General features: G+C 34.7%; 52 protein-coding genes (2 of these 52 cut by a window edge). 31 read left to right on the forward strand and 21 right to left on the reverse strand.

Annotation, left to right across the window (positions count from 1 at the left end; translation table 11 throughout):
• From OLM57_RS07505 to OLM57_RS07560, 12 genes are all read left to right on the forward strand, one after another.
• Window positions 1–646, forward strand: the 3' portion of a protein-coding gene (locus OLM57_RS07505) for an acyl-CoA dehydrogenase family protein (protein ID WP_264566604.1). It extends 494 nt beyond the left edge of the window; only the last 646 of its 1,140 coding nucleotides appear in the window; its start codon lies off the left edge, out of view; the stop codon is at window positions 644–646.
• A 134-nt stretch (window positions 647–780) separates the two neighbouring features.
• Window positions 781–1,458 (forward strand): Crp/Fnr family transcriptional regulator, encoded by a 678-nt coding sequence (locus tag OLM57_RS07510; protein ID WP_264566605.1) that lies wholly within the window; start codon window positions 781–783, stop codon window positions 1,456–1,458.
• Between the two features lie 154 nt (window positions 1,459–1,612).
• Window positions 1,613–2,149, forward strand: a complete 537-nt coding sequence (locus OLM57_RS07515) for a carboxymuconolactone decarboxylase family protein (protein ID WP_264566606.1) — start codon at window positions 1,613–1,615, stop codon at window positions 2,147–2,149.
• A gap of 78 nt (window positions 2,150–2,227) precedes the next feature.
• Complete coding sequence (locus OLM57_RS07520; protein WP_264566607.1) at window positions 2,228–2,641, forward strand: nuclear transport factor 2 family protein; 414 nt, start codon at window positions 2,228–2,230, stop codon at window positions 2,639–2,641.
• 6 nt (window positions 2,642–2,647) lie between these two features.
• On the forward strand, window positions 2,648–3,277 hold the full coding sequence (locus OLM57_RS07525; RefSeq protein ID WP_264566608.1) for a pyridoxamine 5'-phosphate oxidase family protein: 630 nt from the start codon (window positions 2,648–2,650) through the stop codon (window positions 3,275–3,277).
• 24 nt (window positions 3,278–3,301) lie between these two features.
• The gene (locus OLM57_RS07530; RefSeq protein WP_264566609.1) at window positions 3,302–4,183 is read left to right on the forward strand and encodes a helix-turn-helix domain-containing protein; all 882 of its coding nucleotides are present in this window, start codon (window positions 3,302–3,304) and stop codon (window positions 4,181–4,183) included.
• 102 nt (window positions 4,184–4,285) lie between these two features.
• Window positions 4,286–4,747, forward strand: a complete 462-nt coding sequence (locus tag OLM57_RS07535; RefSeq protein WP_264566610.1) for a YHS domain-containing (seleno)protein — start codon at window positions 4,286–4,288, stop codon at window positions 4,745–4,747.
• A 6-nt stretch (window positions 4,748–4,753) separates the two neighbouring features.
• A complete protein-coding gene (locus OLM57_RS07540; RefSeq protein WP_264566611.1) occupies window positions 4,754–5,143 on the forward strand; it encodes a DoxX family protein in 390 nt (129 codons plus the stop codon).
• Window position 5,144: 1 nt separating this feature from the next.
• Window positions 5,145–5,633: a DinB family protein gene (locus tag OLM57_RS07545; protein ID WP_264566612.1), complete on the forward strand. Its 489-nt coding sequence runs from the start codon at window positions 5,145–5,147 to the stop codon at window positions 5,631–5,633.
• Window positions 5,621–6,331 carry an NRDE family protein gene (locus OLM57_RS07550; RefSeq protein ID WP_264566613.1) on the forward strand — a complete coding sequence of 237 codons (711 nt, stop codon included), beginning with the start codon at window positions 5,621–5,623 and terminating at the stop codon, window positions 6,329–6,331. Before OLM57_RS07545 ends, OLM57_RS07550 begins: the two co-directional genes overlap by 13 nt.
• Window positions 6,332–6,346: 15 nt before the next feature.
• On the forward strand, window positions 6,347–7,384 hold the full coding sequence (locus OLM57_RS07555) for a D-alanine--D-alanine ligase (protein WP_264566614.1): 1,038 nt from the start codon (window positions 6,347–6,349) through the stop codon (window positions 7,382–7,384).
• Window positions 7,385–8,035 carry a hypothetical protein gene (locus OLM57_RS07560; RefSeq protein WP_264566615.1) on the forward strand — a complete coding sequence of 217 codons (651 nt, stop codon included), beginning with the start codon at window positions 7,385–7,387 and terminating at the stop codon, window positions 8,033–8,035.
• Here OLM57_RS07560 and OLM57_RS07565 read toward each other — a convergent pair.
• Complete coding sequence (locus tag OLM57_RS07565; protein ID WP_264566616.1) at window positions 8,025–8,597, reverse strand: GNAT family acetyltransferase; 573 nt, start codon at window positions 8,595–8,597, stop codon at window positions 8,025–8,027. The genes OLM57_RS07560 and OLM57_RS07565 overlap by 11 nt on opposite strands.
• Before the next feature lie 64 nt (window positions 8,598–8,661).
• The gene (locus OLM57_RS07570; protein WP_264566617.1) at window positions 8,662–9,048 is read right to left on the reverse strand and encodes a DUF2809 domain-containing protein; all 387 of its coding nucleotides are present in this window, start codon (window positions 9,046–9,048) and stop codon (window positions 8,662–8,664) included.
• Between the two features lie 223 nt (window positions 9,049–9,271).
• Here OLM57_RS07570 and OLM57_RS07575 point away from each other — a divergent pair, with 223 nt between their 5' ends.
• From OLM57_RS07575 to OLM57_RS07590, 4 genes are all read left to right on the forward strand, one after another.
• The gene (locus OLM57_RS07575) at window positions 9,272–9,949 is read left to right on the forward strand and encodes an SDR family NAD(P)-dependent oxidoreductase (RefSeq protein ID WP_264566618.1); all 678 of its coding nucleotides are present in this window, start codon (window positions 9,272–9,274) and stop codon (window positions 9,947–9,949) included.
• A 6-nt stretch (window positions 9,950–9,955) separates the two neighbouring features.
• Complete coding sequence (locus OLM57_RS07580) at window positions 9,956–10,555, forward strand: SprT-like domain-containing protein (RefSeq protein WP_264566619.1); 600 nt, start codon at window positions 9,956–9,958, stop codon at window positions 10,553–10,555.
• Between the two features lie 49 nt (window positions 10,556–10,604).
• Window positions 10,605–11,663: a mannose-1-phosphate guanylyltransferase gene (locus tag OLM57_RS07585; RefSeq protein WP_264566620.1), complete on the forward strand. Its 1,059-nt coding sequence runs from the start codon at window positions 10,605–10,607 to the stop codon at window positions 11,661–11,663.
• Between the two features lie 111 nt (window positions 11,664–11,774).
• Window positions 11,775–12,698, forward strand: coding sequence for an EamA family transporter (locus tag OLM57_RS07590; RefSeq protein ID WP_264566621.1), 924 nt, complete (start codon window positions 11,775–11,777; stop codon window positions 12,696–12,698).
• A 1-nt stretch (window position 12,699) separates the two neighbouring features.
• On the opposite strand, the gene OLM57_RS07595 is transcribed toward OLM57_RS07590, so the two are convergent.
• From OLM57_RS07595 to gcvP, 7 genes are all read right to left on the reverse strand, one after another.
• Window positions 12,700–13,461, reverse strand: a complete 762-nt coding sequence (locus tag OLM57_RS07595) for an ABC transporter ATP-binding protein (protein WP_264566622.1) — start codon at window positions 13,459–13,461, stop codon at window positions 12,700–12,702.
• Window positions 13,458–14,207 carry an MlaE family ABC transporter permease gene (locus OLM57_RS07600; RefSeq protein WP_264566623.1) on the reverse strand — a complete coding sequence of 250 codons (750 nt, stop codon included), beginning with the start codon at window positions 14,205–14,207 and terminating at the stop codon, window positions 13,458–13,460. The genes OLM57_RS07595 and OLM57_RS07600 overlap by 4 nt, the downstream gene beginning before the upstream one ends.
• A gap of 113 nt (window positions 14,208–14,320) precedes the next feature.
• Complete coding sequence (locus OLM57_RS07605) at window positions 14,321–15,169, reverse strand: glycosyltransferase family 2 protein (protein ID WP_264566624.1); 849 nt, start codon at window positions 15,167–15,169, stop codon at window positions 14,321–14,323.
• Window positions 15,169–15,693 (reverse strand): class I SAM-dependent methyltransferase, encoded by a 525-nt coding sequence (locus OLM57_RS07610; RefSeq protein ID WP_264566625.1) that lies wholly within the window; start codon window positions 15,691–15,693, stop codon window positions 15,169–15,171. The genes OLM57_RS07605 and OLM57_RS07610 overlap by 1 nt, the downstream gene beginning before the upstream one ends.
• Before the next feature lie 150 nt (window positions 15,694–15,843).
• Window positions 15,844–16,902, reverse strand: coding sequence for a 3-oxoacyl-ACP synthase III family protein (locus OLM57_RS07615; protein WP_264566626.1), 1,059 nt, complete (start codon window positions 16,900–16,902; stop codon window positions 15,844–15,846).
• A 535-nt stretch (window positions 16,903–17,437) separates the two neighbouring features.
• Window positions 17,438–18,100, reverse strand: a complete 663-nt coding sequence (locus OLM57_RS07620) for a TonB-dependent receptor plug domain-containing protein (RefSeq protein WP_264566627.1) — start codon at window positions 18,098–18,100, stop codon at window positions 17,438–17,440.
• A 308-nt stretch (window positions 18,101–18,408) separates the two neighbouring features.
• Window positions 18,409–21,258, reverse strand: a complete 2,850-nt coding sequence (gcvP, locus tag OLM57_RS07625; protein WP_264566628.1) for an aminomethyl-transferring glycine dehydrogenase — start codon at window positions 21,256–21,258, stop codon at window positions 18,409–18,411.
• A gap of 232 nt (window positions 21,259–21,490) precedes the next feature.
• Here gcvP and OLM57_RS07630 point away from each other — a divergent pair, with 232 nt between their 5' ends.
• On the forward strand, window positions 21,491–22,336 hold the full coding sequence (locus OLM57_RS07630) for a hypothetical protein (RefSeq protein WP_264566629.1): 846 nt from the start codon (window positions 21,491–21,493) through the stop codon (window positions 22,334–22,336).
• 90 nt (window positions 22,337–22,426) lie between these two features.
• Here the strand turns inward: OLM57_RS07630 and OLM57_RS07635 are convergent, their stop codons facing one another.
• The 4 genes from OLM57_RS07635 to OLM57_RS07650 form a co-directional block, all read right to left on the reverse strand.
• Window positions 22,427–24,454, reverse strand: a complete 2,028-nt coding sequence (locus OLM57_RS07635; protein ID WP_264566630.1) for a M3 family metallopeptidase — start codon at window positions 24,452–24,454, stop codon at window positions 22,427–22,429.
• 285 nt (window positions 24,455–24,739) lie between these two features.
• Window positions 24,740–25,225 (reverse strand): 5-(carboxyamino)imidazole ribonucleotide mutase, encoded by a 486-nt coding sequence (purE, locus tag OLM57_RS07640; RefSeq protein ID WP_264566892.1) that lies wholly within the window; start codon window positions 25,223–25,225, stop codon window positions 24,740–24,742.
• An 80-nt stretch (window positions 25,226–25,305) separates the two neighbouring features.
• Window positions 25,306–26,481 carry a 5-(carboxyamino)imidazole ribonucleotide synthase gene (locus tag OLM57_RS07645; protein ID WP_264566631.1) on the reverse strand — a complete coding sequence of 392 codons (1,176 nt, stop codon included), beginning with the start codon at window positions 26,479–26,481 and terminating at the stop codon, window positions 25,306–25,308.
• Window positions 26,482–26,562: 81 nt separating this feature from the next.
• Window positions 26,563–27,111 (reverse strand): hypothetical protein, encoded by a 549-nt coding sequence (locus tag OLM57_RS07650; RefSeq protein WP_264566632.1) that lies wholly within the window; start codon window positions 27,109–27,111, stop codon window positions 26,563–26,565.
• 88 nt (window positions 27,112–27,199) lie between these two features.
• On the opposite strand from OLM57_RS07650, the gene hpt reads away from it, so the two are divergent.
• The 5 genes from hpt to OLM57_RS07675 all read left to right on the forward strand — a co-directional run bounded on the left by hpt (window position 27,200) and on the right by OLM57_RS07675 (window position 33,227).
• A complete protein-coding gene (gene hpt / locus OLM57_RS07655; RefSeq protein ID WP_264566633.1) occupies window positions 27,200–27,730 on the forward strand; it encodes a hypoxanthine phosphoribosyltransferase in 531 nt (176 codons plus the stop codon).
• Window positions 27,731–27,761: 31 nt separating this feature from the next.
• Window positions 27,762–28,334 carry an adenylate kinase gene (locus tag OLM57_RS07660; protein WP_264566634.1) on the forward strand — a complete coding sequence of 191 codons (573 nt, stop codon included), beginning with the start codon at window positions 27,762–27,764 and terminating at the stop codon, window positions 28,332–28,334.
• Window positions 28,335–28,592: 258 nt separating this feature from the next.
• Entirely contained in the window at window positions 28,593–29,816 is a 1,224-nt protein-coding gene (locus OLM57_RS07665) for a hemolysin family protein (RefSeq protein ID WP_264566635.1), read from the forward strand.
• Between the two features lie 88 nt (window positions 29,817–29,904).
• Window positions 29,905–30,906, forward strand: a complete 1,002-nt coding sequence (obgE, locus tag OLM57_RS07670; protein ID WP_264566636.1) for a GTPase ObgE — start codon at window positions 29,905–29,907, stop codon at window positions 30,904–30,906.
• A gap of 176 nt (window positions 30,907–31,082) precedes the next feature.
• A complete protein-coding gene (locus OLM57_RS07675) occupies window positions 31,083–33,227 on the forward strand; it encodes a S46 family peptidase (protein WP_264566637.1) in 2,145 nt (714 codons plus the stop codon).
• Window positions 33,228–33,289: 62 nt separating this feature from the next.
• Here OLM57_RS07675 and OLM57_RS07680 read toward each other — a convergent pair whose 3' ends face one another.
• The 3 genes from OLM57_RS07680 to OLM57_RS07690 all read right to left on the reverse strand — a co-directional run bounded on the left by OLM57_RS07680 (window position 33,290) and on the right by OLM57_RS07690 (window position 41,811).
• Complete coding sequence (locus OLM57_RS07680) at window positions 33,290–34,279, reverse strand: glycosyltransferase family protein (RefSeq protein WP_264566638.1); 990 nt, start codon at window positions 34,277–34,279, stop codon at window positions 33,290–33,292.
• Between the two features lie 17 nt (window positions 34,280–34,296).
• On the reverse strand, window positions 34,297–35,112 hold the full coding sequence (locus tag OLM57_RS07685; RefSeq protein WP_264566639.1) for a UDP-2,3-diacylglucosamine diphosphatase: 816 nt from the start codon (window positions 35,110–35,112) through the stop codon (window positions 34,297–34,299).
• Window positions 35,113–35,244: 132 nt separating this feature from the next.
• Complete coding sequence (locus OLM57_RS07690) at window positions 35,245–41,811, reverse strand: carboxypeptidase-like regulatory domain-containing protein (RefSeq protein WP_264566640.1); 6,567 nt, start codon at window positions 41,809–41,811, stop codon at window positions 35,245–35,247.
• A 102-nt stretch (window positions 41,812–41,913) separates the two neighbouring features.
• Here OLM57_RS07690 and OLM57_RS07695 point away from each other — a divergent pair, with 102 nt between their 5' ends.
• The 5 genes from OLM57_RS07695 to OLM57_RS07715 are packed head-to-tail and all read left to right on the forward strand — an operon-like array spanning window position 41,914 to window position 46,242.
• Window positions 41,914–42,609 carry a tetratricopeptide repeat protein gene (locus OLM57_RS07695; RefSeq protein ID WP_264566641.1) on the forward strand — a complete coding sequence of 232 codons (696 nt, stop codon included), beginning with the start codon at window positions 41,914–41,916 and terminating at the stop codon, window positions 42,607–42,609.
• Window positions 42,610–42,656: 47 nt separating this feature from the next.
• Window positions 42,657–44,012, forward strand: a complete 1,356-nt coding sequence (locus OLM57_RS07700) for a UDP-N-acetylmuramate--L-alanine ligase (protein WP_264566642.1) — start codon at window positions 42,657–42,659, stop codon at window positions 44,010–44,012.
• A 49-nt stretch (window positions 44,013–44,061) separates the two neighbouring features.
• Window positions 44,062–44,784 carry a RadC family protein gene (gene radC / locus OLM57_RS07705; protein WP_264566643.1) on the forward strand — a complete coding sequence of 241 codons (723 nt, stop codon included), beginning with the start codon at window positions 44,062–44,064 and terminating at the stop codon, window positions 44,782–44,784.
• A 9-nt stretch (window positions 44,785–44,793) separates the two neighbouring features.
• Window positions 44,794–45,480: a YjjG family noncanonical pyrimidine nucleotidase gene (locus tag OLM57_RS07710; protein WP_264566644.1), complete on the forward strand. Its 687-nt coding sequence runs from the start codon at window positions 44,794–44,796 to the stop codon at window positions 45,478–45,480.
• 3 nt (window positions 45,481–45,483) lie between these two features.
• On the forward strand, window positions 45,484–46,242 hold the full coding sequence (locus OLM57_RS07715; RefSeq protein WP_264566645.1) for a hypothetical protein: 759 nt from the start codon (window positions 45,484–45,486) through the stop codon (window positions 46,240–46,242).
• 47 nt (window positions 46,243–46,289) lie between these two features.
• Here OLM57_RS07715 and OLM57_RS07720 read toward each other — a convergent pair whose 3' ends face one another.
• The gene (locus OLM57_RS07720; RefSeq protein WP_264566646.1) at window positions 46,290–47,567 is read right to left on the reverse strand and encodes a replication-associated recombination protein A; all 1,278 of its coding nucleotides are present in this window, start codon (window positions 47,565–47,567) and stop codon (window positions 46,290–46,292) included.
• A 270-nt stretch (window positions 47,568–47,837) separates the two neighbouring features.
• On the opposite strand from OLM57_RS07720, the gene OLM57_RS07725 reads away from it, so the two are divergent.
• Entirely contained in the window at window positions 47,838–48,644 is an 807-nt protein-coding gene (locus OLM57_RS07725) for a rhomboid family intramembrane serine protease (RefSeq protein ID WP_264566647.1), read from the forward strand.
• Window positions 48,645–48,746: 102 nt separating this feature from the next.
• On the opposite strand, the gene rlmB is transcribed toward OLM57_RS07725, so the two are convergent.
• The 4 genes from rlmB to OLM57_RS07745 all read right to left on the reverse strand — a co-directional run bounded on the left by rlmB (window position 48,747) and on the right by OLM57_RS07745 (window position 56,149).
• A complete protein-coding gene (gene rlmB, locus OLM57_RS07730) occupies window positions 48,747–49,481 on the reverse strand; it encodes a 23S rRNA (guanosine(2251)-2'-O)-methyltransferase RlmB (RefSeq protein WP_264566648.1) in 735 nt (244 codons plus the stop codon).
• Window positions 49,482–49,565: 84 nt separating this feature from the next.
• Entirely contained in the window at window positions 49,566–51,170 is a 1,605-nt protein-coding gene (locus OLM57_RS07735) for a SusD/RagB family nutrient-binding outer membrane lipoprotein (RefSeq protein WP_264566649.1), read from the reverse strand.
• 17 nt (window positions 51,171–51,187) lie between these two features.
• On the reverse strand, window positions 51,188–54,358 hold the full coding sequence (locus OLM57_RS07740) for a SusC/RagA family TonB-linked outer membrane protein (RefSeq protein ID WP_264566650.1): 3,171 nt from the start codon (window positions 54,356–54,358) through the stop codon (window positions 51,188–51,190).
• 84 nt (window positions 54,359–54,442) lie between these two features.
• On the reverse strand, window positions 54,443–56,149 hold the full coding sequence (locus OLM57_RS07745; RefSeq protein ID WP_264566651.1) for a BamA/TamA family outer membrane protein: 1,707 nt from the start codon (window positions 56,147–56,149) through the stop codon (window positions 54,443–54,445).
• Window positions 56,150–56,417: 268 nt separating this feature from the next.
• Between OLM57_RS07745 and rpsL the strand changes: the two genes are divergently transcribed.
• From rpsL to fusA, 3 genes are all read left to right on the forward strand, one after another.
• Entirely contained in the window at window positions 56,418–56,801 is a 384-nt protein-coding gene (gene rpsL / locus OLM57_RS07750) for a 30S ribosomal protein S12 (protein WP_007136570.1), read from the forward strand.
• A 73-nt stretch (window positions 56,802–56,874) separates the two neighbouring features.
• Complete coding sequence (rpsG, locus tag OLM57_RS07755; protein ID WP_143391055.1) at window positions 56,875–57,351, forward strand: 30S ribosomal protein S7; 477 nt, start codon at window positions 56,875–56,877, stop codon at window positions 57,349–57,351.
• A gap of 10 nt (window positions 57,352–57,361) precedes the next feature.
• On the forward strand, window positions 57,362–57,671 hold the start of the coding sequence (gene fusA / locus OLM57_RS07760; protein ID WP_264566652.1) for an elongation factor G. The gene runs 1,847 nt beyond the window's last position; the window shows 310 of its 2,157 coding nt (coding positions 1–310); it begins with the start codon at window positions 57,362–57,364; its stop codon lies off the right edge, out of view.

Here is a 57,671-nt window from a genome sequence, read left to right on the forward strand (position 1 = left end):
ATATATAGTAATTGCCCAAACGGATGTTGAAAAAGGGCATAAAGGAATCAATGCCTTTATTGTTGAAAAAGGCTGGGCTGGTTTTGATATTGGACCAAAAGAAAAGAAAATGGGTATTCGTGGTTCAGACACACATTCTTTATTGTTTAATGATGTGAAAGTGCCTAAGGAGAATAGAATTGGAGCTGATGGTTTTGGTTTCAATTTTGCAATGTCAGTTTTAAACGGTGGACGTATCGGTATTGCTTCACAAGCTTTGGGAATTGCAACTGGTGCTTATGAATTGGCTTTGAAATATTCGCAAGAGCGTAAAGCTTTTGGAAAAGAAATTTTCAAACATCAAGCAATTGCTTTCAAATTGGCTGATATGGCTACACAAATTTCGGCCGCCAAATTGTTGTGTTTTAATGCGGCGTATCAAAAAGATCAAGGAATGGATATTTCTCAATCGGGAGCAATGGCCAAATTGTTTGCTTCTCAAACTGCAATGGATACTACCATTGAAGCAGTACAAATTCACGGTGGAAACGGTTATGTAGCAGAGTATCATGTCGAGCGTATGATGCGTGATGCCAAAATCACCCAAATTTATGAAGGAACTTCCGAGATTCAACGTATTGTAATTTCAAGAACTTTAATTGCATAATTGATTTTCGATATATCGATATATAAATCCAAACTTGAATTTTCGAGTTTGGATTTTTTTATTTGAGGGAACCGTTTTTTTGAACAGGACTTTGTTTATTTTTACATCAATTGGCAACACAATTATAAATGGTTATGTACGACGAATTAAAATATTGGTACCTTCGAGATCACAAATTATTTTGGACATTGAGTATGTCACAAATTAAACAGTTGTGTATTATTACGGGTTTTAAAAAAGCAAAAAAAGGAGACGTGATTTATTTTTCTTCTTCAGATGTGCCAAGGGTTTTTCTTCTTAAAAAAGGGAGCATCAAAATTGTTGCTGTCGATGATGACGGCAACGAAACCATCAAAGATATTATTCAAAAAGGCGATTTGTTTGGTGAATTGACTTTGGAAAATGATGTAAATTCCAATGAATATGCCAAAGCATTGACCGATGAAATTATTATTTGTAGTTTTCTGCTATCTGATTTTGAAAACTTATTGCTTCAAAATCCTAGTTTGGCGTTGTCTTATACCAAGTTTGTAGGATTGAAAATGAAACGCATCAAAAACAATTATGCGAATTTAATTTCGAAGGATGCCAAAACTAGATTGTATCAATTTTTAAAAGATTGGGCCGAAAGAGAGGGCAAACGAACAGATAATAGAGTTGTTCTTGAAAATTATCTCACCCAGAATGATATGGCTCAAGTGATTTGCACTTCCAGACAAACAGCCACTCAATTGCTAAATGAAATGGAGACTAATGGCTTGTTGTATTACAATCGTAAAGAAATTATCATTGAAGATATTACTAAATTGTAGTTATACAACTTTTTCTTTTGTTGTTTAGTAGTGGGTTTATTTTTAGTAAAGGAAAATTATCCATCACCTTGCGTTTATTATCCATTTTATACCTTTTAAAGCTGTCGCATCTTTGTAATGTCAATAAAGACAAGCAATTTTAAAGAAAAATAAAATGACAACTACAACATTTTCAGTTCCAACAAGATCAGAAGTTTCAGAAAACAACCAAGTAATTTTTGATAATTTACAAAAAGCATTAGGATTTGTTCCAAATTTATATGCTACGATTGCCTATTCAAAAAATGGATTGGAAAAATATTTAGCTTATCAAAATGCAAAAACTTCTTTATCCAATAAAGAAAAAGAAGCGGTAAATTTAATCGTAAGTCAAGTTAACAACTGTACGTATTGCCAAAGTGCCCATACGGTTATTGGAAAAATGAATGGTTTTACAGATGTGCAATTGTTGGACATTAGAAGAGGAAAAGCTACGGATGCCAAATTGAATGCACTGGTTCAGCTTGCTGCCGAAATTACACAGACCAGAGGAAACGCTAATTCTGATTTAGTTGACGCTTTTTTTGCTCAAGGTTATACTAATGAGAATTTAGTAGATTTGATACTTCAAGTGAGTGATAAAACAGCAATGAACTATTTGCACAATTTAACTCAAGTGCCAGTTGATTTTCCTTTGGCACCAGCTTTATAATTTATTTTTAAAATTCAAAAAGTGCAAACTAATTCAATTGGAGTTAGTTTGCATTCTATTTAAACAAAATCATTTATTATGGAAAAAAGACATCCACTTCCGCCTTTTAATATGGAAACTGCTTTACAAAAAGTGCAACTAGCCGAAGATGCTTGGAACAGCAAAGATCCAGAACGCATTGCTTTGGCCTACACCATTGACACCGAATGGCGCAACAGAACCGATTTTATCAATGGTCGTGAAGCAGTTAAAGAATTTCTGAAAGGAAAATGGGAAAAAGAACTCGAATACAAACTCAAAAAAGAGTTATGGGGTTTTCGCGAAAATCGAATGGCCGTTCGTTTTGAATATGAATATCGAAATGCAGCGGGACAATGGTTTCGTGCCTACGGGAACGAAAATTGGGAGTTTGATGAAAATGGTTTGATGCGTAAGCGTTTTGCCAGTATTAATGATTTGCCAATAGACGAAAAAGACAGAAAATTTAAATAATTTCTTATGGCTAAAAATTTTGCAGAAATAGCCTTTTCGGATGCTGTCAAAGCGCTACAAGAAAAACATGGTAGTCGAAAAGGGTATGAACGAATGGAAAAATTCAATTTCATTGATGGTTTGTCCAAAAATGAAATGGATTTTATAGCCAATCGGGATAGTTTTTATTTGGCATCCATTGGTGAAAAAGACTTTCCTTACATCCAGCATCGAGGCGGACCCAAAGGTTTTGTGAAAGTCTTAGATAAAAAAACAATTGGTTTTATCGATTTTTCTGGAAACAAACAATACATATCGGTCGGGAATTTTGCGACCAACAATAATGTGGCATTAATTATGATGGATTATACTGTAAGGGCCAGGTTGAAAATTTTTGCCAAAGCCGAAATTATTGAACTGAAAGATAATCCGGAGTTATTGACCAAACTCGATTTAGAAGATTATCAGTTTCGTCCAGAGCGAATGATGCTTTTTCATATTGAAGCTTTTGACTGGAATTGTCCTCAGCACATCACACAACGTTTTACTGTGGAAGAAATACAAATAGCTTTTGAACCACAGCTTCAGTACATTTCAAAGTTAGAAAAAGAAATAGAAAATCTTAAAAACAGACTAAAAGAATCTGGTTTAAACTAAATTTGTTTATAAAAATAGCATAGTATGATAGATCAATCCACGTTTACTTTAGTTAATCCACAAAACGGAAATTTGGCTTTCAAACTTTTTTCTTTTGAAAGCATTTCTTGTTTTGATCACATTCAACGATTGAATTACTATTCCCTAATTTGGATTCAAAAAGGAAAAGGCAAAGTAAAAGTAGATTTTTCTGAATATTATTTTTCAGAAAATCAATTACTGGCTTTTGCACCCTATCAGCCTTTTATGTTATCATCTGATGGCGCTATAGAAGGGAAAGTAATTCATTTTCATCCCGACTTTTTTTGTATTATGAAACATCATGATGAAGTAGCTTGTAATGGAGTTTTGTTCAATAATATTTATGAACCACCATATGTAATAATTGATGAAGGGGCTAGAGCTACATTCAATATGGTTTTGGAACAAATAAAGATTGAAATGCAAAATCCTGCGTTAGCACAGTATGAATTATTAATATCCTATTTGAAAATCTTTCTCATTACAGCTTCTCGATTAAAAAAAGAACAGCAACCAAAAGAGTTTGTTTCAATAGAAGAAAATACAGCGCCATTTATTCTTCAAAACTTAAAAAACTTCATTGAACAAAATTTCAAAATCAAACATTCTGCCAGTGATTATGCCGATTTGCTGAATATTTCTCCAAAAGCTTTAGCCAAAATCACCAAAAATCACTTCAATAAAACGTTAACCAATTTAATTGCAGAACGCATTATTATCGAAGCCAAAAGGGAATTGTACTTAACGAATAAACCAGTCAAAGAAATTGCCTATGAGCTAGGGTATGACGATGAGCATTATTTTAGTCGTTTCTTTAAAATTAATGCCGAAGTTTCTCCTCAGATGTATCGTGATACCGTTGGTTTTGCCAAGGCAGTCAATTGATTTAGAGAAATTTTGCCTCCAATGTAAACTACCCGACATTTTACCTTTTTTTACTGCTTTACATTTGTAATATCAAAATAGATAAACAAAAAAATGGTTATTATGAAAAGAGGAATAGTACTGCTGTTGATTTTCGTTGCATCTTCGACATCCTTTGCACAAAGTGCGAGCAAAAAATTATCCGAATATAATTTGGAAAAAAAAGTTGCCATTCAAGGTTACGATCCCGTGTCTTATTTTAAACAAAATAAAGTTGTAAAAGGCAAAAAAGAAATTTCGGTTGCTTATGATGGAGTGATATATCAATTTTCGTCAGCCTCAAATAAAGAAATTTTCTCCAAAAGCCCAGCTTCTTTCGAGCCACAATATGGAGGTTGGTGTGCTTTTGCTATGGGAAGTTCTGGCGAGAAAGTCGAAATCAATCCTGAAACTTTTAAAATTATTGATGGAAAATTGTATTTGTTTTATAATGCGTATTTCAACAATACCTTAAAAAGTTGGAATAAAGACGAAGCCAATTTGAAGGCAAAAGCTGACGCCAATTGGAAGAAATTTATAAAATAAGAAATTATGAAAACATCAATTGGACAATGGTTATTTCAGCTAACTGCTGCAATCATTTTATTGCAAACGTTGTATTTTAAATTCACGGGTGCCGAAGAAAGTGTTTATATTTTCTCTACCTTAGGAATAGAACCGTATGGCAGAATTGGATCTGGAATAGCCGAGTTAATCGCTGCTATTTTAATTCTGATTCCAAGAACAACTTGGTTAGGTGCATTAATGGGAGCAGGAGTAATGCTTGGCGCTATTTTATCACATCTTTTTGTATTGGGAATCGAGGTTAAAAATGATGGAGGCGAGTTGTTTATTTTAGCAATAATTACCTTTCTTTGTTGTGTTGCATTGATTTATTGGAATAAAAGTAAAATTATCAACCTCTTAAAATTGAAACTATAATATGCTAATTCCATCCATAAATAATAGCCTGGACGAACTGATTGAATTGCTCAATCAATTGTCTCAAGGGGAATATTCAAAATCTTGTTTTGAATTGAGTGGCGCCAGCATTGGTGAGCATACTCGACATATTATAGAAATGTTTCAGTGTTTGAATCGAAATTATGATTCCGGAATTGTAAATTACGATAAAAGAGAGCGAAATGTTTTGATTGAAACCAATACGGATTTTGCAATTCAAATGATTTTGGATATCAAAAACAGCATTTCAAAGGATAATAAAAATATCGAATTACAACAAATAATTGATGGTAATGCTGTCCATATTCAAAGCAATTATTATCGAGAATTATTATATAATTTGGAACATTGCATTCATCATCAAGCTTTAATTAAAGTGGCGATTTTGAAATGCGAAAGCATAGTCGTTGATGATAATTTTGGAGTGGCTCGTTCTACAATTGAATATAGAAAACAATGTGTACAGTAAGTTTTGTTTGTTCCAATGATACCATTATCATTACCTCCAATCGTGATGAAAAAATAATCCGCCCAAGTGCTATTCCGCCAAAGAATTACACGTTGAACGGAAAAAATATTATTTATCCAAAAGACTCCAAAGCTGGAGGAACTTGGTTTGTGGTGGATGAAAACGGAACGGTTTTGGTTTTATTAAACGGAGCCGATGAAAAACATCAAGTGCAATTGCCATACCGTAAAAGCCGTGGTCAAATTGTTCTAGAAATGATAAGTAGCACTTCACCAAAGGAATTCTGGAATGAAATTGATTTAGAAAACATCGAGCCTTTTACCTTAGTTTTGTTTCAGGATAAGCAGCTTTTTCAATTGCGTTGGAATGGAGTCGAAAAAGCAACCTTAAATTTAGAGATTGATAAAAATTATATTTGGTCTTCTTCAACCCTTTATTCAAAAGCGATTCGGGAGCAGCGTTCAAGTTGGTTCTACACTTTTTTAGATGCCAATCCAGAAATTACAGAAGATAAAATGCTGCATTTTCATCGTTATACAGAAAATGGTAATGATGAAAACGGTTTGGTTATTAATAGAAACGATGAGTTGAAAACCTTGAGCATAACACAATCGGTTATCGAGAAAAACAAAGTTATGATTCATCATCTGGACTTGATAGCCGATAAAGAATATTCTAAAACATTTATTTCCATTTAATAAACCATTGCAAAATTGAAACTATTCTTTCATAAATTAACCCACTGGGAATACTGGCCTTTTCAAATCGTTTATATCCCAATTTATTTTCTATGGGCGTACTATTCGATTAAGGCAAAATCTATTTTTTTCTTTAATGCTTCCAATCCGACCATCAAAAATGGCGGTTTTATGATGGAAAGTAAAAAGCAGATTTACAACCTAATTCCAAAAAAATATTATCCTAAAACGGAATTGGTGAAAGCGGGAACTTCTATTGATGACATAAGTAAAGTGCTGGAAGATGCAGGAATTAAGTATCCTTTTATTGCCAAACCGGATATTGGTCTGCGAGGCTCTGCTGTCAAAAAAATAGAAACCCCAGATGATTTAAAACGATATTCCGAAAGAGCTCATTTCGACTTTATTGTGCAGGATTTGATTCCTTATGAAAATGAAATTGGTGTTTTTTATGTCCGCTATCCACATGAAAAAAATGGCCGGATTACAGGAATAGTTGCCAAGGAATTTTTAATCATTACCGGAAACGGAGTGAATACTATTGAAGAATTGATAAAAGAAAATCCCCGATATGAATTGCAATTAAAAGTTTTGGAACAGGAGTATGGGAGTAAATTGCACACGGTTTTGCCTGTGAGCGAAAAAGTAAATCTTGTACCTTACGGGAATCATGCTCGTGGAGCCAAATTTATAGACGGAAGTCATTGGATAACACCAAAACTTACCGACACTTTCAACGAAATGTGTATGCAAATTCCCGGTTTCCATTTTGGAAGATTGGATATAATGTATGGTTCGTTTGAAGATTTGGAAAAAGGGAAAAACTTCTCTGTTGTCGAATTGAATGGAGCTGCAAGTGAACCAACTCATATTTACGACCCCAAGCATTCTTTGCTTTTTGCATGGAAAGAGCTCGCACGTCATATTACTTATATGTATGAAATAAGTGTAGCCAATCATAAATTGGGGTTTCCATATTTGGAACACAAAGTCGGAATGAAAGAATACCGTTTGCATCAAAAACAGAATCAGAAAATCATCAATTTCCAATAAATGAAAACCTTAAAAAACATAATCGTTGGATTTATCGTGAGCTTTGTGGGATCATTGCCTCTTGGGTATTTGAATATTATTGGAGTTGAGGTTTTGTCTAAATTGGGAATTAATTCATTGGTTTCTTATTTATTAGGCGTTATTTTAATTGAAGCTGTTGTTATTTATTTAACAGTTATTTTTTCAAACCAATTGGCAGAAAATAAAAAACTGATGAAAAGCATCGATTTCTTTGCTGTCTTTTTTCTGTTGTTGATTGCTTATGTATTTTATGCCTATTCGAATCAAACGGCCGAAGAGCATAATTATTTAGAAGATTATATTCAATATTCTCCTTTTTTAATTGGAATGATATTGTGTGGATTAAATTTTCTTCAAATTCCATTTTGGATGGGCTGGAATTTGTATCTGATGAATGCCAAATACATAACCCTATCCAAAAAACTTAAATTTCATTATATTTTTGGAACACTGGCTGGAACCTTTTTTGGAATGCTGGCTGTAATCGTTTTATTGAATTCGTTGTCCCAAAAAATATTGGATTATTCAAAAGTTTTTATGCCAATTGTTATTCCTTTGTTTTTTGTGATTTTGGCTTGGTTTCAGGCTCGAAAAGTCTACAAAAAGTATTTGAAGAAAACTATTCGATAGAAGGTTGACTCATATCATACGCCAAAATAAAATAGTTGTTGTTGTTAAATTGAAAATCACCAATAACCGACCATTTTAGTTTCTCAATATGTGCTTTTTGTGAAGGCATATTGGTTTTGTTGATGAAAGTAATACTTACTGGAAAACGTTTCACAAGGTGTGTTCTCATGAAATCAAAGAAAGGATTAATCAAGCCCTTTCCTCGGTATTTTTTGTCGATGCAAATAGGTCCGTATTGAAAAGTATTGGTGTCAGTCATCTTAAAATCTTTGAATGAAAGTCCCGGAAGCATTGGAGTCATGTGATTAAAAATAGCCCACTGACTGAAATAATCCCAACTCGCCGCAAAAATATAAGCGATAATTTTGTTGTTGTCCTTAGCAATAAACAAACCTTCCTGGCGAATCACTTCTTCGAGTTGATCTACAGAAAAAGGAGTGGTTACAAATCCTGAAGCTTTTTCCTCTTCGGTCATATTCGATACTAAATAAATGCTTTGTAACGCAAGCACACCTTCAATGTCTGTATTTTTTGCTACTTCAAATTGGATATTTTCGATCATTTTTATAGATTCTATTTTTTATTTTTTTGTAAAAATATGTAAAATTAAACTCATCACTTTATTTTTAGTTTTCAATCATTTGTTTTTTATGCCAATATTTTTCGATAATTAATACTACTGTAATTCCTATGATATAAGTTAGTAGATCAATCCAAGAGAATGAAGTTCCAATGATTGTTCTGGCAATTTTTGATTTTTCGAGGCCTAGCTTTTCGACGATATTCAAAAATTGAAGGAATTCGATTGTAAAAGAGAAAGCCAATACAGCAAGCACAACGTTCAAAACGGGTAGTTTGAGAAAAGATTTTAAAAAGCAATACATCAAAATAACTACCAAAACATCACCTAGGTAAGGCCTTACAAAGCGGTCATGAATGTAAAGTGCAATCAAAACTTCGATTAAAAAGATCAGGATAGCGAATCCAAAATAGTTTTTGTTAAAGGTTAGCATATTGGTTATTTTGAGTGGAACAAAGATTATGATTTATAAAAACAAAGGTTAAATTTTTTCCTGTTTATTAGAGGATAAAAATATATTTTTTAAAATTTAAAAATCACAGTTTTTTGACTGTTTTGACTATTTTTGCTATATGAAATCGACGTGATTTCATAAATAAAATATAAACGAAGAACGGCGATTCCATTTTCCTTAAAAAAACAAATATTATCCTCGAATGAAAAACATTATTATTACAGGAACAAGCAGGGGAATAGGTCTGGAGTTGGCTTTGCAGTTTGCCAATTCGGGACATCAAGTGCTCGCTGTGTCTAGAAAAATAAACCAACAGCTACTTTCTCATAAAAATATAACCTGTCTTTCGGTTGATTTGTCCAATGAAGAGGAATTGCAACAAGTAACAGATTTTTTGTCTGCAACTTGGCAAACCATCGATGCCATTGTTCACAATGCGGGAAGTTTGTTACTAAGACCTTTTTCGGAAACGACTCAGCATGATTTCGAAAATATATATAAAGTCAATGTTTTTGGAGTGGCCAATTTGACCCGTATTTGCTTGCCATATTTACAAAAAGGCAGTCATGTGGTTACCATAAGTTCGATGGGAGGCGTGCAAGGAAGTCTTAAGTTTGCAGGATTGGCAGCTTACAGTTCCAGTAAAGGAGCAGTAATTACGTTATCCGAATTATTGGCTGAAGAGTATAAAGAACAAGGAATTTCTTTTAATGTTTTGGCATTGGGTTCTGTTCAAACCGAAATGCTGAATGAAGCATTTCCAGGCTATCAAGCGCCACTTTCAGCTAGTGAAATGGCCAATTATATTTACGATTTTACGCTTACAGGAAATAAATATTTTAATGGTAAAGTATTGCCCGTTTCTTCCACGAATCCATAACTAATTTTGCCCGAAACTCTTTTAAAATATTTGCCGGAACATGCAGTAAAACCAGTTTTTGAACTGATTGTTACGCATCAAGTGCATCTCAAAATTGTAAATGAGAGGCAAACGCGTCATGGAGATTATCGAAAAGGAATGAATGGGAAACACGAAATTACCGTTAATGCAAGCCTAAATAAATACAAGTTCCTGATAACGTTGATTCATGAAATTTCGCATTTGGTGGCTTTTGAAAAATATGGGCGAAATATAAAACCACATGGAGGAGAATGGAAACTCTCTTTTCAACGGATGATGATACCTTTTATTCGACCCGAAATTTTCCCCAATCAATTATTGCCTTTGTTGGCTCGTCATTTCAAAAATCCTACGGCAAGTAGTGATACGGATGCTACATTGGCGTTGGCCCTAAAACAGTATGATAAAGAGAATGATAAAAACTATATCTTTGAAATTCCTTACGGTAGTGTTTTTAGAATCTCAAATGGGAAGATTTTCAAGAAAATAGCCATAAGAACCAAACGATACGAATGTTTGGAGATGAGTTCTGGACGATTGTATTTATTTAACCCAAATGCAGAGGTTGAGTTGTTGCCGGGTTAGTTAAATATAAATTAAGTTTTGCTTTAAAAGCAAATAAAAAAAGTATAAAATGAACAAAAATTATTACGCAATATTAATGGCAGGCGGAATCGGTTCCCGATTTTGGCCAGTAAGTACGAGAGAATTTCCGAAGCAATTTCATGATATGTTGGGTTCTGGAGAGACTTTAATTCAGAAAACATTTAGTCGATTATCACAAATCATTCCGAAAGAGAATATTTTGATTTTGACACATGAGAGTTACAATGACTTGATTTTGGAGCAATTGCCAATGGTAACCCAAGAGCAAATCGTATTGGAACCTGCCATGAGAAATACTGCTCCATGTATCTTGTATGCTTCTTTGAAAATTAAAAAAATAAACCCAAATGCAGTGATGGTTGTTGCGCCAAGTGATCACTGGATTGAAGACGAAATGCAGTTTGTGGCCAATTTGCAGCGTTCTTTCGATTTATGCGAAAGAGAAGAATCTTTGATGACTTTGGGTATTTTACCGACTTCCCCAAACACAGGTTATGGCTATATTGAATTTGATAAATTGGATAGCCGCTCGATAAAAAAAGTAGTTCAGTTTAGAGAAAAACCAGATTCCAAAACAGCTAGACGATTTATTCAAAGCAGGAATTATTTATGGAATGCCGGTATTTTTATCTGGAGCGTAAGATCTATTTTGAAAGCTTTTGAAGAATTTCAACCAGAGATGTTTGCTCTTTTTATGGAGGGTTATGATGTGTACAACACTGAGAATGAAAGTGCTTTTATTCAGGAGAATTATCCAAAAGCAGATAATATTTCTATCGATTATGCCATTATGGAAAACGCCAAAAATGTCTACGTTCTTCCTGCTACTTTTGATTGGAACGATCTCGGAACCTGGGGCTCATTGCATGAAAAACTGCCAAAAGACGATAACAACAATGCGGTGGTAAATGCAGTTGTATTGTTGCAAAACGCATCCAATAATATTATTAGAACCGCTTTGGGTAAGCAAGTCATCGTCGATGGACTTGATGATTATATTATTGTAGATAAAGATTCGGTCTTGTTGATTTATCCTAAAAGTAAGGAACAAGAGATAAAAGCGATTGTATCTCAGTTGAAATCCTAATAAATATTTTTCCTCTCGATTAAATTAAAAAAGTGAATTCTTAAGAATCTTGAGTAAACTCAATTTTTCGAAAGAAATCATTTTTTTTATTTTTAAAATCCACCAAATTATATGTCTAAAAACGAAAGCCAATTTCTCATCTATCTCGCTTTTGCGGCTATTTTTATTATTTGGGGAAGTACTTATTTCTTTATCTTTTTGGGACTGGAGACCATTCCACCATTTATGTTGATGGGAATGCGATTTGTAATTGCGGGTTTACTTTTATTGCTTTTGATAAAAGTGCAAGGGAATTTTAAAATGCCAACAAAGGATGCAGTTCTCAAAAATTTAATTTATGGAACTCTTTTACTTGTTGGAGGAACAGGATCGGTGATGTGGGCAGAACAATTTGTTCCTTCTGGAATTGCCTCGATAGTAGTTTGTAGTTTGCCTTTTTGGTTTTTGATTTTAGATTACCCGAAGTGGAAAGAAAACTTCTCAAATATGAGCTCACTTCTGGGCTTGGTTATAGGTTTTGCGGGGGTTATAATTCTTTTTGATATCAATGAATCTGTTTTTTCAGATCATTTTGTTTTAGGAGTATTGGTAATTATTGCCGGTGGAATATCATGGGCATTGGGTTCGTTGTTTTCCAGATATTATCCTACTGATTTGCCTACCTTGATGAATGTGGCTTTGCAAATGATAAGCGCAGGATTGTTTTGTTTGATGTTGTCTTACTTTACAAAAGAGACCCAAGGGTTTGTTTTTAGTAATATATCGTTAACCTCTTGGTTGAGTTTGGGATATCTTATTGTTTTTGGGATACTCGCTTTTGTTGCCTATTTATGGCTAATAACTAAGCGTTCATTAATACAAGTAGGTACTTATGTGTATGTAAATCCGGTTATTGCTGTCTTTTTAGGTTGGCTATTTGCCAAAGAAAACATCAGTTCAAAACAAATACTTGCCTTGATTGTAATTTTAATTGGTGTGGTTTTAATCAATTGGGCTGGATATCGAAAGACATTGTTCAAAAAAGCAAAAGATTAATTTATCCTTTCAAATAGGCTTCTCTAACTTTTTTGAATAATTCCGATGAATAAACAAATTCAACAATAGCTTCATTTTCGGTAAGGAAAATTTCTTCTTTGGTACCTTCCCAAGCTTTTACGCCATTTTTTAGAAATAAAATATGATCTCCAATTTCCATTACAGAATTCATATCATGTGTATTTACGACGGTTGTGATATTGTATTCCTCTGTAATTTCTCTAATCAAATTATCTATCAAAATGGCAGTATTAGGATCTAATCCTGAATTGGGTTCGTCACAAAACAAATATTTAGGATTGTTTACAATAGCACGGGCAATTGCAACCCTTTTCTGCATTCCTCCCGAAATTTCAGAAGGTAGTTTTTTGTGAGCACCTACCAGATTTACTCTTTCTAAAACAAAATCAACACGTTTTTGTATTTTAGCATTACTGTCGTTGGTAAACATTTTCAATGGAAAACCAACGTTTTCGGCAACAGTCATGCTGTCAAAAAGAGCACTTCCCTGAAAAAGCATACCAATTTCGGTACGTATTTCTCGTTTTTCATCTGAATTAAGATCAGAATATATACGTCCATCAAAAGAAATACTTCCAACTTCTGGAGTGTGAATTCCCAATAATGATTTTAACAAAACGGTTTTACCCGATCCACTTTGGCCAATAATTAAATTGGTTTTTCCTGCTTCAAAAACGCAAGAAACACCTTTAAGAATTTTGACACCGCCAAATGATTTTTCTATGTTTTTTATTTCTATCATTTTGTTAAGAGTAATTGGGTAATAATATAGTTGATCAAAATGATGGTAACCGAAGTCCATACAAAAGAAACAGTGCTCGCTTTACCGACTTCGAGTGCGCCACCTTTCATGTAAAAACCATGAAAAGAAGGAATAGTTGCCAACAGCATACCAAAAATAAAAGTTTTGGTAAAAGCATACACAATGTGAAAGGGAATAAAATCTCTTTGAAGCCCTTCGATAAAGTCAATACTATTTCCGAAACCACCGTAAACCGTTGCTATGTAGCCACCAGTTATTCCAAGAAACATACCGATTCCTACAAGGAACGGGTATAAAAGCAAGGCTATTATTTTTGGGAAAACCAAATAATTAAGTGAGTTAACACCCATAACCTCTAGCGCATCAATTTGTTCGGTAACACGCATGGAGCCAATGCTTGAAGTTATAAAAGAGCCCATTTTTCCAGCCATAATAATTGACATAAAAGTTGGGGCAAATTCTAAAATCACCGATTGGCGGGTCGCATACCCAATTAGGTATTTTGGAATAAAAGAGTTTGTCAAGTTCAAAGCGGTTTGCATAGAAACAACGCCACCGACGAAGAAAGAAATAAAAGCAACAATTCCCAACGAATCAATAATTAAATCATCGACTTCTTTGTAGATTAAGCCTTTCATAACAGACCATTTTGTTGGTTTGTTGAAGATTTCTTTCCACATCAAAAAGTATTTTCCGATCTGGGAGGTATAGCGAATGAGCATCATTTTTTAGTGTTCAGTTTACAGGTTGCAGTATTCAGAAAAGAATACAAGTACGCAAAAATACTGTATTTTGTTGGAATTTTAGATTTTGTTTTTAATTGCAAAAGAGTAAAATGCTAAAACAATTTCTCTTTCATTTTTTGCAAACGATAATTTCGGATGAAACGGGCTTGTTCCTCGCTTACCAACAAAGGGGTTTTGGCATTTTTTGCTTTCCAGAAACCTTTTATATAATCAAAGAACAGTAGTGGTTTCTTTTTCATCATGGCTAATTTAACCGAAGAAATAGTCGTTATAAAAAAACCATATCCCAACGTATAAAAAGATTCTCCTTGTTTGTAGCGTGCTGTTTTGTTGTAATTGGCGCCTGTAGGTTTGAGGTGTTTTACGTGCAAGGTAGAATCGGTGACTACTTTCCAATTGTAGAATTTACAAAGTAATTCGTCAACGGTGTCCCAACCCATTGCAGGTTTTAATCCTCCAATTTGATGAAAGCATTCTTTTCGATAAGCTTTCAATGCACCTCGAATATGATCTTTGTCTGTTAGGTTTTCCAGAACCCAGTCGCCATTTTTTTCGATATAGCAAAATCCGCCTACCATTCCTATAGTGGCATCAGATTGAAAATGTTTAATTATGGTTTCGAAATAATTGGAAGGAAAAATTAAATCGGCATCTATTTTTACTATAATGTCATAATTGTTATCCAAAGTTTCTAAACCTTTTTGAAATGCCTGAATGACTTTACTTCCAGGCAAATGGACATTGCTTGAGCTCTTATTAACTAGAGTGATAAACGGATTGTCTTTGGCGAAATCCAAAACAACTTCGGCAGTTTTATCGGTCGAATTATCATTGACAACCACAATTTTTGAAGGCAAAACTGTTTGCGAAATCAAGGATTGTAATGTCAAAGCAATTAACGCTTCTTCGTTGTAGGCGGGTATAACAATATAATAATTCATTATTTTACTTTTTCCGCATAAACAATATAATATCTCGGAACGAAAAATCGCAACAAGGGGCGAAAACCAATTTTTTTAACGGGATGGGTAAATTTTTGGCTATCGATGATTTTCCATCCTGTTTTCTCCAGTAACCAGTCCAATTGCCAGTCTTCAAATTCGTGGTAATGCCTGTCCCACATGTCTGTTTTACTGCGATAGGCAGAAGAAAACCATAGACGCAAAGGAATTGATATCAATAATTTATCTGATTTTATTTCGCTTAAAATGGTATATGGATTGAGCAAATGTTCAAAAATTTCAAAAGCCGTAACCACATCTTGTTTTCCTTCCGAAAAAACACTTTGATTGATGTCCAAATCTTCTCCAGTAGTGTTCTTTACGGTGAAACCTTCTTCTTTCATGATTTTAGAAAAAGGGTTCTCGACACCTAAATCCAATATGGTTTGAGAGGTGTTGATGTGTTTTTTTAAAAATTCTAAAGTATGTTTGAATCTTTTATTGGGAAACGTTTTCTCGTACATGTTTTTAATTTTTAACTATCGCAGTTGCTTTAGAGTTTGCAAATATAAAGATTCTGTTTCTTATACGGTTTGTAATTTCAAATTTGTCCCAAAAAAAGCCCACTGCACTATAAAAGCGAAGTGGGCTCGGTAATAAGCGTACAGTTATTTTTAGTATCGATATACAAAAGCATTGACATTCATTCCCGCTCCTACTGAAGCAAAAAGTAGTACATCTCCTTTTTTAATTTCTTGATTTTCTATTTTTCCTTGAATTAACAAATCAAATAAAGTAGGTACCGTGGCGACACTACTGTTTCCTAGTTCGGCGATGCTCATTGGCATCACGTCTTTCGGAGGTGTTTTACCGTATAATTTGTAAAAACGATGAATGATAGCTTCATCCATTTTTTCATTTGCTTGGTGAATTAGGATTTTTTTTACATCTTCAATGGCGATTCCGCTTTTGTCCAAACAGCTTTTCATTGCCGATGGGACTTGGCTTAGTGCAAATTCGTAAATTTTGCGGCCGTACATTTTGATGTACTTCGTATCTGGATCCAGATCGGGGTTGTATGATTTTCCGAAATAAAGAAAATGGGCTTCTTCGGCAGCGAAGGTTGCACTTTCATAAGATAACATTCCGCTTTCGTCTTCTGAGGCTTCAATAATTGAGGCGCCAGCTCCATCAGAGTAAATCATGGAGTCTCTGTCGTGAGCATCTACTACTCTTGAAAGGGTCTCGGCACCAATAACCAAACATTTTTTGGCCATACCCGATTTTATGAAAGCATTGGCTTGTAGCACGCCTTCAATCCAGCCTGGGCAACCAAAAAGGATATCGTAAGCGACACATTTTGGATTTTTTATCTGTAATTTATGTTTGACTCTAGTGGCCAAACTCGGAATAATATCAGATTGACTTGTGCCGTGTTTTACATCGCCAAAATTATGGGCAAAAATAATATAATCTAAGGTTTCGGGATCTATTGCTGCGTTTTCAATAGCTTTTTGAGCAGCAAAGAAAGCAAGATCAGATGAGGTATAATGATCCTCTGCATATCTTCTTTTTTCGATACCTGTAATGCCTTTAAATTTATTGATGACAACTTCATTTGGATAGGCGAATGGAGTACCGTCTTCGTTTAAGAAAACATGTTCGCTAAAGTCGGTATTGCTTATTTTTTTCTCAGGAATATAACTTCCTATTCCAGTTATTTTTATTTTCATTTTGCTATTTTCAAGATAAACTTCGGCTAAATTAATTATAATAAATGTATAAAGGGCAAATTATTTACTATGCACGCATATAATTGCAGAATATTAAATATATAGCAAAATTATTGAATATATTTTATTGAAAATTATTAAATGATGCATTTTATTCTTGGAATTGTTATAAATAACAAAGTGGATATTTTTTGTTAAAAAATTAAATCCTAATTTTAAAAGGATAAATATCATTTTATTTTAAATAAAAAGTTTCGATAATTTAAAGTATGGTTTTGTTTGAAATAGGGAGTTTTTTAGGGGTGTATTTTATGGAAATTAAATAAGTAGCATAGCCCTGATGGAAGCGGCATCCTTTTTGTCTCGTCTTTTGGGACGAGATAAAAAGATACAGCGGACAGCAGGAGTCATGTTGATGAAAAACCGAAAACTTCTGCTCCTAATTTTGCCTTAGAATCCTAATAAAAATGAAAAACCCTTTCAGTTTTTGGCTGAAAGGGAGTTGCTTATTTTTTTTAATTTAAACCTATGAAAATTATTTTTTTGTTGTTATTACTATAGCACCATTAGACCCTCGAGATCCATAAATAGAAGCCTCAGCGCCTTTTAAAGCCTCTATTGATTTTACATTATTAGGAGTAAGAAAATCAATATTTGACACTACCATTCCATTAACAACAAATAATGGATCGCCACTATTTACCATTGAACTAAATCCTCGAATGGTTATTTTGTTAGTTCTTGATACTTCCACTCCTGCTAATTTGCCTCTTATCATATCATAAATAGTGTTGTAAGTATGAATATCACTTGTGGTATTACTCTGAGATTGGATGACTTCATATTTTTTTTCTGATTTTGAATATACAATTGAAACATCACTTCCTTTTTTTATTTTTTTTGACTTATCAGCCTCTAAAAACACAAAATTCAAGTTGTCTTCATTATTGTATTTAGAGGATAATAATCCGTATTCATCAGAGTAAACATTAATAGTACTCACCTTTGCAGGAACTAAAATTTCAAATTCTCCATCTTTATTTGTGATCATTTTGGAGTTTATGGAATCTAAATATATTTTAGCTTTTGCTACGGGTTTGTTGTTAAAATCGACAACCTTTCCAGTTAACTTATTTTGACCATATCCAAAAAGAACAAATGACAAACAAATAGTGAGTAATATCTTTGAAATTTTCATAATGAAATTATTTATTTAAGAATTTAGGGTATTAAGTTATTTGTTTTTTTTGAATAATCATTACTGTATTAAAAGTTTTATCAATTTGCTCTGCCAGTTTGTTTTTACTTCCTCTGTTTGCTGTTGTTATTCGGGTTTTAGGAAGGTGTTTTATGAAAATGGATTACAGCGGACAGCAGGAGGAATGTTGATAAATAACCATAAAATAGCTGCTCCTTATTTTTCTTCAGAATCTAATAAAAACGAAAAACCCTTTCGATTTAAAAATCGAAAGGGTTCTGTTTAATCTGCAATCTGCCTTCTGAAATCTAACTTTCAATATACGCTTCAATTGGCGCACAGCTGCACACTAGGTTTCTATCTCCGTAAGCATCATCGGCTCTACGAACGGTAGGCCAGAATTTGTTTTCGGCGATGTACTCCAGTGGGAAAGCGGCTTGCTCTCTGCTGTATGGGAAATCCCAAGTTTCGGCAGTAAGCATGGCTAGTGTATGGGGAGAATTTTTCAATACGTTGTTGCTGTCTTCGATGCTTGCCGCTTCGATTTCTTTACGAATCGAAATCATGGCGTCACAAAAACGGTCTAATTCTTCTAGGTTTTCGCTTTCGGTTGGCTCGATCATTAAGGTTCCTGCCACTGGGAAAGAAACGGTTGGTGCATGGAAACCATAATCCATCAAACGTTTGGCGATATCGGTAACTTCGATTCCTTTTTGTTTGAAAGGACGACATTCCAAAATCATTTCGTGAGCCGCGCGACCCATTTCGCCAGAATATAACGTATCGTAGTGACCGTTTAATTTTTCTTTGATGTAATTGGCGTTTAGGATTGCGTGTTCTGTAGATTCTTTCAAACCGTCTGCTCCTAGCATCGTGATGTAACCGTAAGAGATTAAACATACCAATGCCGATCCCCAAGGTGCTGCAGAAATACCGGTGATGGCATTGCTTCCTCCTGTTGGGATAACTGGGTTGGATGGCAAGAATGGTACTAAGTGTTTGGCCACACAAATAGGTCCTACACCTGGTCCACCACCACCGTGAGGGATGGCGAATGTTTTGTGAAGGTTCAAGTGACAAACGTCAGCTCCTATGGTTGCTGGGTTGGTTAAACCAACTTGTGCATTCATATTGGCTCCGTCCATATAGACTTGACCACCGTTTTCGTGGATGATTCTTGTAATTTCGATAATTGCACTTTCAAAAACTCCGTGAGTCGATGGATAGGTTACCATCAAGCAAGAAAGATCATCTTTGTGAAGAATCGCTTTTTCGCGCAAATCATCTACGTCTATATTTCCATTTTCCAATGTTTTGGTTACGATCACTTTCATACCCGCCATAGCTGCAGAAGCCGGATTGGTTCCGTGAGCCGATGATGGAATTAAAGCAATATTTCTATGGTGATCACCACGAGATTGGTGGTAAGCACGAATAACCATTAATCCTGCATATTCTCCCTGTGCTCCTGAGTTAGGCTGTAAAGTAGTTCCTGCAAAACCAGTGATTACGTTTAATTGTTGTTCTAGTTTAGACAACATTTCTTGGTATCCTTGTGCTTGGTCTAGCGGTGCAAAAGGGTGAATGTTGTTCCAAAGCGCGTTACTTAATGGCAACATTTCTGAAGCTGCATTCAGTTTCATGGTACAAGATCCTAGAGAAATCATTGAGTGATTCAATGATAAATCTTTACGCTCCAACATTTTGATGTAACGCATCATCGCTGATTCTGAGTGGAATTTATTGAAAACATCATGTTGTAAGAAAGATGATGTTCTGATTAAATCCTCAGGGAAATGAACGGCTTCTGATAAAGTCTCGATTGTTGTTGCTTGGGTACCATTTGCGGAAGCGAAAATGCTAACGATTTTATTGATGTCGGCAATACTTGTTGTTTCATTCAAAGAAATAGAAACGGTATTGTTGTCTATGTAGTAAAAGTTTACTTCGTTTTGTTCAGCAATCGTGCGTACTTTTTGAGCATCGGCTTTGATAACAATAGTGTCAAAGAAAGCCGTGTTAGTTTGTTGCAAGCCTAGTTTTTCCAATTCGTTAGACAAAGTGGCTGTCAAAGCGTGAACTTTGTTAGCGATATATTTTAAACCTTTTGGGCCGTGGTATACGGCGTACATTCCTGCCATAACTGAAAGTAAAACTTGGGCAGTACAGATGTTTGAAGTCGCTTTATCACGTTTGATGTGTTGCTCACGAGTTTGCAAAGCCATACGCAAAGCACGGTTCCCGTTAGTATCAACAGTTACCCCAATGATCCTTCCCGGCATAGAACGTTTGTATTCGTCTTTGGTGGCAAAATAAGCAGCGTGTGGCCCACCGTAACCTAACGGAATTCCGAAACGTTGTGTGGTTCCCACCACTACTGCAGCTCCCATTTCTCCTGGAGGAGTCAGTTTTGTTAAACTCAAAATATCGGCAGCTACGGCTACTTTTATTTCATTGGCAGCAGCTTTTGCAATAAAGGAGGTATAGTCGTTTACCTGACCGTATTTCCCTGGATATTGAAGGATAGCTCCAAAAAAGTCGGATGAGAAATCAAAAGTTTCGTGGTTACCCACAACCAATTCTATTCCGATTGGAGTAGAACGAGTTTCTAAAACCGATAAAGTTTGAGGTAATATTTCTTCGGAAACGAAGAATTTATTGGTATTGTTTTTCTTTTGATCACGTGATCTTACATCAAAAAGTAAAGCCATAGCTTCGGCAGCTGCAGTCGCTTCATCAAGTAAAGAAGCATTGGCAATTTCCATTCCAGTCAATTCAACAACCATTGTTTGGAAATTCAAAATAGCTTCCAGACGACCTTGAGCTATTTCGGCTTGGTAAGGAGTGTAAGCGGTGTACCATCCTGGGTTTTCAAAAATATTTCTTTGAATTACCGCTGGAACAATAGCTTGATTGTATCCTAAACCGATGTACGATTGAAACATTTTGTTTTTGCTTCCCAACTGGGCGATATGGTTGGAATACTCATATTCGGTCATGGCTGGGTCTAAAGCAAGTGGTGCTTTTAGACGAATATCATCCGGGAGGGTTTCATAAACAAGTCGCTCTATGGAGTCAACTCCTATGGTTTTCAACATGTGTTGTAAATCGGTTTCTCTCGGGCCAATGTGTCTTAAAGCAAAAGAATCTGTTTTCATTTTTGTGTAGCTATTTTTGTTTTTTTAAGTCTAAAGGAAAAGCTAGATTGTTCAACTATTCATTTATATTTGAATTTCAGTCCAATCAAGATTTAGTGTCGAAATAAATGTTGTGTTTTTTTGTGGTGCAAAAATAAATATTAATCTCTTAATAAAGCCGTTTTTTAACTTGATTTTATAGGGATTTTTCAACTAATGGACTGGTTTATTAACAATTGATTAAATTTGTTTAATGAAGATTTTAAAAAGTATTCTCCAATTTTATATAAACAGCAGCATTCATGTTGGTTTGTCCTGTTTTGCATTGGTGCAAATCACCCAAATGGTATTCCACATTTCACAACAAAATGCAGTGGGCTATTTTGCTTTTTGGGGCACCGTTGTCGGATATAATTTTGTAAAATATGAAGAATTGGCAAGAGCCAAGAGATTACAGCTGCAAAAGCAATTACGGGTGATTGCTGTTTTTACTTTGGGGTCTTTTATCATGACGGGTTATTATTTTTTTCTGTTGGAACGCATCACACAAATAGGGGCTATTGTTTTTCTAGGGTTGACGATGCTGTATACCCTTCCTTTTTTTCCGAATAGAATAAATGCCCGAAATTGGGCCGGAGTAAAGATTTATATCGTATCGTTTTGTTGGGTAGGGGCGACGGTATTTTTGCCTTTGTTGAATGCTGCAGTTACGCCAACAATAAGCATTGGAATACTATCGATTCAACGATTTATTTTGATTTTTGTTTTGATTCTTATTTTCGAAATAATCGATTTACGACATGATAATTCCAATTTAAGAACCGTGCCGCAACAAATAGGAGTGAAGAATACCAAAATACTGGGTTTTGCTTTATTGGTTTTTTTCTGCGGATTAGAGTTCTTCAATATCTATAGTAATTTCAATATTCAATTTTTGAAGCTGAAATTAAATCTTGATATTGCTGTTGCGATTGTAATTACACTTTTTTTGGTTTTTGCTAATGAAAAACGCGCAAAATATTACACTTCGTTTTGGGTGGAAAGTATTCCTATAGTTTGGTTGTTGTTGTTGTTGTTGTTGTTGCTTTTTATTCAATAAAAAAACCGAAGCATTTCTACTTCGGTTTAAATCTGCATTCTAATATCTTAATTGCTTCGCCTGTTCGCTATCGCTTGGGTCTGCAATCTTTTATAACAATCCCGCTCTTTTCAACAAAGAATCTGGTTTTGGTTCTTGTCCTCTAAAACGTTTGTATAAAATCATTGGGTGTTCTGTTCCGCCTTTTGAAAGTACATTTTCTTTGAATCTTTCGGCCACTTCGGTATTAAATATTCCTTCCTCTAAGAAATAAGCGAAAGCGTCGGCATCAAGAACCTCGGCCCATTTGTAACTATAATATCCAGAAGAATATCCTCCTTGAAAAATATGTGAAAAGGCTGTACTCATTGCATTTTCTTTTACATCTGGATACAATTGTGTCGAAGCAAATTGCTCGGTTTCAAAAGTTTTGATGTCTGTAATATTCGTTGGGTTCTGTCCGTGCCAAGCCATATCCAATAAGCCAAAACTCAGTTGGCGCATCGTAGCCAAACCTTCCTGAAAACTAGCGCTTTCTTTAATTTTTTGTACATATTCCTGCGGAATAACTTCTCCAGTTTCATAATGATGAGCAAACAAAGCCAAAGCTTCAGGTTCGTAACACCAATTTTCCATAATCTGGCTTGGTAATTCTACAAAGTCCCAATAAACCGATGTTCCCGATAGATTTGGATAGGTCGTATTGGCTAACATTCCGTGCAATCCGTGACCAAATTCGTGAAATAAAGTAGTCACTTCGTTAAAAGTCAAAAGTGACGGCTTGGTTTCGGTAGGTTTTGTAAAGTTGCAAACATTAGAAATATGAGGTCTTTCGTTTTTCCCGTGTTTAATGTATTGTGATTTGAAAGAAGTCATCCAAGCACCATTACGTTTGCCTTTTCGCGGAAAGAAATCAGCATAAAAAACTGCCACCAATTCGTTGTTTTTGTCTGTTACTTCATAGGTAGTTACTTCTTCATGGTATTTGTCGATATCGAAAATCTCTGAAAAAGTCAATCCATATAGTTTTTTAGCAATGGTAAAAGCACCATTTAATACTTCCTCCAATTGGAAATACGGTTTCAATTTCTCATCATCCAAATTGAATAATTGTTGCTTCAATTTTTCTGAATAATATGCGCCGTCCCATTTTTCAAGTTGTTCGATTCCGTCTAGTTCTTTGGCGAACGCAGACAATTGTTCAAATTCTTTTTGCGCCGCTGGTTTGGCTTTGGCCAATAAATCATTTGAAAAAGACAATACTTTCTCTGGGCTTTCAGCCATACGCTCTTCAAGAACAAAATGGGCATGGGTTTTATAGCCCAAAAGATTGGCTCTTTCAAAACGAAATTTGACAATTTTTAGAACAATTTCCTGATTGTCAAATCCGTTGTTTTGAAAACATTTTGCACCAAAAGCAATAGCCATTTTTTTACGTAATTCACGATTGTCCGCATACGTCACAAACGGAATGTAACTTGGATGATCCAACGTAAAAATCCAGCCTTCTTTTTCTTGCGCTTTCGCCAATGAACGAGCCGCTTCGATGGTTCCTTCCGGTAAACCTGCTAAATGTTTGTAATCAGTAAGATGTAATTCGAAAGCGTTGGTTTCAGTCAACACATTTTCTCCAAATTGTAAACTTAGTTTTGATAATTCTTTGTCAATTTCACGTAGTTGATTTTTCTTGTCTTCTGGCAAATTAGCTCCATTTCTGGAAAAGCTTTTGTACTGTTTGTCTAGAAGTGTAGTTTGTTCCGGATTTAAGTTCAAAGAATCTCTTTGGTCGTAAACCGTTTTTACTTTTGCAAATAAAGAAGCATTCAAGCGAACGTCATTTCCAAATTCAGACAATAAAGGAGAAACCTCTTGGGCGATTTTTTGCATTTCGTCACTCGTCTCTGCAGAGTTTAAATTAAAGAAAACACTTGAAATTCGGTCCAAAGTATCGCCGCTAAAAGACAATGCCTCAATAGTATTTTGAAAAGTAGGATTTTCTGTATTGCTTACAATAGCATCAATTTCTGCTTTCGCCAAGACAATTGCTTCCTGAAAAGCAGGAAGGTAATCTTCGTTTTTTATTTTAGAAAATGGCGCCGTGTCTAGCTTGGTGTCAAATTTCTGGAGTAGTATATTCATGATTGTATATTCGATTTTGTTATAAACAAGTGGTTGTTATGGCTTTATGTTTTCATGTTTTGAAAATAAAAACAAGAAAAATTTGTTAAAATTTATAATAAAAGTGTTGTTTATCGGTTTTTTATGTACTTTTGTCGAGTAATTAATTAACACATCAATTAATTCAGTCGAAAATTTTAACTCTTTTTGTCCCAAATAAAAAGAAAATTATATTGTTAAATACTAAATTTCCCCAAGTTTAGAATTTACAATATCCGAAAAGCTCCTCTTTTTTCAGGAGCTTTTTTACTTATTTAAGTTTTCAGAAGATTTATAAACCGCTTCTTTCAGACCTTCCTTATATGTTATGATTTTATCTAAAATAGTTGCGTCGGCGCTACCAATAATTTGAGCGGCAAGAATTCCAGCATTTTTGGCGCCATTTAAAGCAACGGTTGCTACAGGAACACCGCCGGGCATTTGTAAAATTGACAAAACACTGTCCCAACCATCGATAGAATTACTTGATTTTACAGGAACTCCAATGACAGGCAATGGAGACATCGATGCTACCATTCCTGGTAAATGCGCTGCACCTCCAGCTCCGGCAATGATTACCGAAATACCGCGAGTATGAGCGTTTTTACTAAAATCAAATAATTTTTCTGGGGTTCTGTGTGCCGATACAATATCAACTTCTACAGCTATATCGAATCCTTTTAAAATGTCTATGGCATCTTGCATTACCGGCATATCCGAAATACTTCCCATGATTATGGCTACTTTCATAATAAGCCCCCTAACCCCCGAAGGGGGAATTCCTACTAGGAGGTGGGTAGGTTTTTAGTTAAAGTTTTTTAATTCGTAAGAGTTTAGACTCCCCCGTCGGGGGTTGGGGGGCTTATTACTCTTATCGTATTTTTCACATCCTCGGCTATTCTCCTAGCTTTGTTTATGTCTTCATTGACAATGGTTACGTGCCCCATTTTTCTAAAAGGACGCGTTTGTTTCTTGCCGTAAATGTGTGGTGTAACTCCATTCCATCCTAATATTTTCTCTATGTTTTCGTAAACGACATCTCCAGAGAAACCTTCAGCTCCAGAGAGATTAACCATAATTCCAGCAACTTTACTCTCGCTATTTCCTAATGGCAGATCTAGAATCGCGCGTAAATGGTTTTCAAATTGCGAAGTATAACTCGCTTCAATCGAGTAATGACCTGAATTATGTGGGCGAGGAGCCACTTCGTTTACCAAGATTTCATCATCTTCGGTTTGGAACATTTCAACCGCCAATAGTCCAACATGATTGAATTGCTGCGAAACATTCAAAGCAATCAGTCTCGCTTTTTCGGCTACTTTGTCATCAATTCGAGCGGGACAAATTACATATTCCACTTGGTTGGCTTCGGGATGAAACTCCATTTCGACTACAGGATATGTTTTTATTTCTCCTTGCGGATTGCGGCAAACGATTACGGCCAATTCATTTTTGAAAGGAACCATCGTTTCGGCAATACATTCTACATTCGGTAAATTTTCTAAATCAGCTGTTTGTCTAATGACTTTTACACCGTTTCCGTCGTATCCAAATTCGGTACATTTCCATACAAAAGGAAGTTGAATATTAGAATCTACTAAATCGACTACTAAATCTTTTAATGTCGCGTATCGCTTGAAAGGTGCTGTTGGAATATTATTTTTGATATAAAACTCCTTTTGAATTCCTTTATTCTGAATCAGTTTCAGTGTTTTTGGCGAAGGAAAAACTTTTACGCCTTCGTTTTCCAATTTTTCAAGTGCATCTAAATTCACCAATTCAATTTCAAAAGTCAAAACATCTACTTGTTTCCCAAAATTGTAAACTGTTTCAAAATCCATTAGGTCACCTTGAAAGAATTGATTACATGCTATTTTGCAGGGAGCTTCATCGCTAGGATCAAGAACATAAGTTTGTATGTCAAATTTTCTGGTGTCAAACAAAAGCATTTTGCCTAATTGTCCGCCACCAAGTATACCTAATTTAAAAGAGGATGAAAAATAATTCATTGTGATTGTCTTTAGCTTTGTCTGTTGGGCATATTGCCTAGTGTGTGCAAAGATACTTTTTCCTAATCGAATAGGAAAATGCTATTTTATTTTCTTCAAAACTTCTTTGGCGACAGCTTTGTACGCTGCACTATGATTTGGAAAATCTTTGGTGATTATCGTTTTCAATTCGGGATGAATCCAATCGTAATGTTGTCCCAAAATATACAAAGTCCGCATCGAATAAGCTTTGGGAGCTACTTTGATATCATTAATTAGCCAGTCAAAAGAATTTTCAATTATTTGTTCCAAGTGTTTTTCCGAAAGCTGTATTTCTTTTTTCTTATAATGCGAAAGAACCAAAAGCTGACAAATTTTGGCTATTGGACGAATTGAACTTTCGTCTTTTAAGTTTTTAATATTGGAACAGAAAAAATTCAAATGAGCTGTAAGCCATTCCAATTTTTGGTAACAAACAAATTCAAGAATCCAACAGGCTTTGGATGCATTTTTGTCTGAAACTTGAAAACAAAGTCGAATCAACTCCAGAAAAAGTATCGGATTACTGAGTACTTCGTTGGCATATTTTTGTCGATTGGCCCTATGTCCTGTTACATAATCTAAATTTTTTTGGAATTCGGTGACCATCATCAGTATTTTTGGTTTAAAAGTACAAATCAATTGACAATTGTCAAAAGTGAAATCCCTATCTTTGCCAAATATTTTAAAACACAAAACTGTGATACAACTACACGATAAACAATTTGTTCCGTTTATTTCAGCCAAAGAGATAAACTTTGCTATTGAAAAAATGGTAGCGCAAATAGAAGACGATTTTTTTGATGAAACACCAATTTTTATTGGAGTCTTGAATGGTTCTTTTATGGTGGTTTCCGATTTTTTAAAATTATACAAAAAACCCTGTGAGGTTTCTTTTATCAAACTGGCTTCTTACGAAGGAACAACTTCCACAGAATCGGTTAAGCAATTAATCGGTTTAAACCAGGATTTAACTGGGCGCACCGTCGTTGTTATTGAAGATATTATCGATACAGGAAATACTTTAGAGGAATTGAAAAAATTGTTTAAAAGTCAAAATGTAAAGCATTTTAAAATCGCAACCTTGTTCTTCAAACCCGATGCTTTCAAAAAAGACCTGAAAATTGATTATGTCGGTATCCGAATTCCTAACAAATTCATCGTTGGTTTTGGTTTGGATTATGATGGTTTAGGTAGGAATTTACCAGAAGTATATCAATTAAAAGAATAAAAAAAGAGTAAAAATCACATATAAAAAAGGAATGATCAATATAGTTTTATTTGGAAAGCCAGGAGCCGGAAAAGGAACTCAGGCTGAGTTTTTAAAAGAAAAATACAAATTAACACACATTTCAACTGGAGATGTTTTTCGTTATAACCTGAAAAATGATACTCCATTGGGCAAAGAAGCAAGAGTATATATGGATGCTGGGGATTTGGTTCCAGACGAATTAACGACCAAAATGCTTATTGATGAGGTAAACAAACATTTGGATTCCAACGGAATTTTATTCGACGGATATCCAAGAACAATCGGTCAAGCCGAAGCATTAGACGCATTTTTACCAACAATTGGTTCAAGTGTAACTGCAACAGTAGCCCTTGAAGCCGATGATAATATTCTGGTAGCAAGATTATTGGAAAGAGGAAAAACTAGCGGAAGAGTTGACGACCAAGACGAAGAAAAAATCAGAAACCGTTACCAAGAATACAACGAAAAAACAGCTCCATTGATGGGGTATTACAAGGACCAAAATAAGTTTCACGCTGTAAATGGAATAGGAACTATTCAGGAAATTACAGAAAGACTTACGGCAGTTATTGATAATTTGTAGGAGCAATATCCAGCTTTACGTTACAAGTCCTCGTCCCGTTGTTTATTTTTCTAAAGCGCCTCACAAGCTTCTTTCAGTCGCTTTCGAGTCACTCATAAAAATTAAACAACGGGACTGTGGGCTTTTCACTTCTATCTGGGCTATGAAAATAAGATTACACAAAACGGGATTCTATGAAATCCAAAATATAAACGAATTATCTAACAATTGGAAATAGTAATAATTTTTTTTCTGATACTCTTAAATGGAGTTTTCTCCATGTCTGAAATCGCATTGATTTCGGCCAGGAAAAACAGATTGGAAACCGCAGCAAAAAAAGGAAACAAAAGCGCTCAAATCGCTTTGGATTTAGCCAATTCGCCAAACAAATTCCTGTCAACGGTTCAAATAGGCATAACACTTATTGGAATACTTACCGGGATTTACAGCGGCGACAAAATAACTGCCGATGTAGAAATATTTGTAAAAGGATTTCATCTATTAGCGCCGTTTTCACATTCAATTGCTGTTGGAATAGTTGTTGTGATACTTACATTTTTTTCTTTGGTGTTGGGAGAGTTGTTGCCTAAAAGAATTGGGTTAAACCATCCTGAAGGTATTGCCAAAGCAGTGGCATTACCCATGAAAATTGTTTCGATAATTACGGCTCCATTTATATGGTTACTAATGACTTCGACCGATTTTTTATTGGATATTCTGAAAATAAAACCCACAGCTGATGGGAAAGTAACCGAAGAAGAGATAAAAGCCATAATCAAAGAAGGTACTGAAGGTGGTGAAGTTCAGGAAATAGAACAAGATATAGTAGAACGTGTTTTTCATATTGGAGATCGAAAAATCAATTCGTTAATGACCCATAGAAAAGCGGTTATGATTTTGCCTTTGCACGCAGACAAAAACAAAGTAAAGGAGTTTATGCTGAAAGAACTGCATTCTATTTACCCAGTTTATGGAGATAATCACGATGATATTGTTGGAGTAGTTAACTTAAAAAATATCTTCGCTCATTTTGAAAACGAAAACTTCAATTTGGCCGAAATTATGACTGAAGCTCCTTTTATGATGGAGCAAACTACTGCATACAAAGCGCTGGAACAGTTTAAGGAAACAGGAGTTCATTATGCGCTAGTTTCAGATGAATATGGCGTTTTTCAAGGAGTAATTACGCTGAATGATATTCTCGAAGCACTAGTAGGTAATGCATCTGATTTTTATAAAGATGACTTCCAATTAATTGAAAGAGAAGATGGAACTTGGATGGTAGATGGACATTATTCACTACACGATTTCTTGACTTATTTCGAGTTGGATGATTTGATAAATGATTATGAAGTAACCACAGTAAGCGGATTAATAATGACCGAATTATCACGTATCCCAAAAGAAGGAGAAAAGTTGATTTGGCACAAGTTTGAGTTAGAGGTCATCGATATGGATGGCGTGAAGATTGATAAAGTAATGGTTAAAGCCTTAAAAGGGTAAAATTTGGTTTAATAGTTTAAGTGTTTAAAATTAGTAGAAGATCAGCTAAACTTTAAACTTTTAAACTTTAAACTTTAAACAAAAGAGTATGACAGAAGGGAATTTTGTAGATTACGTAAAAATTTATGTTTCTTCAGGAAAAGGAGGAAAGGGATCTACGCACTTGCATAGAGAAAAATTTATTGAAAAAGGTGGCCCAGACGGTGGTGATGGAGGACGAGGGGGACACGTTTATCTAGTGGGAAATAAAGGACTTTGGACTTTGTTTCACTTAAAATTTGCTCGTCATATTAAAGCAGGACATGGTGGAGACGGAGGAGGAGATCGTAGTACTGGTGCAGATGGAGACGATAAATTTATTGAAGTTCCGTTGGGAACGGTTGTAAAAGATAAAGAAACAGGCGAAACCTTATTTGAAATTACCGAAGACGGAGAGAAACAGATTCTTTCTCGTGGAGGTAAAGGAGGATTAGGAAACTGGCACTTTAGAAGTTCAACCAATCAAACACCACGCTATTCCCAACCGGGTTTGCCAGGTGTAGAAATGGATGTGATTCTAGAACTTAAAGTTTTGGCCGATGTAGGTTTGGTAGGTTTTCCGAATGCGGGTAAATCAACATTATTATCTGTATTGACTTCTGCAAAACCAAAAATCGCCGATTATCCGTTTACGACTTTAAAACCAAATCTTGGAATTGTGGCATACAGGGATTTTCAGTCATTTGTGATTGCCGATATTCCCGGAATTATAGAAGGTGCTGCCGAAGGAAAAGGATTAGGACATTATTTCTTGCGCCATATTGAACGTAATTCAACTTTGTTGTTTTTAGTTCCAGTTGACACTCCGGACATTAAGGCGGAATATGATATTCTGGTAAATGAATTGACAAAATACAATCCAGAAATGCTCGATAAAGAACGTTTGTTGGTCATTTCAAAATGTGACATGCTCGATGATGAATTAAAAGCTGAATTGAAAACGGAATTAGACGTTGCTTTCAAAGATGTTCCTTATATGTTTATTTCATCGGTAGCTCAACAAGGTTTGACCGAATTGAAAGATAAATTATGGAAAATGTTGAACGACTAAAAGGAGTCATAATTAAAGAGAAAAAGGTATTCTAGCAATAGAGTACCTTTTTTTTGTTTTGAACAATTCTTAATATGGGGTTAATCGAAATGTATTTGATTGTGTTTAACGCAGTAAAACTTTAATATGGTTATCAAAATGATTATATTCGTAGCGCTAAAATAAATTATAAATAAATGAAAAAAATTGTATTATTCTTGACCATGTGCCTAATGGCTTTTCCGGTGAGAGCCGATGAAGGAATGTGGTTTTTGATGTTTATCGAAAGATTGAACCATAGAGATATGGAGAAAATGGGCTTGCAATTGACAGCCGAAGAAATTTACAGTATCAATCATCATAGTTTGAAAGATGCGGTAGTTCAATTTAACGGAGGTTGCACTGCCGAGATTGTTTCCAAAGATGGTTTGGTATTGACCAACCACCACTGTGGATATGATGCTATTGCCGAACTTTCTACTGAAGAACAAAACTATTTAAAAAATGGATTTTGGGCCAAAAGCAGAAGTGAGGAATTGAAACCTAAATCACTTTACGTGCGTTTCTTTGTTCGTATGGATGACGTTTCCAAAAGGATTTTATCAAAAGTAAACGATAAAATGACCGAGGCAGAACGAAACAAAGTGATTCAGCAAGAAATTGCTTTGATCGAAAAGGAAAATAGCGAGGGTGGAAAATACACCGTATCCGTTCGTCCTTTCTTTCAGGGGAATGAGTACTATTATTTTGTTTACCAAGATTACAAAGACGTTCGTTTGGTGGGAACACCAACAGAAAGCCTTGGAAAATTTGGTGGTGATACTGACAACTGGGAATGGCCACGTCACACTGCCGATTTCTCTATGTTTAGAGTCTATGCAGACAAAGATGGAAATCCTGCTGAATACTCTGTAGACAATGTACCTTTGCAACCGAAACACCATTTGCCAATAAGTATAAAAGGGGTTAAAGAAAATGATTTTGCGATGATTTTGGGATATCCGGGCAGAACAAACCGTTGGATGCCATCTGGCGGAATAGCACAAAACGTTGCATATGCTTATCCAGCTTGGGTTGAAGGTGCAAAAACGGGAATGGACAACATGAAGATATATATGGACAAAGATGCAACTGTTCGTTTAAAATACGCTTCTAAATATGCTTCGACTGCCAATTACTGGAAAAATCGTCAAGGAATGATTGATGCATTGACCAAAGCGAAAACCGCCAGTACAAAAGCAAAAGAAGAAGTCAAATTTAATGCTTGGGCCAACAAACCGGAGAACGCGGCTAAATACGGAAATGTTATTGCAACAATAAATGATTATTATGCAAAAACAAATTTGAAATCCCGTCATGACAATTATCTTTCTCAATTGATGAGAACAACTTCTTATGGAGCTGGTCCTTCTGTATTGGGTAATGCATTGATTGGTTATTATAAAGAAAATGAAGCCAAAAGAGCAGAAATGCTTCCTAAAATAAATAGTCTGATTGAAACCTATTATGGAGAATTTTATGCTCCTTTGGAAAAAGAAGTTTTTACAGCCCAATTGAATTTATATGCTGCTAAAGCTTCAGAATATGGACTGGCACCAGTTATCGCCACAATGAAAGCGACCAATAACGGTAATTTTGCTGCCGATGTGGATAAAGCAATTGCGGGAAGTATTTTTGCGACTAAAGAAACGGTTGAGGCCTTTATGAAAGATCCAAAACCGGAATCAATTGCAACGGATCCATTGTATGTGATGTCAAATGATTTGCTAACAAAACTCAGAGCCAAGTCTGCTGAACAATTAAAAGCAGATGACGATTTTGCTATTGCTTACCGCAATTTAGTGGAAGGTTTGAGAGAATCAAAACTAAATACCATTCAATATCCAGATGCCAATTCTACTTTGCGTTTGACATACGGAAAAGTGCGTGCTTTGCCTACAGACAAGCGTAATGACGCCAAAACCAATAATTACACGACTATGGCCGGAATGGTCAAGAAGTATAAAGCAGGCGACCCTGAATTTGATTTGCCGGCTCATTTGTTGGAATTAAACAAAGCCCAAGATTTTGGTCAATACGCCGACAAAGCGGGTTATATGCCTATAAATTTCTTGACCGACAATGATATTACAGGTGGGAATTCAGGTTCTCCGGTATTGAACGGTAAAGGAGAATTAATTGGTGTAGCATTTGATGGCAATATCGAAGCAATGGCGGGTGATGTTATTTTTGACAAAAAACTGCAACGCACCATCAATCTGGATATTCGTTTTGTGCTTTGGATTATTGACAAATATGCAGGAGCCCATAACATTATAGAAGAAATGACTATCATCAAATAATAGTATTTTTTTAGAGTAAGAGCCGTCTCATTTTAGTAATGGGACGGCTCTTTTATTTTAAGTTATTCATAATAGGTATCAAATAAAAACTGCAGGGTTTCATTGATGTTGTTGGCTTTTATCGTTGGGTATTTTATAGGAGAATCCAACCAATTTTCGATTATTAGATCAAAATCATCGCCTACTTCATACAGCACAGGAACACCCAGTTTCTTGAGCGCAGCCGCATTGCATTCCTGTTCATAGTGTTTTCTGATAGGGATAGCGAGTATTTTTTTGCCAAGATATAAGGCCTCGGCAGGCGTTTCAAATCCTCCGCCAGTAATAATGCCTTCACATTTTATCAGGCTTTTATTGAAGTAGTCTTGATTGACGGGGAAATACGTGACATTTTTTATGGTGTGTTTGGTTTTTATATCATTCAAAAACCAATGAAACTTTAAATTAGGAAGTTTATTAAACGCTTTTTCTAAACAATCTTTTTGAAAAGAAGGCAAATAAACCGTGATGTGTCCTGCATTTTTGGGTTCGGCATTTGCAATTTCATCTTTGATGATCGGAGGATAAATAAAATCATCGTATTTGTCAAAATGCAAACCAATGTTCTTAGGTGATGGTGCATAATGTTTGAGAATCATTTCGCCCATAATACTTTTCTTGTCGGGTCGGGGCGTATTGGGAGAGATAAAACTTGCTTGATGCCCAAATTGTATCGAATGTACTTTTTGCAATTTGCAGGCCAACGAAGTAATCGAGTCAAAATCGTTGATGACCACATCGTAGTTTTTTAGCGGCAAAACGTTGGCATCTTTATAGATTTGCCTTGGTTTTATGTTTTTGGCAATATCCCAATAATCTAGGCCGCCACATTTACTGTAATGCAAACTGCAACCTTCGCTTTTGAATTTTATAGGCAAATTGACATCCAAACTGGCATTGTTACCACTCATAAAAAAATCAACCTCGCCAAATTTTTGCAGATAAGGATACAATTGGATGGCCCTGCTGATGTGTCCGTTGCCGGTGGCCTGTATAGCGTAAAATATTTTCATAGTTGCTGTTTAGGGTTTTAGGAAAGAATTTTATTGACGATGTCGTTTACTATTTTTTCCTCATTGCTGTCGGCATCTTTGTAGTGCTCTTTGTTATACTGATAGAGACTCCATTTTTGTTTCTTGTATTCTAATGCGGTAAGGTTTTCTATCCAATCGCCGCTATTGAGGTACATTACTTTTCCGTGTTCATTTGCTATTTCCTTCATTTGCGGTTTGTGTATGTGTCCGCAAACCACATAACTGTATTTTTTTTGAATGGCTATTTCGGCAGCGGTAGTTTCAAAATTGGAGATAAAAGAAACTGCTTTCTTGACGCCGTCTTTTATCATTTTGGAGTAGCTTCTTTTTTCTTTGCCTAAAAGTTCCAAAAACCAATTGATTAAGCTGTTGATCAGAATCAGTAAATCATAGCCTTTTCCGCCCAGTTTGGCCAGAATTTTGGCATAGCCATGAGTGGAGGAATCGAATACATCTCCATGAAAAATCCATGCTTTTTTGCCGTCTAAATCTAATGTGAGTTTGTCGACCAATTCGAAATTACCCAAAATAAAATCGGAATATTTGCGTAATGCTTCGTCGTGGTTTCCGGTAATGTAGATGACCCGAGTACCAAGATTCGACATTTTTATAATCTGTCTCAACACATTCATGTGGGCAGCCGGAAAATAACTTTTGGTAAAGCTCCACATATCGACAATGTCACCATTGAGAACCAATGTTTGTGGGTGAATCGATTTTAAATATTGCAGTAATTCTTTTGCATGGCATCCGTAAGTGCCAAGGTGAACATCACTTATCACCACCAGCGGAATTTTTCTTTTCCTTTTCATAATTAGTTTTTACGAAAGTAAGACCGCTATGTTATGTCAATGTGTTTTTAGTATTATTTATATATAAAAAAGAAACCGTCGAGTTACTGGAACAAAACGGTTGTTGAAAGAGAGGGGTTGCAATAATTTATTTTAGTCAATTGCTTTTACCCGAATTCCCTTTGTATGACTGGTATATTCAGGTGCATACATACTTTCAATAGTTGAAATTCCATTAGAGAAATTCCCTATGTTATTTACTCGAATATCATATTCCAATACATAAGTTCCTTTATTTATTCGGTCAAAAAAGAAATGGGTTGCAGCGTCTTTGGTACTTTTATAAAAGCCTAACCCTCCTTGATATTGATAGGAGGAAAGGACATCTATAGGTTCGAAACATGAAGCGCGCATGTCTTTTAAGTGAATAAATTCTACATCTTCTTTGGATATAATGATTAAGCGAACGGTAATCAAATCTCCAACTTTCAACACAGTTGAAGCTGTGATTTTTTGTAATTCAGAACCTTTGTCCGTGTTTTTCTTTAGATATAATTCTTTTGTTATCGATAAATTAGTTCCAGTATTGTTTTTTATTTTATCCAAATCTTCAAAGTATTGCCAATAAACTCCTCCGTAACCAGGTACTTTCGATTTGTTGGTAATGCTTATTGTCGCCATGTCTTTTTTGATTTCATCGGCTTTCCAATTGAGTTTGATGTAGCCTGTCTCGGCTTCTTTTTCATTTTCGGATAGTTTTTTGCTTACTATTTTCTGCTCCCCAATTTGGACGGTTGTATTGTCTTTTACACTCAACCAATCAGAACCTTGCATCAGTAACGCATAAATGGCTTCAGTGGTGGATTTTGTGGTTGGCCAGTTTTTGGTTTGCTTGTTTTTGAGTAACCAAACTTTCATCGCATCTACAGATTTAGTGTCGTTTGCAATTTCTGAGAAAGTTTCAATTAATAATGCTTGAGTTTCAATAGGAGCTTGATACCAATACCAGCCTGCTTTGTTGGCAATCCAATACATTCCCCAATCTTCGTTGTTGGAGGCGGTTTCTTTTAGGCTTTCAAGAATTTTTTTGGCGGTTGCTTTTTCTCCAAAACGATTTAAAGCCAATGCAGTTAATCCTTTTTCATATAAAGAATAACTTAGCCAATTTTCCTTGGCAGTTTCTAAATAGTGTTTGGTTATTTTCTTTAGAGTATCTGAAAGGGGATAATCTTTTAAATAAAAACTACGGGCATAGAGATAATGCAAATCAGAATTGGGATTCAACCAAATTAATTTGTCAGTTGCTTTCTCGTTTTGGGTTCTGATTTTGTGATATTCTAAAAATTTTCTATCAATAAACGGAATGCCTTTTTCTGAAATTTCATCTATTTTTTCAATAGTTGCATCATCAGCATTTAATTTTGCCAAATGGCCTAATCCAGCCAGAATATGTCGGGTGATGTATTCGTTTTCCTCGCTTCCGTCAAACCAAGCAAAACCACCGGAAGGTTTTTGCTTTTGTTTTAATTTGTCAAAAGTTGCTTGTTGTGTGCTTTTCATTTTCTCTAAATCAAAGAGCAAGGCTAGATTCTTTTTCTTCTCGTCTTCGTTTTGAGCGTCGTTTAGCCAAGGCGTTTCGGCAAGAACAATCGATTTTAGTTCTTCGTTTTCTTCTAATTTGGAAATCAGTTTGCCATTTTTTCTCCAAGTTTCAAAAATGGTAGCGATTTTTGGATTGCTTGAAATGATTTTCGAAGCCAAAGCATTTGCATAAAATCTAGCAAAAGTTTGTTCGGCACATTCGTGTTCGTATTCCATTAAATAAGGCAAGGATTGAATCGCCATCCAAGATGGATTGGAGGTGTATTCCAGCGTAAATTGGTGGTTTTTTAAAGTAGTAGAACTGTTATTTTTGAGATTCTCAAAAGTGTATTCTTTCTTCGAGTTTTCTCGCACCCAAATCGGTATACTTTCGGTAACTAACATATTGTTTGTCAAAACGGGCAAGATGTTTTCTTCTCCATCAGAGAAGTTTCCAGCTTTTGCCAAAACTTTATATTGAACACCTTGCAAACCTTCGGGGATTGCAATTGTCCAATTGGCAGTAGTATTTCCAAAAGCACCAATAGTAAAGTTTTTGACGTTTTTTGCATTTAACATTTTTGCATCTATGGGTTGCATAGTGGTTGCATCAAAAAGCTGTAAAACAGCAATTCCTGTTTTGGCCTGATTGGTCATATTCGAGATTTTAGCACGAATCACAAGGGTGTCTTTTTCTCTAAAGAATCTTGGAAAATTAGGCATTACCATTAGTTCCTTTTGAGTCACAACGCTTTTTTCGAGATATCCCGAAACTGCTTCTTTGTTGTGTGCCATTAAACGAAGTTTCCAAGCGGTCAAGGCTTCGGGAGAAGTAAATCCAAAACTCACTTTTCCTTTGCCATCTGTTTTTAAATTCGGGAAAAAGAAAGCCGTTTCAGATAGATTTTTTCTTGCTTTTACTTGAGTGAGTGCTTCTAATGATTTTTTGGTTGTGATGATGATTACCCCGTTTTTGCCTTTTTCTCCATATAAAGCCGTTGCTTTATCTCCTTTTAAAACATCCATCGAAAGAATGTCTGATGGGTTTAAAGTATCTAGTTTTTCAGTAATCACGCCATCTACAATATACAAAGGGTTATTTTTGTCATCGTTTGTCGATAAGCCTCTTATTTTTATTGATTGTCCTGCGCCTGGATTACCATTATTAGTTGTTATATTAACTCCAGCTACCTTTCCTTGAAGCATATCATTTAGCATAGTAACTTTGTCTTGTTCAGTAGTAATGGAAGCTTTTATGTAAGAAACTGCTCCTGTAAGTGATGCTTTTTTTTGAGTTCCGTATCCAACAACTACAACTTCTTGCAAACTATTAGAGCTTTCATGTAAAACAACATCCAAATTTTTGTCATCTCCTGCAATTTGTGTTTGACTTTCAAACCCAATATAACTGAACACCAATTCTTCATTTTCAGCAACATCAATTTCATAATAGCCATCAAAATCAGTTTGAGTTCCTCTAGTGCTACCTTTTACTATTATAATAACACCAGGTAATGCTTCAGATTTTGAATCTAAAACATAACCATAAACTGTTTTAGCATTTTGTGGTTTTTTTGCTTTTCTGTTAAGTTGATTTTTATATTCTAAAGTGATTAGTTTTGGATTTGTTTCTTTAAAATCAAATCCAAACCAGATTAATTTAGTGTCTTCATTTTTAAGGTGTATGCGTGTCCCGCGTGAATTTAAACTACGGATATAAGTGTGGGTTTTGTCAAATCCTAAACCGGTTCGGAAATTCACTCCATTATTATTATAGTCATAAAAGTCCAAGGCGCCCCATTCCGTTTTGGTAAATTGATCTAAAGAACTGTCATACATAGATGCCAAAATTTCGGCTTCCAAATTGGTGTTGGACGCATTCAATTTGAATGACCAATTTTCATTACTCCCAGGCTGGATTTTATTTCTATAACTTTCTACCAAAAATTCCATTTTGGGTTCATCAAATTTTAATTCTATTTCTAATTGATCATTAAAACTTTGATTTTCAAAAATGCTTTCAAAACCAATTTTCAATGACTTTTCGAATTCCTTTTGAAGTGGAATCGTAATTGTAGCTTGATGGTTTTCTAAAACAATATTTTTTTCATAAAAAGAACTATTTTTATAATTGGCTATGGTATGAATATATAATGTGTCCAAGGTTGAACGGAGCTGAACGATTACAAAGCCATCTTTCTTCGGGTCTTTATTGATTTGCTCAACAGTAAATAATTTATTCGGGTTGTATTTGTTTTTGCTTTGTATAATTGAAATATTAGAAACAGTTTCGATAGGATTTTCAAAACTGTCTTTTGCAGAAAACACCACTTTATAATTTCCCGATTGATAATCAGTGATGAAATCGAGTACGAGATTTTTGTCTTTTTCAGTATCTATTTTTTTAGAAAAGACTAAAGTTTCAGCAGGCTTTTTGGAAGTTTTAGAAAAGTTTATTTCGTAAGGAAATAATTTTTCAAAATCGGCATCCGAAATAGTACTGATTTCAGGTTGCGTGAAAACTCTTGATTTGAATTTGTTTGGAAACGGACTTACAAAATACAATTTTATTTCTCCTTTTACGGCTTTGAATTCTCCATTCAAATTAGTGCTGTTAAGTGTGATTTCATTTTTGTTTTTCGTCTCAATGCTATTTGGAATTGAAGTATTCAGTATCAAGTCGTGATAGCCCACTTTGATAGCGGTTACCGCAGTATGCGTTTCTCCATTGATATCGGTTACGCTCGCGTTTATTCGATAATTGAAAACAGGAAGTTGTTCCTTGCTTGCAATTTTATACGGTTGCGCAATGAAATCAATCGAAAATTTACCAGAAGCATCTGTTTTGGTTTCGCTACTAACTAAAATTTCTTCTGGCTCGTTACTGTAATAATTTCTGAAAGAATTTGTAAAACGGGTTATCGTATACGTTACTTTGGCATCCGAAATATTGCTTCCAGCAAATGCTTTGGCTGTCCCTTTTACAGTAACGGATTGATTTACCTGAAAGCTTTCTTTTTTGGGTTCAAAAGCCACTTCAAACTTCGGACGCTTGTATTCTTCTACTTTAAAATAAGTTGAGGAGTTTTCAAAATCTACATTATCCCAAAATGGGTGTTCGTCTTTTGTTTTGTTATAAGTAGCATCTTTTTCGTAATCAGTAGGTTCGTCTGCTTCAATTCTAAAATCTCCTGTTAAACCAGTTTTAGGCAAAATAAATTCACCCGAAAAAGAACCAAATTCATTTGTGGTAACTTCAAATTCTTTAAAATTTGTGTAATTAGGATCTTGAATGGTTATTTTGAAAGAAGTATTGGGAACAATGCTTGATTTGTTGTTCTTTTTTTGAATAGCAATTCCTTTATAATAAACGGTTTGTCCTGGGCGATAAATGGCTCGGTCCAAGTAGAATTCTACCTTGCCTTTAAAGTTTTTATCTTCCTTATTTTCAGAATAATCAGAACTATAGGCAAGGTAATTTTTATCTATTAAAATGGTGTCGTTCGCTGTGGTTAGTAAAATGGGATAAGGATTGTAATTGCTGTTTTTGTTTTCTTTTGGTTCATAGATTGCTAAGCCATCCACATTGGTTTTCATCTCGAAATAACTTGATTTTAAAGAAACATTCTCCATTGGTTTTCCTGTTTTTCTGTCGAGAACAGTGTAGTATTCCGTACCACCTTTTGCATTTGCCAAAACCGAAATATTCGAAACTGTGATGGTTTCGTAACCAAATCCTTTTTTGTCTTTGGTGTCGGTTTCGCTTTCAAAATAAACCAAATAGCTGCCTGTCTCTAGTTGTGGTAAAACAACTTCGGTGGTATATTCGAAGTAATCTTTTTTGTCAATGAATTGGTAGTTTTTTGTGATTAATGATTTTTTATTAGTTACAATTTGGGTAGCCAAACTGTCACGTTTGTTGGGAGCATTATGAAATTCGGCAATTTTGTTGTAATTTATTTTAAAAAAGGAAATCATTAAATTGTTTGTGCTTTTATATCGAATAAAAGCTCTTGCGTTTTCTTTATTATAAATGTATTTTTGAAGTTCAACTTGAATGGTTTTTGAAAGCAGTTCTTCCTTTTTTTGAATCGCCAGTTTGTAGGTGTTCGAATTATTGTTAATAGTCAAAACGCTTTCTAATTCGGCAAACGCTTTATTGTTATAATCAGGATGCGATTCTTTGGAAGCCAATTTGGCGTAAACAGTTGCTTTTTCTAATTGAATTTTTTGCAGTTGAATTACTTCTTGTGTTTCTTTTTCTAAAGTAGTTAGGGCATTCAGTAAATCTTCATCTGATTTTATAAGATAGTTAGAACAAAATAATATGCGTTCCAATTTATTTTCCAGCGTAGGAGCATCAGCTTCTAGTTTTTGATATAATGAAAGCACTTTTTTTAGATTTTCATCTTTGATAAAATCAAGGTTTAATTTTAAAAAGGCATCAGTATCGCCTAAAAGATTATTTTTATGACCTTCAAATTGTTTAGATTCAAACTGCCATTCGTTTATTTTTGATTTATAAAAGGCAATATTTTCTTTTAGCAAATAATCAAACAGATTTTCTTTTTTGAATTTTTCCAAAGTAAAAAAATCAAAAATTGCTTCGTAATTAGTTAGAGGAATAGCTTTTAAAATGGGTTCATTTTCTAATGTTTTATCGAAAATAGCATCTATTTCTTTTTCAGATTTAAAATCAACAGAAGCTTCGTCAAAATTTCCTTCAATTATATTTTCGACAGTATCAACTGCGACAGTATCAACAGCCATAGCCTCGGTTGCAACTACGGCTTCCCCATAATTGGAATACTCACCCAAACATTTTCCATAAACCAAATTCAAAATAGCTTGAGACGGAATACTTACTTGCTTAATTTGGGCTTTTAAATTATTTAAAATTTTGGTTTGTGCATTTTCATCTACAACTTGTAAATATTTAGATGCATAAAAAAAACATTTTATAATTTGTACTTCTTCTTTTTTGGAAACTGCCTTTTTGTATATTTTATCTACAATTTGATTGGCGGTTTTTATTTTACCTTCATTTTCATTTTTAATGACTTTGTTCCAGTCTTTTTCGTATTGTTGGGCAAATAAGGATGTTGAGATGAAAAGAAAGATTAAATAAATATTTTTCATAATTGAATTTAATACAAGTTAGTATCTAAAATAATTTCGTACAAATTACTAAATTTTACTTAAAACCAAATGATACTTGTTACATTTTCTTATTTTTGAGGAATGAAAAAGGCATTGATCATATTTTTGTTATTTCCACTACTTATTTTAGGTCAGACCAATTTCGAAAAAGGTGAGAAATTGTTCCTAGATGGAAAGTATAATCAAGCGCAACCCTTGTTTGAAACTTATTTAAAAAGCAATCCAAATCATCTGAAAACTATAGAATATTTAGGAGATATTGCAGGTCAAGAAAAAGCATGGGACAAATGTATTGGGTATTATAAAAAACTTAAAACATTAAAACCTACTGAAGCCAATTATTACTACAAATATGGAGGTGCATTGGGAATGAAATCTTTGGAAGTCAATAAATTCAAAGCGTTAGGAATGATTAGCGAAGTTCGTTCTTCTTTTGAAAAAGCCATCGCTTTAAATCCAAAACACATTGAAGCGCGATGGGCATTAATCGAACTTAATTTGCAATTGCCAGGAATTGTGGGAGGAAGCGAATCCAAAGCCATTAAATATTCAACAGAGCTGCGCGAATTGTCTCCTGTGGACGGCTATTTATCCCGCGGTCATATTGAGGAATATTTTAAAAGATATGGACAAGCCGAACAACAATACAAAAGAGCTGTCTTAATTGGCGGGTCTAAACTGTGTTACCAAAAGCTGGCCGATTTGTATAAAAACAAAATGAAACAACCCGATAAGTCCAATACCGTTTGGGAAGAATATAAAAATAGAAAACAATAATTAAATCGAGTAATCGGTTATAGATCAAAGATAAAAAAGTATCATAAATGAGAACACATTTCATTGCCATAGGCGGAAGCGCAATGCACAACCTAGCATTGGCATTACACAACAAAGGATATCAAGTTACGGGAAGTGATGATGCTATTTTTGAACCATCAAAATCAAGATTGGAAAAAAAAGGAATACTGCCTGTAGAGTTGGGTTGGTTTCCAGAGAAAATCACATCCGATATTGAAGCCATAATACTTGGAATGCACGCCAAAGCCGACAATCCAGAACTCTTGAAAGCGCAGGAACTGGGTCTTAAAATTTATTCATATCCAGAGTTTTTGTATGAACAATCCAAAAATAAAACGCGTGTTGTTATTGGAGGTTCTCACGGAAAAACGACCATAACTTCAATGATTTTGCACGTGATGCATTACCATAATATCGAAGTGGATTATATGGTAGGAGCACAACTGGAAGGCTTTGATACAATGGTGCATCTTACCGAAGAGAATGATTTTATGGTTTTGGAAGGGGATGAATATTTGTCTTCACCAATTGACAGAAGACCTAAGTTTCATTTGTACCAACCCAATATTGCTTTGATTTCGGGAATTGCTTGGGATCATATCAATGTTTTTCCGACTTATGATTTTTATGTAGAGCAGTTTGAAATTTTTATTGATAAAATTACAAACGGAGGGATTCTAGTTTACAATGAAGACGATGCTGAAGTAAAACGCGTGGCTGAAAAAGCGACTAATCCAATACGTAAATTAGCATACCATACTCCAAAATATACAGTAAGTGATGGAGTGACATTGCTGGAAACGCCTGAAGGAGCAATGCCTATCGAAGTATTTGGTGCTCACAACCTGAATAATTTAGCCGGAGCCAAATGGATTTGCCAAAATATGGGAGTAGATGAAGCCGATTTCTATGAAGCGATTGCCAGTTTCAAAGGCGCATCCAAACGTTTGGAAAAAATCGCCGAAAGCAAAACCAAAGTAGCTTATAAAGATTTTGCCCATTCGCCAAGTAAGGTGGCTGCCACCACCAAAGCCGTGAAAGAGCAATACCCAAATCGTAAAGTAGTGGCTTGTTTAGAATTGCACACTTATAGTAGTTTGAATGCTGAATTCTTAAAAGAATACGAAGGAGCCCTTGAATATGCTGATGTTGCTGTTGTTTTCTATTCACCGGATGCGGTTAAAATTAAACAATTGGAAGAAGTGACGTATGAGCAAATTTCTAAAGCGTTCAACAGACAAGATTTAATCATTTATACGAATCCAAAAGATTTCAAAGACTATTTGTTTAATCTAAATTTGGAGAATTCAGCTTTATTATTGATGAGCTCTGGAAATTATGGTGGATTGAATTTTGATGAGGTGAAAGGATTGATTGAATAAAGTGCATTAAGATTGTTTAAATGGTATAAATTTAAATCTTTATGAAATTATGATTTTAGACGATTCTAATTCACCTTTTCGGGAACAAGGTACTTTTCCAATCACCAATTGGTCAGAAGACGATAAGCCCAGAGAAAAATTAATGCTCAAAGGCAAAAACGTTCTGAGCGATGCCGAATTAATTGCAATATTGATTGGATCGGGAAGCAGGAACGAATCGGCTGTAGATCTCAGTAAAAGGATTCTGGCAAGCGTAGATCATAATTTGAATGCTTTAGGCAAGCTATCCATTGCGCAGTTGATTAATTTTAAAGGAATTGGTGAAGCCAAAGCGATTTCGATAATTGCAGCGATGGAGTTGGGAAGACGGAGACGAGGTGAAGAGGTAGTTGAGTTAACAAAAATCACATCCAGTAAAGCGGTTTTCGAAGTCATGCAACCCATAATAGGGGAGTTGCCTCACGAAGAATTTTGGGTTTTGTTTTTGAATAATTCCAATAAAATACTCTTCAAAACACAGTTGAGCAAAGGCGGAATGACAGGAACAGTAGTCGATGTTCGAATTGTTTTCAAAATTGCTTTTGAACAAAATGCAACAGCAATTATTTTGACACACAATCATCCTTCAGGAAAATTGCAGGCCAGTGAGGCCGATATTCAAATAACAAAAAAGATAAAAACCGCAGGACAACAATTGGACATTCCTGTTTTGGATCATATAATCATTACAGAAAAGGGGTACTATAGTTTTGCTGACGAAGGAATATTTTAGAATACTGATATGAAAAACAAAATAACTGACATATTTTTCGACTTAGACCATACACTATGGGATTTTGATGTCAACTCAGAATTAGCTTTTGAAACTATTTTCAAGAAAGATCATCCAACAATTCAAATAAGTCATTTTATCGGAAAGTATGTTCCTATTAATCAAGCTTGTTGGAAATTATACCAATACGATAAAATAACGCATGCCGAATTAAGATACAATCGTCTCAAACATACTTTTGATGCTCTTGAATATCATGTTTCGGATGCTGAAATCGAAAGTATAGCCCATGATTATATTCAGTTATTGCCCGAAAATAATCGTTTGTTTGATGGAACAATAGAAGTACTCGAATATTTAGAAAAAAAGTATAAATTGCATATTATTACCAATGGCTTTGCCGAGGTGCAATACAAAAAAATAAACAACTCAAATATTGCAGGGTTTTTTAAAACAATCACCAATTCTGAAATGGCGGGAGTCAAGAAACCCAACCCTATTATTTACGAATACGCTCTTAATTTGGCTCAAGCCAATAAAGAAAACAGTATCATGATTGGAGATTGCCTTGAAGCGGATGTTCAAGGAGCTATTGAAGCAGGATTGGATGCTATTTTTTTTAATGACAAAAAGATTAAGGTAGAAGAAAATATCAAACAAGTAACTCATTTATTAGAATTAAAAAAATATTTATAAATTATGAAGGCTAAATTACTATTTTTATTATTTGTTTCAAGCTATGGATTTTCTCAATCTATAAATGATTATGTAGCTGTAATTGTTCCTGTAAAATACGATTTTGTTAAAAGCGAAAATCAGTATCGTCTTAATACATTAACGAAATTCAATCTGCAAAAAGCGGGTTTTGAGGCTTTTTATACCAATGAGACCATACCAAAAGAATACAATGATAGATGTAGCCTATTGTATGCAGATGTATTGAAAGAAAATGGATTTTTGGTTTCTAAACTTTATATTACATTCAAAGATTGTAATGGGAAGGTTGTTTTTAAATCAGAAGTAGGGAAAAGCAAAGAAAAAGATTTTGAAACTGCATATACTGAGGCTTTGAATAATGCTTTTGTATCAGTTTACGCGTTGCATTATAAATACAATGGAGCAGCTGCAAATAGTAAAAAAGCAGGAATAACTGTTTCAGAGGCAGTTCCAGTTGCAGCAACTGCTATTGTGGCAACTGAGGTTATTCCAAATGCAACAGTTGGTTCAGATGTAAATGATGCATTTTTGTTATTTGCTCAACCTATCAAAAACGGTTATCAGTTAGTAGATAATACTCCTAAAGTTGTCATGAAAGTATACAGTACAACAAATCCTTCTATTTATTTGGCAACCAAAGACAATAAGCAAGGGGTGTTAATTTCTAAAGATAATCAATGGTTTTTTGAATATTATGAAAAAGAAACATTAATGTCGGAGAAAATTACAGTGAAATTTTAATTTGTATTAATATAATTTCAATAGCATACAATCTAAAGTTTATGCTATCAATACCCGTATTTATCTTTCCAACGATTTTTTAAGAATTCACGAGTTGTGTTTTCTCTGGAATTAGTACCTGGAATATAAATAGAGGTGTTGCTAAGGGCGTCTGGTAAAAATTCTTGTTCAGCAAAGTTATTGGCATAATCATGCGAATATTTATAATCTTCACCATATCCCAATTCCTTCATAAGTTTGGTAGGAGCATTGCGCAAATGAATCGGTACAGGTAGATCACCTGTTTGTTTTACTAATTGTTGAGCCGTTCCTATAGCCAAATAGGAGGCGTTGCTTTTAGGCGAAGTGGCAAGATAAATAGCACATTGACTCAAAATAATTCGGCTTTCGGGATAACCAATAGTCGATACTGCCTGGAATGCATTATTGGCCATAATAAAAGCAGTAGGATTGGCATTTCCAATATCTTCACAGGACAAAATCAACATTCTTCGTGCAATAAATTTCACATCCTCACCGCCTTCAATCATTCGTGCCAGCCAATAAACAGCACCGTTGGGATCACTGCCCCGAATCGATTTTATAAATGCCGAAACAATGTCATAATGTTGTTCGCCACTTTTGTCATACAAAACCGTATTTTGTTGCACCAATTCAAAAACTCGGTCATTGGTAATCAAGACTTCGTCTTCAGCGGAAGCGTTTACGACCAGTTCAAAAATATTTAATAGCTTTCGTCCATCGCCTCCGGAAAGTCGCAATAATGCCTCTGTTTCTCTTAATTCAATTCTTTTTGAAGCCAAATAAGCATCTGTTTTCATCGCTCTTTGCAACAAATGTTCTAAATCTGCCTTGGTAAACGCATTCAAAACATATACCTGACAACGAGATAACAAAGCAGGTATCACTTCAAAACTGGGGTTTTCGGTAGTAGCACCAATAAGCGTAATCCATCCTTTTTCGACCGCAGCCAATAAAGAATCTTGTTGTGATTTGCTAAAACGATGAATCTCATCAATAAACAAAATAGGGTTTTTTGTCGTAAATAAACCACCACTTTGTTTCGCTTTTTCAATTACATCCCGAATGTCCTTCACTCCCGAATTAATGGCACTCAATATATAAAAAGGACGTTTCGACTCTTGCGCAATAATTTGTGCCAAAGTTGTCTTGCCCGTTCCGGGTGGCCCCCAAAAAATTAACGACGGAATAATTCCTTTTGCTATTTGTTGTGTCAAAGAACCGTTAGGTCCAACCAAATGGGCCTGACTGATATAGTCTTCTAGATTTTGTGGGCGTATGCGTTCTGCGAGTGGTGCTTCCATCTGGTAAAATTACGCAATTTTGAGTTTTTATGACTATATTTTTCAGGAGCTATTTCCAGCTGTCCACTATATCTTTTTTAAGGCGAAAGAAAATCGCCTTAAAAAAAGGATGTCGTTTCCATCTGGGCTAGGGCATTCTTTTTCATAGAATAATTTATTTTATATGACAAAATAGCATTAAATTGCTTTTGGATACATTTTTGATTTGTTTTAAGGGTTAATAAAAAGCTAAAAATCTAATTAGTCTAACAATCTTAGATGCTAAAATAAATGGAAGAAAATCAATTTAAATTCACCAATGCTGTAATTGGAGTGCCGCTTTTTTTTGTTTTATTCCTGTGGTTTATTTACTGGTTGGAAATACGTTTTGGCTACGATTTTGATCAAAACGGAATTTTACCAAGAACTTTTTCGGGATTGCAAGGTGTTGTTTTCAGCCCATTCATCCATTCCAATATTGAACATCTTTATAATAATTCTATTCCGTTACTGGTGCTGTTGGCAGCCTTGTTCTTTTTCTACAACAAAGAAGCAATAGGAATACTGGTATACGGAATTTTACTTTCCGGAACTTTAACTTGGATTATCGGAAGAGAAAATTACCATATTGGAGCCAGTAGCTTAATTTATGTATTGGTTTCTTTTATATTTTTCAAAGGTTTGCAAACCCAATATTATCGTTTAGTAGCTTTATCATTAACAGTTATTGTACTTTATGGAGGAATGGTTTGGTATGTTTTTCCAAATCCCGAGACTTCAAGTAGCAATATTTCGTGGGAAGGCCATTTGTCGGGGTTAATAACGGGTTTGTCATTAACTTTTTTTTATAAGAAACTAGAATTCAAGAAAATAATTAAATACGATTGGGAGCGTCCGGATTACAATCCATTAGAAGATAAATTCATGCAGCGCTTTGATGAAAACGGCAATTTTGTCAATCCGCCAAAACCTGAAATTATTGTAGAAGATCCAGTGGAAATCAATCCCTTTTTTCTTTCGAACTCAAATGTGGTTTATGATTTTATCGAAAATCAGGACGCAATAAACGAAAAAAATGAATCAAAACCGGAGCCTTGATTCATTTTGTGTTTTTAATATGAAAATCATATTGCTTATCCTATTCTATCGCTCGGTTCAGGAATCTGTTTTGTAAAATCTAAATTCTGCAATCTAAAAGTATTAGCTTCTCTGTCTAACTGCTTCGTATAAAAAAGCTCCACAGGCTACAGAAACATTTAATGAACCTATAGATCCAAACATTGGAAGTTTTGCTTTCTCATCCACGATTTTAAGCACTGATGGATTCACACCTCTATCTTCAGAACCCATGATGATGGCCACTGGTTCATTCAGAGAAATATCATAAATATTATGTTCTGTTTTTTCGGTAGCAGCAACGGTTTTGATACCGCTAGCTTGCAAAAGAAAAATAGCATCTTTGATGTGTTCTACTTTACAAATCGGAATATTAAATATTGCACCTGCCGAAGTTTTTACCGTATCACCATTTACTGGTGCAGAACCTGCTTTTTGAACAATAATCCCATTAACACCAGTGCATTCAGCGGTTCTTATTATAGCACCAAAATTACGTGCATCTGAGATTTGATCCAATATTAAGAACAAAGGCTTTTTTCCGTTTTCAATTACGGTTTCAATCAGAGTTTCCAAATCATAAAACGAGATAGGAGATACGGTAGCTACAGCACCTTGATGATTATTGGGAGTCAATCGGTTTAGTTTTTCTACAGGAACATAAGAGAAATTGATATTTCCACGCTTCATCACTTTCATCAAGTCTTTCATCAGTTCGCTGCTCGCTTCCTTCTGAATATAGACTTTATCTACTGTTGCGCCCGCTTGTATGGCTTCAATTATCGCCCTAATCCCAAATATTTGATGTTCTTTTTCCATGGCGCAAAGTTAGGTAAAAGGTTTGTAAAAAAAAAACCACCCCGCAAGCGGGATGGTTTAAATGACTTATTCGAAATAGAATGTCTATTGTAAATAGAATGGACTAAATGCATTTATAGAATACAAATCATTGTTTACTACGTTTGGAACGTTAGCACTATTTGAAGAATACTCTGAATTTGGATACAATAATCTATTTGGTCTTACTGTTTTAGTAGCAATAATAGGAAGTGGAAGCCATGGGAATCCAGTTCTTACTTGATCAAGATATGGTTCAATACCAGTAATCGAGTTAAGTGCTAACCATTTTTGAGTCATGATAGCCTCAATTTTGTTTGTAGATCCTGCCCATCCTAGACCGTTTAAACCAGCTGTTGCTGCAATATATGTAGCTGGGTTAATAGTTGTTGGTGCAAAATTACCCCATCCAGTGTTGTACCAATCAAATGAGGCTGTGATACCAGCTTCGAATGCTGCTTGTGCATCACCAGTTAAATAACCTCTTTGAAAAGCTTCAGCTTGCAAAAATTGGCTTTCAGCATTAAGCATAAAATACCCATCTCTACTTGATCCATTTTGAAGTTGTGGTTGAATTGGACTTAATCCAGTAATATGACGACCTAAATTATTTATTACTTTTGGAGCAGTTCCACCTGCAGCTTGAGCTACATCACCTTGAATTTGTCCATGAACATAACCATCATTTAGGCTTGGATCAACAGTTCCTCCTTGATTTACTCTGAAGTTTCTGTTTCCTCTTGGGTCTTTAACAGTTGAAGTTACGTGAGCATTAGTAATTTGGCCATTAAGTACTTGTGCAATATAATCACCGGCTACGTTAGCTCTGTAACTGTTAGTTGTACTACTATTAGCTTGTAAACCAAATACATTGAAAAAAGGATTGTATTGCTCAGTTGTAGAATCATTATAACCAGGATTAATGGTCATATCACTGTCAATAAAACTGGCGCCAGATGATTGCAAAGCAGCAAAACGTGTTGTTCTTAGTGTTACAAAAGCAGGATCAGTTGTGTTTGACAATCTCAACAACATTTTAAGTTCTAATGTATTGGCAAATTTAGTCCATTCTGTCATATCACCTCCAAAAACAACATCTTCAGTACCAACATGCTCACCTAAGTCTGCATCGATTTCAGCTCTCGCTTCATCAATAAGTGACAATAAGTCTTTGTATATTTGCTTATCATCATCATATTTAGGAGTTGGGTTTTTTAGTTGTTGAAACGCTTCAGAGTAAGGAGCATCACCATATAAACTAATTACATACAACATACCATTGGCTTTCATCAATTTTGCTATCGCAAAATGGTTGTCATATTTATGATCTGCATTGTTGAAATTTAAAATATTTTGAAAATTGTCAATGTTTAAATATAAATTTTCAAATATTGCAGATTGCGTCGAGGTTGTATAGTTGTAAGTAAACTCGTCTAGATTACCTCCTGCAAAAGCATTTACATTAAATCCCCAAGCATAAGATAAACGATTTCCGTAAAGATTTAGGTTGACCGCTTGAGTTCTAAATATACCTGTCAATGCAGCAGCCAATTTTTGATTTGGTGGCACAGTGGCATCTTGTGGATTATTTGGGCTGGCATCCTCAGTCAAATAGCTATCGCAAGAAAACAGGGATACAGCGAGGATTATGGTTAAAAATATGTTTTTCATATCTATTTTATTTATTGTTAAAATGAAGCATTAATAGTAAAACCAAAGGTTTTAGTTGAAGGATATTGTCCTGTTTGAACATAACCAATTGCATTTGGAGAAGTATTGCTCACAGCAGTTACTCTAGTTGCACCATTTTGTGTGTTTGCATTATAAGAATTTGAAGCTTCTGGATCTGCAAAACCTTGGTTTGAAGAGGCCAAAAGTACAAAAGGATTTCTTGCATTAACACTGAAACGAAGTGAACTCATACCTATGTTGCTTATTAACTTTGATGGCATAGTGTAGGTAAGAGAGATTTCTCTAACCTTAAGAGCTGTTCCGTCAACAACCATAGTTTCACCGTTTGATGCAAAACTGTTGTAATATGCAATAACTCCTGATCCACCATATCCTGCTCCCGTCAAAACAGTTGTGTTTTCAGTGTAAACTGGGTTTGCTGCAGTACCGGTATTGATTACAGAATTTGGATATAAGAAACCTAAATCTCTATCAAATTCTGCAGATTCTTTTAAGTGACCTGGCCAAGTTAGATTGTATTTTGTCTCTGAGAAAAATTTATTTCCAGTTCTATAATCTAAAGTGAAGGTTAAAGCAAGATTTTTGTAAGCTATAGTATTGGTATAGTTTATGATATAATCTGGTGTTGCTTTTCCAAGATATTGGTTTGTGGAAGTTACAGTTGGTAAACCAGTAGTAGCGCTAATAATAACTCTACCTTGATCATCTCTTGTCCATTGTGGTCCCATTAACGCTGGGAATGGTTTTCCTACTACTGCAGAAAGACTACCAACCATATTATTGTCTGCACCTACATCATATAGTTCAATTGCATCAGCTCCAGTATTTAAGGATATTAATTTTGTGTCGTATTGAGTGTAACCCACTCTTCCTGTCCAGTTCCAATCATCCGATTGAAATGCTGTAAAGCCTAAATCCAATTCAAAACCTTTGTTTTCAACGTCTCCAACATTAGTTTTTAAATTTGTAATACCACTAGCAAAAGAAGTCGATGCAGTGCTTATTAAGTCTGAAGTAGTTGTTTTGTATGCGGCCGCATCAAATGTTAAGCGATCATTAAAAAAGGCAAAATTAACACCAGCTTCATAGGTTGTGTAAAATTCTGGTTTGATATTTGGATCCACTTGTGTAGTCAAATCAGTATATGAGTTTCCTGTGCTAGGAAATGGATATCCTGGCGCAACCGCTGCTAAGCTTTGGGTGTCGTAAGGGTTTATAGCGGCTGTACTACCTACTTGTGTAAAGTTAGCATACACTTTCAAAAAGTTCATTGTGTCACTAGATAGACCTTCAAAAGCTTTTGTTGGTACAAATGACAATCCTGCAGATGGATAGAAAAAATTACGGTTGTTTTTAGGAAGCGTAGAAGTTGATTCGTATCTTCCTGTTAGGTTTAGGAACAAATAACTTTTGTAATCTAAATCTACGTTTGCAAAATGGGCAATACTAGAAGCTTCAAAAGCATTGTTTCTTAAATTTCTTGGAATAGCAGGATTTATTACATTCACAATATTGTACCAGCCTGGAATTCCTAAGTTGACACCACCTTGTGACATAATGTTGGTGCTGTAAAATTGAAGATTTTGACCTAAATCAAATTTCAAACCAAGATCATCAGTTAATTTGTAATTAAAATGTAATAAGAGATTTCCTCCGTATTCTCTACGAGTGGAATTTGATTGATAGAATGAACTTATTTGTGATAAGTCTGCACCATTAGCTGCAATAATAGGTTGTGAGGCATCTGATAATTCAGTTGATGTGGAAGTTTGATTTGAATTAGTAAATTGAATACCACCATTATATTCTGCACTGATGTTGTCAGTAAAAGTATAAGCAAGTTTTAACGTGTTGTTAAAATAATCTTTAGTTCTATTTAGTCTGTTGTTGTCTCTTTTCCAAAATGGATTGTCATAATAAACTGTCCATCCTGATAAAGGTCCTGCATTTTTGAATTCATTCATAGGAATACTTGAAGCACCTTGAATTAAATTTGCAAGTGTTTCAGAAATATCTGATTGAGAAGAACTACTAACATTATAATTGAATGATCCGTCAATAGAGAATTTTCCAAATTTGTGACCACCTTTGAACAAAAAGTTATTTCTATTTAATCCATCACCTTCAACAATGAAGTTTCTGTTTTCGTTGTTGTATTGGAATAAACCATAACCATTCTCTCCACCTACTTCTAAGGTAACACCATTTTGAAGGATTAAACCATCTTGATAAAATGCTTTGATATTATCTTTTTTGTATGAATACGGAGTCATTATTTGAGATCCATCTTCTTGTGGTAAACCTACAGGTCTCATAGAACCATCTAAAGGTTCTCCCCATCCACCATTTTCATATTGGTCAAATGCTCCATTCCAACCTTGTCCGTATTTGTCTTGTTTTTCAGGAACGAAGGCAACTTTCTCAAAATCAACAGCTGAATTTAAAGTTACTTTAAATTTTTCTGATTTAGATCCTTTTTTTGTTGTAATTAATACTGCTCCATTGATACCTAGTGAGCCATAAAGAGCTGCAGCTTGAGCTCCCTTTAAGATTGTGCTTGATTCTACAATTGAAGGAGGTAAATTTGAAAGAACTTCATTTGTTGAAATTACTCCATCAATAACAATAAGAGCGGCTCCATCTGTATTGATTGATTTAAAACCTCTAATGATTATTTTAGATGATCCTTCAACACCATTACTAGTGTTGTTTACTTGAACCCCTGAAACTTTACCAACTAAACTTCTTGCGATGTTTGGGTTAGAAGCTTCGTTAAGCTCAGCACCTTTAACAACTTGACTTGTTGAGGTTTGGGCTTCTTTTTTCTTTTTAATACCCATCGCTCCAGTTACAACAACACTTTCTAGTTCTGTTGCGTCACTTGAAAGTTTTGCATTTACTGTTGTTGAACTTGCAGATTTCTCTGTTGTTTTCATTCCAACATAGCTAAATACTAACACCTGAGTTGGTGCTGCTTTAATGGTAAATTTACCATCAAAATCTGATTGAGTTCCAATTTTTGTTCCTTTCACTAATACACTCACACCCGGTAAAGGCAATCCTGCATTGTCGGAAACAATCCCTGAAACAGATCTCTCTTGCGCAAAAGTTAGTTGCGCCACAAGTACTACTAGGAGTACTAAGAATCCATTGAACTTTAGTTTCATTTTTAAATATTTTGAATTAGTTGGACAAAAATCATAATAATTTGTTAACTATCCTAATATATGAAACTCTTTTTTTTGTTAAAACTAAAATTTAACATTATAACTAATAGTTATGATTGTGTTATAAAATTCTATTTGCTGGTTTTCACTCTTCCCATTGGCTACTGCGAATTTCAATAAACCATTGCTTGTTTGTATGCCTAATCCTAAGCCAATGCCTAAGATTTTCTTTAGTTTATTTTTGTTAGTTATAGAGGTTGGATCCTTGTATAGACAGTAATCTAATATAGAATTTAAATAAAATTTTGAAGATAATAGATATCTATATTCGCTTATGATTGATGTCATAAAGTTAGCTTGTAAGCTATTTTCTGAAAAGCCCCTTACTGAATTAACGCCGCCAAATCGGAATAATTCATTTATTAGATAGTTGTTGCTTTTTAAATAATAATTTTCACTTTTTAGATTTATGCAATTTTTCTCATTAATATAAAAATTATTCATAATGTTAAAATTAGCAAAAAATTGTTTTGTGGGAGTAGTTGTGATTGTATCGAATGATGTTCTTTTGCCGAGTCCTAAATTGAGATACAGATAATTCTTCAATGGAAAGAGAGAGTTGTTGCTGTCGTTTTTTCTAAAATCAATTGTTGAAGTGATAAAACTATTTTCGTAATCACTCAGGTCTATTTTATTTATATTTTGAATATCGCTTGATTCGGTTGACTGGTATCCTAAATAAATTCGTTTGTTGTAATTTATTAAGTAACCAAGGTTGATGTTTGTTTTTGTGTTTTGATATATACTGTCTTGTTTGAAAATATTAATTAAAGCTTTTAAACCAATTGGACTGTCGAACAAATAGGGTAAATCCAGGCTTGCGTTAAATGTTTTTTGATCGTTGCCATCGTTTTTCCAATAGATGGATAATTGTTCTCCTTTTTTCAGTATATTTTCTAATGTAATATCCAGATAGCCATTAAATCTTATTTTTTTGTTTTCGGTATTATTGAAACCTAAATACCCATCAAAAGTATTTGACTTTTTTTTCTCTAAATATACAAATACTTTTGTCGTGTCTTTTGTAAATAAGATTTCCGGAAATTTAACTTGATTAATAAAATTGTATTTTTCAAAATCTGTATGAATTTCGTTTATGGTTTCTTGGTTGAATATTTTTGAATTGTATTTTTTGTTGATCTCCTTTAATGCTCCTTTTGGAAACAGATTTTTTTGCTTTTGATTGGAATATTGTATTACAATCTCGTTTAGGATTCTTTCACCTCCAGTTTTAACTTTTAGATCGGCTATAAGATGTTCTTTGTGTTTGCGAATATTGACTAATTTTATTTTTGCGAATGAGTATCCATTTTGTTCTAATTTTTGCAGAGTCTGTTTTAAAAACGATTCTATTTGGGGATATGGCAAAATAAGAGTGTCGTTTTTTATTGGGTATTTTGAGTTGATATAAGGCTTGTATTTTATACCTATATATATATCAATTTTTTTTGTTTGATTTCCTAGCGAATATTGGGCCTGATATGTTGTGTCGTTTATTGCTTTTATTTCTTCATTTTTATTTTCCAGATACCCTATTTCAGTCAGTTTTGTTGATAATTGATTGGTTTCATTTATGAGAATTTTTGTGTTTGGAAATATAGATTCGTATCCTATCGAGTCAATAAGTTTAGTTTCGGTACTGCTTTTGCCGATTATTTTTAAATGGAAGTTTTGGGCATTACCTAAAATACTTGTTAGTAGAAAAATAAAGATGATGATTTTGGTATTCAATTTAAATTGTTTTTGTTTAATTATATTGCAAATATCTAATGTTTGTTTTAATAAATATAGTTATTTGTTTTGTTTGCGAATTATATTCTGGTTGTGAATTTACAATAGAGTCTTTTTCGATGTCGAATTTTCTATTTGTTTGTCAAACAAATATTTACTTCGTGCAAAAATTAATGAAATATGGTTTGTAGAGTGAAAAATATTTTATACATTTGCAACCCCGTAAAAAGCGGGAATTTAATATAATAAGAAATTTTTAGTATTAATTATGCCAACAATTCAACAATTAGTAAGAACAGGAAGAACTCAGATAACTAAGAAGAGTAAATCGGTTGCTTTAGATTCTTGTCCTCAAAGAAGAGGGGTTTGTACGCGTGTTTACACTACAACACCAAAAAAACCAAACTCTGCAATGCGTAAAGTAGCGCGTGTACGTTTGACAAATGGTAATGAAGTAAATGCCTACATCCCTGGAGAAGGACACAATTTACAAGAGCACTCGATAGTATTAGTTAGGGGTGGAAGGGTAAAAGATTTGCCAGGAGTAAGATATCACATCGTTCGTGGTGCACTTGATACGTCAGGAGTAGCAGGAAGAACGCAAAGAAGATCTAAGTACGGAGCAAAACGCCCAAAAGAAGCAAAAAAGTAATTTAAAACGTTATTCTTGTAGAGACACGATTTATCGTGCCTAGACGAGTATGAAATTTTATTAAAAAAAAGACATGAGAAAAAGAGCGGCAAAGAAAAGACCACTTTTACCAGATCCAAGGTTTAACGACCAATTGGTAACACGTTTTGTAAACAACTTAATGTGGGATGGTAAGAAATCAACAGCTTTTAAAGTTTTTTATGATGCAATTGACATTATAGAGACTAAAAAGCAAGATGCAGAGAAACCTTCATTAGAAATCTGGAAAGATGCTTTAACAAACGTTATGCCTCACGTAGAAGTACGTAGTCGTAGAGTAGGTGGAGCTACATTTCAAATTCCAATGCAAATTAGACCAGACAGAAAAATTTCTATGGCTATGAAATGGTTGATTCTTTATTCAAGAAGAAGAAACGAAAAATCAATGGCTCAGAGATTGGCTTCAGAATGTTTAGCTGCGGCTAAAGAAGAAGGGGCTGCAGTTAAGAAAAGAATGGATACTCACAAAATGGCAGAAGCTAACAAGGCATTCTCTCACTTTAGATTTTAATTCTTAAGAAATGGCTAGAGATCTTAAATATACAAGAAATATAGGAATTGCTGCTCACATTGATGCTGGTAAAACAACAACAACTGAGCGTATATTATTCTATACTGGAAAATCACACAAAATTGGTGAAGTACACGATGGTGCTGCAACAATGGACTGGATGGCACAAGAGCAAGAAAGAGGTATTACAATTACTTCTGCTGCTACTACTTGTGAATGGAATTTTCCAACTACACAAGGTAAAATTTTACCTGAAACATTACCTTATCACTTTAATATTATCGATACCCCGGGACACGTTGACTTTACAGTTGAAGTAA

Origin of the sequence: Flavobacterium sp. N3904, assembly GCF_025947305.1 — a bacterium.
Classification (GTDB): Bacteria; Bacteroidota; Bacteroidia; order Flavobacteriales; family Flavobacteriaceae; genus Flavobacterium.

Bases quoted from the DNA above. Each gene is read 5' to 3' on its own strand.
- OLM57_RS07510 (WP_264566605.1), top strand. From the start codon at position 781: ATGTACGACGAATTAAAATATTGGTACCTTCGAGATCACAAATTATTT.
- OLM57_RS07515 (WP_264566606.1), top strand. From the start codon at position 1,613: ATGACAACTACAACATTTTCAGTTCCAACAAGATCAGAAGTTTCAGAA.
- OLM57_RS07520 (WP_264566607.1), top strand. From the start codon at position 2,228: ATGGAAAAAAGACATCCACTTCCGCCTTTTAATATGGAAACTGCTTTA.
- OLM57_RS07525 (WP_264566608.1), top strand. From the start codon at position 2,648: ATGGCTAAAAATTTTGCAGAAATAGCCTTTTCGGATGCTGTCAAAGCG.
- OLM57_RS07530 (WP_264566609.1), top strand. From the start codon at position 3,302: ATGATAGATCAATCCACGTTTACTTTAGTTAATCCACAAAACGGAAAT.
- OLM57_RS07535 (WP_264566610.1), top strand. From the start codon at position 4,286: ATGAAAAGAGGAATAGTACTGCTGTTGATTTTCGTTGCATCTTCGACA.
- OLM57_RS07540 (WP_264566611.1), top strand. From the start codon at position 4,754: ATGAAAACATCAATTGGACAATGGTTATTTCAGCTAACTGCTGCAATC.
- OLM57_RS07545 (WP_264566612.1), top strand. From the start codon at position 5,145: ATGCTAATTCCATCCATAAATAATAGCCTGGACGAACTGATTGAATTG.
- OLM57_RS07550 (WP_264566613.1), top strand. From the start codon at position 5,621: ATGTGTACAGTAAGTTTTGTTTGTTCCAATGATACCATTATCATTACC.
- OLM57_RS07560 (WP_264566615.1), top strand. From the start codon at position 7,385: ATGAAAACCTTAAAAAACATAATCGTTGGATTTATCGTGAGCTTTGTG.
- OLM57_RS07565 (WP_264566616.1), bottom strand. From the start codon at position 8,597: ATGATCGAAAATATCCAATTTGAAGTAGCAAAAAATACAGACATTGAA.
- OLM57_RS07570 (WP_264566617.1), bottom strand. From the start codon at position 9,048: ATGCTAACCTTTAACAAAAACTATTTTGGATTCGCTATCCTGATCTTT.
- OLM57_RS07575 (WP_264566618.1), top strand. From the start codon at position 9,272: ATGAAAAACATTATTATTACAGGAACAAGCAGGGGAATAGGTCTGGAG.
- OLM57_RS07585 (WP_264566620.1), top strand. From the start codon at position 10,605: ATGAACAAAAATTATTACGCAATATTAATGGCAGGCGGAATCGGTTCC.
- OLM57_RS07590 (WP_264566621.1), top strand. From the start codon at position 11,775: ATGTCTAAAAACGAAAGCCAATTTCTCATCTATCTCGCTTTTGCGGCT.
- OLM57_RS07595 (WP_264566622.1), bottom strand. From the start codon at position 13,461: ATGATAGAAATAAAAAACATAGAAAAATCATTTGGCGGTGTCAAAATT.
- OLM57_RS07600 (WP_264566623.1), bottom strand. From the start codon at position 14,207: ATGATGCTCATTCGCTATACCTCCCAGATCGGAAAATACTTTTTGATG.
- OLM57_RS07605 (WP_264566624.1), bottom strand. From the start codon at position 15,169: ATGAATTATTATATTGTTATACCCGCCTACAACGAAGAAGCGTTAATT.
- OLM57_RS07610 (WP_264566625.1), bottom strand. From the start codon at position 15,693: ATGTACGAGAAAACGTTTCCCAATAAAAGATTCAAACATACTTTAGAA.
- OLM57_RS07615 (WP_264566626.1), bottom strand. From the start codon at position 16,902: ATGAAAATAAAAATAACTGGAATAGGAAGTTATATTCCTGAGAAAAAA.
- OLM57_RS07620 (WP_264566627.1), bottom strand. From the start codon at position 18,100: ATGAAAATTTCAAAGATATTACTCACTATTTGTTTGTCATTTGTTCTT.
- gcvP (WP_264566628.1), bottom strand. From the start codon at position 21,258: ATGAAAACAGATTCTTTTGCTTTAAGACACATTGGCCCGAGAGAAACC.
- OLM57_RS07630 (WP_264566629.1), top strand. From the start codon at position 21,491: ATGAAGATTTTAAAAAGTATTCTCCAATTTTATATAAACAGCAGCATT.
- OLM57_RS07635 (WP_264566630.1), bottom strand. From the start codon at position 24,454: ATGAATATACTACTCCAGAAATTTGACACCAAGCTAGACACGGCGCCA.
- OLM57_RS07645 (WP_264566631.1), bottom strand. From the start codon at position 26,481: ATGAATTATTTTTCATCCTCTTTTAAATTAGGTATACTTGGTGGCGGA.
- OLM57_RS07650 (WP_264566632.1), bottom strand. From the start codon at position 27,111: ATGATGGTCACCGAATTCCAAAAAAATTTAGATTATGTAACAGGACAT.
- OLM57_RS07660 (WP_264566634.1), top strand. From the start codon at position 27,762: ATGATCAATATAGTTTTATTTGGAAAGCCAGGAGCCGGAAAAGGAACT.
- OLM57_RS07665 (WP_264566635.1), top strand. From the start codon at position 28,593: ATGTCTGAAATCGCATTGATTTCGGCCAGGAAAAACAGATTGGAAACC.
- obgE (WP_264566636.1), top strand. From the start codon at position 29,905: ATGACAGAAGGGAATTTTGTAGATTACGTAAAAATTTATGTTTCTTCA.
- OLM57_RS07675 (WP_264566637.1), top strand. From the start codon at position 31,083: ATGAAAAAAATTGTATTATTCTTGACCATGTGCCTAATGGCTTTTCCG.
- OLM57_RS07680 (WP_264566638.1), bottom strand. From the start codon at position 34,279: ATGAAAATATTTTACGCTATACAGGCCACCGGCAACGGACACATCAGC.
- OLM57_RS07685 (WP_264566639.1), bottom strand. From the start codon at position 35,112: ATGAAAAGGAAAAGAAAAATTCCGCTGGTGGTGATAAGTGATGTTCAC.
- OLM57_RS07690 (WP_264566640.1), bottom strand. From the start codon at position 41,811: ATGAAAAATATTTATTTAATCTTTCTTTTCATCTCAACATCCTTATTT.
- OLM57_RS07695 (WP_264566641.1), top strand. From the start codon at position 41,914: ATGAAAAAGGCATTGATCATATTTTTGTTATTTCCACTACTTATTTTA.
- OLM57_RS07700 (WP_264566642.1), top strand. From the start codon at position 42,657: ATGAGAACACATTTCATTGCCATAGGCGGAAGCGCAATGCACAACCTA.
- radC (WP_264566643.1), top strand. From the start codon at position 44,062: ATGATTTTAGACGATTCTAATTCACCTTTTCGGGAACAAGGTACTTTT.
- OLM57_RS07710 (WP_264566644.1), top strand. From the start codon at position 44,794: ATGAAAAACAAAATAACTGACATATTTTTCGACTTAGACCATACACTA.
- OLM57_RS07715 (WP_264566645.1), top strand. From the start codon at position 45,484: ATGAAGGCTAAATTACTATTTTTATTATTTGTTTCAAGCTATGGATTT.
- OLM57_RS07720 (WP_264566646.1), bottom strand. From the start codon at position 47,567: ATGGAAGCACCACTCGCAGAACGCATACGCCCACAAAATCTAGAAGAC.
- OLM57_RS07725 (WP_264566647.1), top strand. From the start codon at position 47,838: ATGGAAGAAAATCAATTTAAATTCACCAATGCTGTAATTGGAGTGCCG.
- rlmB (WP_264566648.1), bottom strand. From the start codon at position 49,481: ATGGAAAAAGAACATCAAATATTTGGGATTAGGGCGATAATTGAAGCC.
- OLM57_RS07735 (WP_264566649.1), bottom strand. From the start codon at position 51,170: ATGAAAAACATATTTTTAACCATAATCCTCGCTGTATCCCTGTTTTCT.
- OLM57_RS07740 (WP_264566650.1), bottom strand. From the start codon at position 54,358: ATGAAACTAAAGTTCAATGGATTCTTAGTACTCCTAGTAGTACTTGTG.
- rpsL (WP_007136570.1), top strand. From the start codon at position 56,418: ATGCCAACAATTCAACAATTAGTAAGAACAGGAAGAACTCAGATAACT.
- rpsG (WP_143391055.1), top strand. From the start codon at position 56,875: ATGAGAAAAAGAGCGGCAAAGAAAAGACCACTTTTACCAGATCCAAGG.